Here is a 55,613-nt window from a genome sequence, read left to right on the forward strand (position 1 = left end):
CGTGCGGCCACCGCCTCGGCGACGACCGGACGGGTGAGGACCGGCTCCGTGGACGCGGTGGCGGCCACTACGATGTCCACCGTGGACAGTGTGTCGGCCAGCTCGGTGAGCTCCCGCGCGGCGGCACCGTACGACTCGGCCAGCCGGACGGCCCGGTCGGCGCTGCGGTTGGTCACGGTCACCGGCCCGGCGCCGAGCCGGGACAGCGTCGCCACGCCCAGCGAGCCCATCGCCCCGGCGCCGACCACCAGTGCGGGACGGCCGACGAGGTCGTTGCCGAGATGACCGGCGGCCAGCCCCAGCGCGGCGGTGACCACGCTCTGCCCGGCCCGGTCGATGCCGGTCTCGGAGTGGGCCCGCTTGCCCACCCGCAGGGCCTGCTGCATCAGCTCGTGCAGCAGCCGGCCGGCGGCGTCGGACTCGCCGGCCCAGTGGTAGGCGTCCCGGAGCTGCCCGAGGATCTGCGCCTCGCCGATGACCATGGAGTCCAGCCCGGCGGCGACCCGGAAGACGTGCTCGACCGCAGCGGAGTCGAAGTGCACGTAGAGGTTGTTGGCCAGCGCGGTGGGCGGGCAGCCGGCCTGCTCGGCGAGGACGGCGCAGATGTCACCGAGGCCGCCGTGGAAGCCGGAGACGGCCGCGTACACCTCCACCCGGTTGCAGGTGGAGACGAGGACGACCTCGCTGACGTACGGCTGCGCCATCAGGCGGTCGAGGGTGGCGCCGAGATCAGCCGGCGGCACCGCGAGCCGTTCCAGGGTGGCGACCGGCGCGGTGCGGTAGGAGGCGCCGACGACGATGAGTTTCACGTGCCGATCGCCTCCTGGCTCTCGGTGACCGCGAAGCCGCCCGGCAGGGCGGTGAGAGCGGACCCACCGGCGGCGGGGAGCGCGGTCAGGGCTGCCTTGCGGTGCTCGTGGAACGACAGGATCTGCAGCTCGATGGCGAGGTCGACCTTGCGGACGTCGACCCCCTCGGGAACCGAGAGTACGCACGGCGCGAAGTTCAGGATGCTCGTCACGCCGACGGCGACCAACTGGTCGGCGACCCGCTGGGCGGCGGTGGCCGGGGTGGCGATGACCCCGATGGCGACGGCCTCGGCGGCGGCGACCTCGGGCAACTCGTCGATGTCCCGCACGACGAGCCCGTTGATCTCCTCACCGATGCGGCGCGGGTCGGCGTCGAAGAGGGCGACGATCCGGAATCCGCGACCGGTGAACCCGTCGTAACCGGCCAGCGCGTGACCGAGGTTACCGACGCCGACCAGGGCGACCGCCCGACGCTGGGTGAGCCCGAGCACGTACTCGATCTGCTCGACCAGCAGCGCCACGTCGTAACCGACGCCCCGGGTGCCGTACGAGCCGAGGTGGGACAGGTCCTTGCGGAGTTTCGCGGAGTTCACCCCGGCGGCGTTGGCCAGCCCCTCGCTGGAGATCGTCTCGTGGCCGGTTTCGGCGAGGTTGTGCAGGGCACGGAGGTACTCGGGGAGCCGGGCGACCGTCGCCTCGGGCAGGTCCGGGAGCGCCGGTACGGCACCGGCGCGGCCGGGCGCGCCTGGGTGACGGTGCTGACTCATGAGACTCCGTGCGGTGCGATCCTCGACCAACTCCACCGGCCGGTCGTTTCGGGACTCCCGCTGGCGACCGGAATTGCCGGCTGTGCTAGCAGGGCGCGTCGGAATTACAGAGTAGGCGCTTGTGAAGACGTGCACAAATCGCGATCTTGTCGGCACACGCCGCGCCCCCACCAGCCCCTCCGTCTCGCAAGATCGACCGGAGACCCCTGCATCACGACTACCGGCGCGATTATTACTCAATCCCGACTTCTCTGACTAATCACACACGCCAATCATTGATCGAATGCGGAGATCGGAAGACCGCGACCACACACGGTGACACCCGTTTCGACTCAGCTGGGCGATTCCACCGTCGGCACATCGGCCAGCGCGGTGGCGAGCGTCACGGCCTCGACCAGGGTGTCGGCGACCGGGTGGCCGGAGTCCACCAGCCGGGACCGGTCGGTGAATCCGCCGCTGTAGAGCACGGCACGCCCGCCGACGGCGTGCGCCGCGTCGGCGTCGTCGATCGAGTCCCCGATCACCACCACCGACCGGCCGTCCACCCCGATCTCGGCCAGGTGGCGGGCCAGCGACTCGGCCTTGCGGTCCCCGCCGACCTGGTCCCGCCATCCGTCGACCCGGACGAACCGGCCGGTCAGCCCGTACGTCCGGACCGCCGGCACCAGCTCGTCGTGGAACCACATGGACAACAGCGACTGGCTGCCCGGCCAGGCGGCCATCGCGTCCGCGGCGTCGTGGGCCAGCTCACAGCCGGTCAACCCCCGCCGGTACGCGTCGTGGAAGATCTTGTCGAGGCGTCCGAAGTCCTGCTCGTCCACGGCCCGGCCGAGTACGTCCGCGTAGTAGTCGGCGATCGGTCGGCGGAACCGCACCCGGTGCTCGGCGACCGTCACCGACGGCCCGCCCGCGCTGCCGAAGGCGGCGTTGGTGCAGGCCACCACCAGATCGAGATCATTGAGCAGGGTGCCGTTCCAGTCCCACACCAGATGGGTGCGCGCAGGGGTCATCAGCGCACCCTACCGGCGGCCTCAGAGCTGCGGGGTGGTCAGATCCTTCAGCAGCCGCTGCTCCTCGACGCGCCAGTAGCCGTGCTCCTTGCCGTCGAGCAGCACCACCGGCAGCCGGTCGCCGTACTCCCGTTCCATCTCGGCGTCGCCGCTCACGTCCTGCTCGATCCACCGGTCGCCGGTGACCGCGACGACCCGGTCGAGGGCCGCCTTGGCGTCCTCGCAGAGGTGGCAGCCAGGTCGGGTGATCAGGGTCAGGCGGGGCTCACGCATCGGTCTCCTCCGTCGTGGCGGTGGGTCGGAGCAGGGTCTTGCGCACCTTCCCGATCACCGAGCGCGGCAGCAGGTCGACGAACTCGACGTCGGTGGGGCACTTGAATCTGGCCAGATTACGCGCGCAGTGCGCGATCAGCTCGGCACCGGTCGCCCGATGCCCCGCCGCCGCCACCACGTACGCCCGGACAGTCTCCCCGGTCCGGGGGTGCGGCACCCCCACTACCGCCGACTCCGCCACCGCCGGATGGGCGCAGAGCACCGACTCGACCTCGTGCGGGTACACGTTGAAGCCGTTGACCAGGATCAGCTCGCCGAGCCGGTCGACCAGGAAGAGATCACCGTCGGCGTCGGCGTACGCGACGTCGCCGGTGGGCCACCAGCCGTCCCGGTCGGGCCCACCCGTGCCGTCCGGCCAGTACCCGGAGAAGAGGTTCGCCCCGCGCACCACGATCTGACCGGGGTCGGTGCCGGCCACCGGGTCGGAGAGGTCCCACTCCTCCGCGTCGTCGTCGGGCGCGGCCAGGCCGTCGCGCCACAGCTCGCTCCCGTCCGCCCCGACCAGCCGCAGGTCGACGCCGGGCAGCGGGCGGCCGATCGAGCCCGGCTTCGGCTCCCCGCCGACCAGGGTCGAGGTGAGCACCGGGGCGGTCTCGGTCAGGCCGTAGCCGATCTGCACCGGCCTACCGGCGGCCTCGATGAAACGCGCCGCGTCGGCCGGGTCGAGCGGCGCCGCGCCGCAGACCACGACCCGCACCGCTGCCATCGCCTCGGCCAGCACCTCGGCGTCCGCCCGTGACCAGGACTGCACCATCGACGGCACGCCGACCAGCACGGTGGCCCGGTGCCGGGCGATCTCGGCCAGCGCCGCGTCGGCACCAAGATCGTCGACGAGTACGCCGGTCGCGCCGTGGTGCAGCACCGCACCGAGTCCGGTGTTCAGCCCGTACGCGTGGAACAGCGGCAACGCCAGCAGCACCACGTCGTCCGGCCCGACCACCGGCGGCACGATCCGGCCGACCTGGTCGTGGTTGGCCGCCAGGGCGCCGTGCGAGAGCATGGCGCCCTTCGGCCGCCCCTCGGTGCCCGAGGTGTAGAGCAGCACCGCCAGGTCGTCGGCGGACCGCGCCGGGAAGGTCTGCGGCCCCCCGTCGGCGACGGGAGGTCTGAGGTGTACGGCGCGCAGCGCGGGCAGCTCGACGTCGGCCACCAGGTCACGAAGACGTTCGGTGCCGATCAGCACGGACGCGGCCGAGTCGGCCAGCACCTGCCGCAGCTCGCGGGCCGTCAGCGTGGGGTTGACCGGCACCGCCGTCAGTCCGGCCCGCAGCGCACCGAGCAGACCGACCACGAAGTCCGGAGAGTTGGGCAGCGCCACGGCCACCCGCGCCGGTCGGCCGCCAGCGTCCGGGACCGTCTGAGCCAGCGCCCGGGCGACCCCGGTCACCGCCTCGTCCAGTTCGGACCAGGTGATCGTCCGGTCGGAGGAACACAGCGCCGGCTTGTCCGGACTACTCCGGGCCGCCCGGGTCAGACGTTCGGCGAGATTCGGCCCGGTGCCGTCGGCCACCTGCGGCCGGGCGGCAGTGCCTGCGTCCTCGTCGGCGGCGGGGTGCGACCCCGGCCCGACGGTTGCGTCTCGGTCCTGCACGGTGGCTGAGTCTGGCACAGCCGGCGCCGCCCGGCCATGCCTCCCGGGCGGTGACCGACACCGATCCGGGAACACCGGCTTGTCGTCCCGACCGGTCCGTCCCGGTACGGTCCCGATCGGACGGCATCACCTCGGCCACCGAGGACGCAGCCCGGTCCCGTGCACGGAACTCCCGAGGGGTCACCGACGGTGTGCGACAGCCCCGCCGGATTGTCGCCGCAGCCGGCCGCGTCCGGCACCGCCGCAGGCACGCAGGTCGCTGTACGCACCGTCCCACCACGACTCTGACCAGGGGATACATGCCCAACCAGCTCGTCGGCCAGTTGTCAACAACCCCCGACGGACAACCGGTCCGCCAGGTGTGCGACCCGCCGGGAAATACTTTGGCCCTGTGTAACGGACTTGCCACGCGCGGGTGACGTTGGCCCTATCATCACTCGGGTCGGCTCACCCCATTTTGCCGTGAGTCGACACCCCTCAGCCCGAGGAGGCCCCCGTGCCCGTGAGCGCATTGGACCAGCACCTCAAGGGGAACTGCCGCCCGTCGGCACACCCCGGAGCCGCCCTGCCCGACGGAGGCCCGATCGATCGACCGGGCACCGTCGGCGCGACGGCCGGTGCAACGGAGGCGGCCCGATGACCGCCTTCGGCTTCGCATCCCGCCCGGTCGGCCTACCCGGCCCACTGGCACGTACGCCGGTCAACGAGCGCGGCAACGCTCACGGCCAGCAGGACAGCACGGGGAACCTGCCCCCACGCGGCGAGAGCGCCGTGACGCGGGTGGGCAGCAGACCACATCAGAACGATCCGCCACCCCGACCACCGACGCCCGGCGGGAACGCGAAACCCGCCGGAGGCCGGGTCGCCTCACCGAGTCGACCGACCATGCCGGCCCAGGCCCGCCGCAGCGGGGACGCCCCGGTCACCGAGGTGTCCACCTCGGAGACGGCGGTGCTGCCCGCAGTCTCCTCGGCCGGCACCTCCACCGGGTTCCCGAGCCGTCCCGACCCCTCCGACCCGGCCACCGAGGTCTGGGCCCTGGTCGAGCGCGCCCAGGCCGGCGAGTCCGAGGCGTTCGGGCTGATCTACGACCGGTACGTCGACACGGTCTTCCGCTTCGTCTACTTCCGGGTCGGCAACCGGCAACTCGCCGAGGACCTCACCTCGGACACGTTCCTGCGGGCGCTCAAGCGGATCGGCAGTTTCACCTGGCAGGGCCGGGATCTCGGCGCCTGGCTGGTGACGATCGCCCGCAACCTGGTCGCCGACCACTTCAAATCCGGCCGGTACCGGCTGGAGGTCACCACCGGCGACGTCCTCGACGCCGACCGCGAGGACCGCGGCCCCGAGGGCAGCCCGGAGGCGGCGGTGGTGGAGCACATCACGAACGTCGCCTTGTTGACAGCGGTCAAGCGGCTCAACCCGGAGCAGCAGGAGTGCATCGTGCTGCGGTTCCTCCAGGGGTTCTCGGTCGCCGAGACCGCCCGTGCGATGGGCAAGAACGAGGGCGCGATCAAGGCGTTGCAGTACCGCGCGGTGCGGGCGCTGGCCCGACTTCTCCCGGACGGTTTCCAGCCGTAGCCGATCACGTTGGGTGATTTCGCCGCCGGCCGGCCCGTAACCCGGCCCCGGCACGGCGCGTTTCTCCGGGTGCGACCGATGACCGGCCGGAAACCTCCGAGGTGGACCGGCGGCGGTGCCGACGAGGGTTTCCGTCTCCGGTGTCATGCGGTGGTCGGTCGCTGGTGGTGAACGCGGCCGACCGGCCGCGACCAGCGAGAGGAGGTGCCGCGGTGGACAACGCCCTCTTCTCCCGTCGGCGCACCGAGCGCTTCGCGCAGCTTCTCGACGAAGCCAACGGTGGCCTACGTCATCACGTCCGGTCCCGCGCCGACGACCAGCTCGCGCCGCTCGTCGCGCTCGGCCGACAACTCGGTGCCAACCCGCCGCGTACCGAGGTCGACCCGGAGTTCCGGACCGGCCTGCGGGCGATGCTGCTGGCCACCGCCGACCGGGAGGGCATCGGGGCCACCGTCGCCGCACCGGCCGCGAAGACCACCACCGGTCGCGGATCGCTGCTACCGGCCGTCACCGCCCGGCGGGCCCGCGCCCGGGGCGCGATCCTGGTCGGCATCGCGGCCGGCGCCATCGCCGTCTCCGGCATCTCCGCCGCCAGCGAGAACGCGGTGCCCGGTGACGCGCTGTACGGCATGAAGCGCAGCACCGAGCGCGCCCAGTTGGCGCTCGCCAGCTCCGAGATCAGCCGTGGGCAGCTCTTCCTCGACTTCGCCCGGACCCGGCTGGCCGAGGCGTCCTCGCTCAACGGCAGCCGCGCCGGCTACCGCGGCGTGCTGGACGACATGGACGCGGACATCCGCCAGGGCGTACGCCAACTCACCGGTGCCGCCGTCCGGCGCGCGGACCCGACGGCACTGAACACCGTCGACGCTTTCCTCACCGGGCAGCGGCGCACACTCGACGCGCTGGCCGAGCGGGGTTCCCGCGCCGACCGGGAGCGGACCGCCGAGTCGTTGGAGCTGCTGGACATGGTCGCGGAGCGCACCGAGGCCCTGCGCGCCGCCATCGCCTGCGGCCGGTCGGGTGGCACCGCCAGCGACGACCTCGGCCCCACCCCCGGCGCCTGCGCCTGACCCGGCGGGCGTACGCCGTCCCCGCGTCCGGCGGCGGTGACCGCTGCTCCGGATACCCTCGCTGAGGACAGTGGGCTCAGGGTGGGCGACATGAGGGGGTGCAGGTGGCGCGCAGCCGCAAGGTGACCGTCAGCACCGACGTGCACGGGCACACCACCGGTTGGGCGCAGACCGAGCCCGCTCCCCCGGCCGCGCCGGATCCCCGCGCCGCCGCCTTCTTCGACGTGGACAACACGATGATGCAGGGCGCCTCGATCTACTGGTTCGCCCGTGGGCTCGCCGCACGCAACTACTTCACCACGGGGGACCTGGCCCGGTTCGCCTGGCAGCAGTTGCGGTTCCGGCTGCTCGCCCGCGAACACGCCGGGGACATCTCCCAGGCCAAGGAGGCCGCACTCGCCTTCGTCGAGGGCTGGCGGGTCCAGGACGTCGAACGGCTTGCCGAGGAGATCTTCGACGAGCTGATGGCGCCGAGGATCTGGGCCGGGACCCGCCGGTTGGCGCAGGGCCACCTGGACACCGGTGAACGGGTGTGGCTGGTCAGCGCCGCCCCGGTGGAGATCGGTCGGGTGATCGCCACCCGGCTCGGGTTGACCGGCGCGATCGGTACGGTCGCCGAGATCGTCGACGGGGCGTACACCGGTCGGTTGGTCGGTGACCTGATGCACGGCCCGCTCAAGGCCGAGGCGGTCGCCCAGCTCGCCGCGGTGGAGGGCCTCGACCTGACCCGGTGCGCTGCCTACAGCGACTCCGCCAACGACCTGCCGATGTTGTCGCTGGTGGGGCGCGCGGTGGCGGTCAACCCGGACGGCACGTTGCTGCGTCAGGCCCGGCAGCGCGGCTGGGAGGTACGCGACTTCCGCACCGGCCGTCGGGCGGTCAAGATCGCTCTCCCGTCCACGGCAGCAGCGGGACTCGTCGCCGGAGCGGTCACCGCCGGAGTCGCCCTTCAACGCCGCCGCCGCGCGGCCGACGCCCCCTCCGGACGCACCCGACGCGGCACCGCACCCTAGACCGGGTCGACGCCACGCACCGGGTCGACGCCGGCGGCAGGGGACGGCTACGGGCCGAACGGGTCCGGGCGGCGTTCGAGCAGTTGGTGCACGGTCTGCTGGATGGTCTCCCGCACCTGGTCGGCAAGGTTGAACACGACCAGCGGGTCGTCCGCCGAGTCGACCAGGTGGGCCGTCGGGATCGGCGGACAGAACTCGATCAGCCACTTGCTCGGCAGCGGCACCATGCCCAGCGGCCCGAGCCAGGGGAAGGTCGGTGTCACGGGGAAGTACGGAAGTTTGAGCAGTCGGGCGAGCGGCTTGAGGTCGGCGAGCATCGGATAGGTCTCCTCGCCACCGACGATCGCCACCGGGATGATCGGGGTGCCGGTGCGCAGTGCCGCCGACACGAACCCGCCCCGCCCGAAGCGTTGCAGCTTGTAGCGGTCCGCGTACAGCTTGCCGATGCCCTTGAAGCCCTCCGGGAAGACACCCACCAGCTCGCCGCCGCGCAGCAGTCGTTCGGCGTCCGGGTTGCAGGCCACCGTGCCACCGGTCTTGCGGGCGATCTCGGAGACCACCGGCATCCGGAAGACCAGGTCGGCGCCGAGCAGGCGAAGATACCGGTTGGCGGGGTGCTCGTGGTGCAGCGCCGTGGAGAGGATCAGCGCGTCCAGCGCCACGGTGCCGGAGTGGTTGCCGACCACCAGTCCCGCCCCGTCGGCGGGTACGTTCGCAAGCCCCGTGACCTCGGTCCGGAACCAGTCGCGATAAAGGCGGCGCAGCAGCGGATGGAAGACCGCCTCGGTCAGCTCCGGGTCGAAGCCGAACTCGTCCACCTCGTAGTCGCCGGCCAACCGCCGACGCAGGAACGCGAGTCCGCCGGCGACCCGCCGGTCCCAGACGTCACCGGTCCGGTCCGGCACCGCCGCCTCGGCGGGACGGTGCCCGTTGCGCCGGACGGGGTCGAGCTCCGCCGGCACCGGGGACGGGGCGTACCGGTCGTCCAGGTGCGCCTCGTCGCGCTGCTCCTCCGGCCCGGTCACGAACGCTCCCGTACGGCGGCCCGGGCCTGGCGGATGCTGTCGAGCACCATCTGCTCGGCGACGGCCAACTGTTCCCGGGTCACCACGGCCCGGCCGTGGTGGGCGCGGATGAAGTCGTCGAAGGCGGCGGCGGTCGAGCGGGGGGTGAAGCCGTACTCCTGCTCCAGACGGGAGATGTCCACCACCCGGCCGTGCACGAAGAGGTCGACCTGATCGAGCCCGTACCGCCCGAAGCCCATCGTCCGGGCCAACGCGACGGCACCGGCGACGCCCGGTTCCAGGACCGGCACCGAGATCCGGCCGGCCCGCCGGATCGCCTGGGACAGCGCGAGCACACCGGGACCGGCCACGTTGTAGGTGCCCGGATGGTCCTCGACGACCGACCGGTGCAGCACTTCGAGGGCGTCGTCGAAGTGCAGGAACTGCAACCGGGCGTCCCGGCCGAAGATGGTCGGCACCACCGGTTGGGAGAAGTACCGGGTCAGCGTGGTGTCGGCGGTCGAGCCGATGAAGGGGGCGAAGCGCAGCACCGTGGCGGTGACGTCGGAGCGCCGGCGACGGAAGCCGCGCACGTACCCCTCGATGTCGAGGATGTCGCGGCCGAAACCGCCGCGCGGCACCTCGCGGGGTTCGGTCTCCTCGGTGAAGACGGCCGGGTCGCGGAACGAGGCGCCGTACGCCGCGGTGGAGGACCGGACCACGATCTTGCGCAACCGTGGAGCCCGCTGGCACGCGGCGAGCAGCTGCATGGTGCCGATGACGTTCTGTTCCTTCATCGCCGCACGCCCGCCGTGCTGCGAATCCGGGGCGCTGACCAGGGCCAGGTGCACCACGGTGTCGACGTCGAGGTCGGCGAGCAGACCGCCGATCGACCCGGCGTCCACCCGGACCCGTTCCACCTGCGCCAACAGCTCGGCCACCTCGGGGCCGGGCTCGGCCAGGTCGACGCCGATGACCCGGGCGATCCGGGGATCACCCGCGAGGCGGGCGGCGACGTGCGCGCCGAGGTATCGACTGACCCCGGTCACGACGACAACCCCCGGAGGGCTCGATGAGCCACCGGGGGTCATGTCTCGCACCTACCCCGGCCTACGGGACCGAGCCGGGACAGCCACGGCCTGATCACCTGAGCCTCCGAGGGTCGACAGTTGGCAAGCGACGAATGCCGGGCCAGGGCCCGGCACACGGTCACTTGCCGAGACGGCGACGCTGGACGCGGGTCTTGCGCAGCAGCTTGCGGTGCTTCTTCTTAGCCATGCGCTTGCGGCGCTTCTTGACCACCGAGCCCATACGAAAGCCTTTCGATGCAACGTGCGGCGCGACCGGTAAGACACCACGAGTCCGTGGTGTCGGCGACCGCTTGCGGACAGCGGACCGGACCGGCGGAGTGGGCGGCAGAGCGCACCAGCGGTCACGATCTCCAGTCCAGCGTAGCGGGGATGCGTCAGCAGGACCAACGCGCCCCCGGTCGATGCCCGTTCACCGGGCCCGCAGCGACCGGGTCGGCCCCGTGGATCAGGCGGTCTCCTGGAAGGCGCCACGGAGATATTCGTGCACCGCGTGCTCGGGCACCCGGAACGACCTGCCCACCCGCACCGCGGTCAGCTCACCGCTGTGCACGAGACGGTAGACCGTCATCTTGGAGACCCGCATGACCGTTGCCACCTCGGCGACGGTCAGGAACTTGACATCCGACAGCCGACCATCGGACTGCGACCCGGCCATGGCTCACCGACCCATCCCATGCCCGGCGCGTGCCGCCCCACGGGTCCTCCCGCGCGGCCGGCGACGCGCGTGTTACCAGTACGGTAGCGGGACGGCTGTGACCGGCGCGATCCCTTCCTGCAACTGATCATGATTCGACCGGGGCACTGGGGCGAAAAACCCCTGGTCGGGTGGATGCGAGCGGATCCGGCAACCGATCATCCTCGGCCACCTGACGAGAACCGTCACTCGGCGCGCAGCGCCACCACCGGGTCGAGCCGACCGGCCCGCTGTGCGGGCAACACTCCGAAGACGATCCCGACCGCGGCCGAGACACCGAAGGCCAGCGCCAACGACCACCAGGTCACCGCCGCCGGGATCGGCGACAGGGCGGACACCAGCAGCGCCCCGCCGATTCCCAGGGCCATCCCGGTCAGCCCGCCGACCGAGGTCAACAGCACCGCCTCCAGCAGGAACTGCATGCCGATGTCGCGCGGACGGGCGCCCACCGCCTTGCGCAGCCCGATCTCCCGGGTCCGCTCGCGCACCGAGACGAGCATGATGTTGGAGACCCCGACGCCGCCGACCAGCAGCGAGATCCCGGCGATGGCGGCGAGTACGCCGGTCAGGATGCCGAGGATGTCACCGAGTACGCCGAGGATCTGCTCCTGGGTGACCGCGCTGAACTCGGTGCCCGGATGCCGGCCGTTCAACTCGGCCACGATCCGCTCGCCCAGTTCGTCGATGCGCTCCCGGTCCGGGGCCTTGACCGCGATCGCGTCGACCCGCTGGGTGCCGTACAACCGTTGGGCCGCCGTCACCGGGATGTGCACCTCGTCGTCCCGGTCCACGCCGAGGCTCTGCCCCAGCGGCGTGAAGACCCCGATCACCCGGAACCGTACGCCGGCCACGGTGACCTGCTGGCCGACCGCCTCCCGGTCGGGGAAGAGCGCCCGGGCGACCGAGTCGCCGAGCACCGCGACCCGCCGTCCGGTGTCCACGTCGGACCGGGTCAGGTAGCGGCCCCGGCCCAACTCCCGGGCGAAGACCTCCGGGGTGGTCTCCAGCACCCCCTGGACGGTGGTGAAGTCCTGCCGGGTCCCGGCCCGCACGGTGGCGCCGGAGGCGACCGTCACGGCCACCCGGCTGGGATCCCCGACCACCCGGCCGACCGCGTCCACGTCCTTGAGGGTCAGCGGCGACACCGCCGGGGCCGACCCGACGTCGAGGCGCCCCGGCACGACCAGCAGCAGGTTGGAGCCGAGCCCCTCGACCTGCTGTTCCACCGTCTGTTTGGTGCCGGTGCCGATCGCCACCAGCAGCACCACCGAGGCGACGCCGATGATCACCCCGAGCATGGTCAGCGCGCTGCGCATCCGGTTCGCGCGCAGCGCGTCCCAGGCCACCCGCCATGCCTCCGCGAGCCTCACCGGAGTACCCCGTCGTCCGTGCCGGCCGCGCTGTCCGCGACCATCACCCCGTCGCGCATCGTGATCCGGCGGCGGGCCCGGGCCGCCACCTCCGCGTCGTGGGTGACCATCACCAGCGCCACGCCGGACTCGACGTTGAGCTGTTCCAGCAGTTCCAGGACGGCCGCGCCGGTGGTGCTGTCCAGGTTGCCGGTCGGCTCGTCGGCGAGCAGCACCGTCGGGTCGGTGACCAGCGCCCGCGCGATCGCCACCCGCTGCTGCTCACCGCCGGAGAGTTGGTTGGGACGGTGGTCCAACCGGTGCCCCAGACCGACCCGCCCGAGCATCGCGGCGGCCCGCGCGCGGCGCTCGCGGGCCCCCACCCCCCGATACACCAGGGGCAACGCCACGTTCTCCACCGCCGAGGTACGCGGCAGCAGGTGGAACGCCTGGAAGACGAAGCCGATGGTCTCGTTGCGCAGCCGGGCCAGCTCGGGTGCGGAGAGCGCACCGACCTGCCGCCCGTCGATCGCCAGCCGACCACCGGTCGGCCGGTCCAGGCCGCCGAGCAGGTGCATCAGCGTGGACTTGCCCGAACCGGACGGCCCGATCAGCGCCACGTAGTCACCGGCCGCCACGGTCAGCGTGACGCCGCGCAGGGCGGGTACCGAGATCCCGTCGAGCTGGTACGTCCGGGAGACGTCCACCGCCTCGATCGCCGGAACCCGGCTCACCCGACCTCCTGGCCGTCCCGGACCTGGTCGGTGCCGCGCACCACGATCCGGTCGCCGGGCTGCACCCCGTCGACGATCTGCACCAGGTCCTGGCCCTGCACGCCGACGGTGACCGCCGCCTGGCCGGCCCGACCCTCGCGGATCAGCCAGACCGTGTCCCGACCGTCGACGGAGAAGACCGCCGAGGCGGGTACGGTCACCGCGTCCGCCGCCTCCCGGACCCGCAGCCGCACCACCGCGTTCATGCCGGGGCGCGGCGCCGGAGCCGGTTCCGCCTCGCCGAACCGCCCCGGGCCGAGAGAGAGCCGGACGCGATAGCTGACCCCGCCCCGGGCCGAGGTGCTGGGTAGCACGTCGATCGACTTCACGGTGGCGTCGTACACGGCACCGGTCACCGCGTCCAGCTCCACCGTGCCGGTCAGCCCGGTCCGGACCAGCAGCACGTCGGTCTCGTCGACCTCGGCCAGCAGACCCAGCTCGCCGGTGTCCACCACGGTCAGCACCGGAGTGCCGGCGGTGACCCGGCCGCCGACCGGGACGGCGGTGTCCACGCCGGCCGGGGGTCCCGCCGGGGCGCCACCGAGCGCGGCCGGGTCGAGCCCGGGCGGCAGCCCGCCCGATTCGAGCAGACCGGCGAGCGCACCGGACGGATCGCCCCCGGCAGCGACGCCGCCCGGCTGCACCACTCCGGCGATCGGCGCCCGCAACGTCAACGCGTCGACGGTCGACTTGGCCAGGTCGTACGCCTGCTGGGCCTGGAGGCGCTGGGCGGTGGCGAGCGCGCCGACGGCGGAGTTCAGGTTGCGTACGCCGCGCTGCACCTCGCGTACCGCCTGGTCGGCGGTGCGGGCGGCGGCGTCGTACCGCTTCTGCGCGGCCTTGACCTGGGCCAGCAGCGCCTTGCGCAACGTCGGATCGCTGATCTTGCGGGCGGCGGCGCGGGCCGCCTCGTGCGCCTCGTCGGCCGCGCGGTCGGTGCCGCGCAGGCTACCGGCGAGATCGCCACCGCCACCGCCGGCCCCGGCCCGCCTGGCGGCGGTGAGCGCGCCCCGCGCCTGCCGGAGCCGCTCCCGCGCGGCGGGTGACTCGACCACGGCGAGCACCTGGCCGCGCCGGACGCGTTCGCCCGGCTCGACACGGAGGCTGGCCAGCGTGCCGTCGGCGGGGGCGGTGAGGGTGGCCGCCGCGCGGGCGGTCACGGTGGCCGGAGCGTCGATCTCCTCGGCCACCGGGGCGAGCACGGCCGAGGCGAGCGAGATCGAGGGCGGATCCTCGCCGCACGAGGCGGCACCGGTGAGGGTCAGGACGGCGACGGCGGTCAGGGCGGTGAGCAGGCGGGGCCGCGTGACTGCGGGCAGCCGCGGCGAGTCGGTGCGGCGCACCCGCCCATGCTACGAGTCGCCCCCGTCAGACCTGCGGCGCGCCGCCGTGGTCAGCGCACCGTGGCGCGGATGTACGCGACACACTCCTTGTGCAGGGTGCTCCACTCCTCCTCGAAGATCTCCTCGCTGACCTGTGCCGGCACACGAAGGTCGTGCAGCACGGCCTTGGCGAAGGCGAGCACCCGCTCCTCACCGAACCGGTCGACGAGGTAGCGGACCGCCAGGAAGGCGGTGCCGTAGCTGCCGTTGACCAGTTCCTGCGGGGTGTCGGCGTCGGGGATCAGGCTCTCCAGCTTCCCGTCCCAGTCCCCCTCGACCAGCTCACGGACCGCGTCCAGCCCCTCGTACCGCCCGACCGGCTGGCCGTCGACGCCCGCCTGCTCGGCCAGTCCCTCGCTCAGCCACCACGTCGAATCGTCCGCGTAGTTCTTCTCCGGCAACGACGCGGCGTGGGCCAGCTCGTGTCGCAGCAACTCGTCCAGGTAGGGGCCGTACTCGAAGCTCTCCGGTCCGAGCACGATCTCGTAGTGGCCACCGCCGACGTTGATCGCGTACCCGGCACCCCACTCCGGCTGCTCACCGCCGTACCAGCGTTTCCACTCCTTCGGCCCGGCGTAGAAGATCCGGTACCGGTCGGGCGGGCTGCCCGCGACCACGTACGCGTCGGCCACCGTCGCCGCCGCCTCGGCCCGCCGCAGCAGGCCCGGCAGCCGTTTGCGGTACGCCGGCGTGGTGGCCACGACCGTACGCTCGCCCACCGCCACGACCAGGTCGCTGACCTCCCAGGGCAGGCTGCCGGGCTGCCCGTTGGACCGGCCGCTGACGTGGTGCGCGGGCTTCGACCTGGAGAGCGCGAGCAGGCGGGGCTCCGCGCCGTCGCGCCACCGGGTCTCGATCACCACCGGGCTGGGCGTGCAGTCGGGCAGCACGAAGCAGTACCGGTACTCGACCGGCAACCGCCATTCGCCCGCCCGTCCGGCCGAGGTGGGCAGCCCGCTCGGGCGCGCCTCCCAGCGGGTGACCCGCAGCGCGGTCAGTGCGCCGTACCGGCGGCGCAGGTCCTTCTGCGCGGCGGGTGCGGCGATCGCCAGGAAGCCGGCCCGGTCCCGACCGAGCAGCGCCGCCGACTGCTTCTCCAACTGCGCGGTGATCCGCTCGGCCGCCTGCCGGGCGGCGATCGTGGTCGGGTTCTCGGTCGGCGAGGCGGCGGTGGCGGGCTTCCCGAGGTCGGTGTCGGGCAGCCCGCCGGCCAGCAGCACCACCGGCACGCCGCAGGCCAGCACCAGCACTCCCGCGACCAGTGCCGTCCAGAGTGGCCATCGCCGACGCGGCGTCGCGTCAGCCGATGTCGCGTCAGCCGATGTCGCGTCAGCCGATGTCGCGTCGACCGGCGTCGTTGCGGCCGGCGTCGTTGGCGCTTGCGTCACGTCAGCCGGCGTCGGATGGTCGCCGGCCGTGGATCCCCCGTCGGTCACCGGCGCAGAGTACGGGTCCACCTGTGCGGGCGGAAGTGCCGCGACGCGCCGGGTGTGGGGCGGTCAGCCCTCGGACCCGGGCCAACTCCGGTAGGCGACTCCGAGGGCGGTCACCATCTGGTCGAACGAGCGGTCGACCTCGCGCGGCAGGCCGAAGTCACCGCCCGCCTCCAGCGAGACGAAGCCGTGCACGGCGGCACGGAACATCCGCACCCCGTCCACCGCCGCGTCGCCCTCGATCCCGTACCCGCGCAGAATGGCGTAGACCACCTCCACCGCGCGCCGACCGGCGGCCACGTGCGCGGGGTCGTCCGGGTCCGGTACCCGCTGCGTGGCCGGGTAGCGGCCGGGATGACGGCGGGCGTACGACCGGTAGGCGACGGCGACGGCACGCAACGCGTCCTCGCCACTACGACCGGCGGCAGCCGTCGTCATCTCGTCGGCGATCTCGGCGGTGGCCAGTGCGGAGAGTTGCTGCGCGAGCGCGTCGGCGCCCCTGACGTGCTTGTAGAGGCTGGGCAGGGCGACGCCGAGCCGGCCGGCCAACGCGGCGAGCGTGAGCTTGTGGTAGCCGACCTCGTCCGCCAGCCTCGCCGCCTCGCGTACCACCACCTGGGGGTTGAGCCCGGCCCTAGGCACGGTCGATCACCGCGAGGAACTCGGTCAGCTCACCGGCCATCGCCTCGGGACGGTCGGCGTGCGGGTAGTGGCCGGCCTCGCTGATCATGCGCGCCTCGGCGACCGGGAAGAGTCGTCGTGCGGCACGCGCCTCGGCGGCCGGGTCGGCGAAGTCCGGGTCCTTCGTACCCATCAGCACCAGCACCGGCTGCCGCACCCGGGGCGCGACGGCGGTCCAGTACGGCTCGACCGGGACGATCAGGCCGCGTACCGCCGCCATCCGGCCGGGCCGGCGCAGCGCCGCCACCATCGCCGTGCGGTACGCCGCGTCGTCGGCGGGCCGGTGGACCGGGAAGAGGGTGCGGTGGAAGAGCCCGAACAGGCGGGCACTGCGCAGCACCGCACCGATGGCCAGCCGCATGAACGGGTTGAGCTTGCGCTGCTCGACGAACGCGCCGACCAGCACGATGCCCTCGACCAGGTCCGGTGCCTCGGTCGCGGCGAAGACGACGGCCGCGCCGCTGGACGAGTTGCCGACCAGGGTGGCCGGGCCACCGCCGATGTCCCGGACCACCGCCAGCAGGTCGGCGCCGACCTCCGCCGGGGCGTACGACGGCCACCCGACGCTGGAGTCGCCGTGCCCCCGGACGTCGACCGACGCCACCCGGTACCCCGCCGACACCAGCAGCGGGACCAGGTGCCGGTAGGAGTGCCGGTTCTCCCCCATGCCGTGCGACAGGACGACCAACGGCCCCTGCCCGTGCACCTCGTAGGCGACACGTCCACCGTCGCGCGCGACAAAGCTAACAGTCATAGCTAGAAAGCTAACCTCATTAGCCAATTTCGTCAAGGCGACGGCCCCGGATCGCCGGTCGACGGTCCGGGGCCGGTGGGAGACGGTCGATCCCGGGAGGCCGGGCTGGCTCCGGGAGGCCGGGGTTACTTGCGGGAGGCCACGGCGCGGGCGAAGAAGGCCAGGTTGGCAGGGCGCTCGGCGAGCCGCCGCATCAGGTAGCCGTACCAGTCGTCGCCGTAGGGGACATAGGTGCGGACCGCGTAGCCCTCGCCGACCAGACGGGCCTGCTCCTCCGGTCGGATGCCGTACAGCATCTGGAACTCGAAGCGGTCGGGTCCCCGGTCGAACCAGCGGGCCCGGTCCTCGCCGATGGCGATCAGGCGCGGGTCGTGGGTGGCCAGCATCGGGTAGCCGTCACCGGACATCAGGATGTTCATGCAGCGCACGTAGGACTTGTCCACCTCGCGGGGCGACTGGTACGCCACCGACTCCGGCTCCTTGTAGGCGCCCTTGCAGAGCCGGACCCGCGACCCGGCCGAGGCCAGCTCACGGCAGTCCGACTCGGTCCGCCGCAGGTACGCCTGGAGCACCGCCCCGGTCGACGGAAAGTCCTTGCGCAGGTCAGCCAGGACGTCCAGCGTCGAATCGGTGGTGGTGTGGTCCTCCATGTCCAGGGTGACCGTGGTGCCTGCGTCGACGGCGGCGGCGCAGATCGCCCGCGCGTTGTCGTACGCGAGGTGCTCGTCGAAGGCCTGGCCGAGCGCGGACAGTTTGACGCTCACCTCGGCGGCCGGCGTCAGGCCCGCCCCGGCGAGACTCCGCAGCAGGGTGAGGTACTCGTCCCGGGTGGCGTTGGCCTGCTCGGGGGTGACGGTGTCCTCACCGAGGTTGTCGAGGGTGACCGCGAGACCGTCGTCGACGAGTACGCGGGTCACGCGCAGCGCGTCGTCGGTCCCGGCGCCGGCGACGAACCGACGCACGACGTCCCGGGAGAACGGGGCCGTCGCGACGAGCCGCTCGACCCGGGTTGACCGGGAGGCGGCGAGAATGACGGAACGGAGCATGAGCCGAGCGTAACGCCCGAGCCACCCCCCACCGCGCCCGCCCGAGGTGCAAGGAAGGGCCCCCTGTTAACACTCAGGTGTGAGAAGGGAACCCTTCTATACCTGAGGCGTTAACAGCAATGCCGCTCAGTTAGGGCGGTGGGCGGGTTGTCAATGCTGCTGTTTCGAGGATGTTGATGTTGATGGTGGCGTGGTAGTTGGTGCGGTCGATGGTGCCTTTGGCGCGGTGTTTGGAGATCGCGCGTTTGACCACGCGGGGGCTGATTCGGGTGCGGCGTGGGGGTAGCAGGTCGGCCAGGATTGCGCGGCCGATGGTGCCGACGAGGTCGATGACGGTGCCGGCGATGACACCAGCGGCTTGGGTGATCTGGTCTCGGGCGGCGTGGACGGCGATGGTGAAGCTGGCCCGGTCGGGGTTGGTCGTGGGCCGGCTGGCGGTGGCGTCAGCCATTGCCAGCCGGACCGCTTGGTAGGTGGTGAGCAGGGCGTGGACCTCTTGACTGATCCCGTTCGGGGTTCGGGCTCGTAGGACCCGTCCGCCCCGCAGGGTGGACTTCAACTCCAGATATGTCGTCTCGATCTCCCAGCGGTGGTGGTAGAGGGTGACCAGGTCCATGGCCGGGAAGCGGCGCTGGTCGGTGAGGGTGGTGATCAGCCGGTACCGGCCGACGTGGCGTTTACCGTTCATGCTCACGACGATCTCGGCGTCAACGACCCGGACCGTCATCGTGCCGATGACAGACAGCCAGGACCCGTCGCGATGGCGGCGGATGACGGGCAGCCGCCGGTCGTCCTTGTCGCGGATGAGCAGGTCAGCGCCGGTGCTGGCGAACTGTTCGATCATCTGACGGGCGGCGAACCCACGGTCGGCCAGCAGCAGCATGCCTGGGCGCAGGCAGCCCAACAGACGCCCCGCACACGTGAGTTCGCCAGTGCTGATGGGGGTGAACACCGCGTCGATGACAGCGCGGGTGCCGCACGCCACGACGGCGACCAGCCGCAGCATCGGATACCCCGACCCACCGTGGCTGCCCGCCTGACGCGGATAGACCGTCAGGTTAGCCGCCGTATCGGGCACGAACATGCTGGTGCCGTCGATCGCGCACACCAGCAGACCCCGCCACCGGGCGGCCCCCGCCGGCGGACCCGACAGCAACCGGAACAACGCCACCAGCGGCTTGTCCCCGACCCGACGGCGAGCCTGCGACAACGCCGAAGACGTCGGCAGCGCCACCGTCAACCCGTCCAGCCCAGCGACCAACCGAGCCCACACCTGCCGGTAACCGACCTCAGCGAACAGCCCCGCCGCGAGCAGCAGATACACCACCACCCGCGACGGCAGATCCCGCACCCGCGACTGCACACCACCGGCCTCAGCCAGAACGGCATCGACCATCTCGAACGGCACCTGCTGCGTCAACTCACCCAGATGGCCCGGCGCGAACCGCCCCGCAGCCACCCTGATCGTGGACGTGATGGCAGACTGTTCCAACGGCGGGGCTCCCGGTCCAGAGGCTGTCTTGGAGTGACAAACCTCTATACCGAGACCCCGCCGTCCACGTCTACACCCCGCTTGACATCCACCACACCGCCCTAACTGAGCGGCATTGCTCGACGTCCGCTACGAAGCCCAGCCCAACTTCTACTACTGCGGCCCCGCCGCCGCCCGCAACGCCCTCAGCGTCCAAGGCAAGAACATCGACGTCCACACCATGGCCACGCAGATGGGCACCACCGAGAACGGCACCGACAGCATCAACGACATCACCCCCGTCCTCAACCGCGAAACCGGCAAGGACGCCTACAAGTCCGTCGAAATCAACACCCCCACCGCCGACAACCACCAGACCGACAAGCTCCGCGACGACATCATCCGCACCATCGACGAAGGCCGCGCCGTCGTCGCCAACATCGCCGGCACCACCACCGACACCACCGGCACCACCCACAGCTTCGAAGGCGGCCACTACATCAGCGTCACCGGCTACACCGACAACGGCAACACCGTCACCATCGCCGACTCCGCCAACCCCGACCACGCCCGCTACGACCTCCACATCAACGACCTCGCCAACTGGATCGCCACCCGCGGCTACGCCACCACCCACTGACACCCCAACGGCCGGCCCCCCACACGGGGGCCGGCCGTTGGTGCAAGCAAGGGCCCCCTGCTAACGCCTCGCGCATAGCAGGGGGCCCTTCCTAACGTCCGGCTCGCCGCGTGGGTGCGATGGCGGCGGGGGTCAGCCGCCGGAGTCGTCCAGCTCGGCGCCGACCGGGACGGTGTCGTCGTCGCGGCTGGCCAGCCAGCCGTCCGGCAGGAAGACCTTGCCCGGGGAGTTGGTCCGCCCACGCGGCTGACCGAGCGTCTCCACCGGGAACGGCACCGTGGGGTCGAGCTTGCCGAGCAGGTCGTCGAGCTGGGCAAGGCTGTCGATCATCGCGAGTGCACGGCGCACCTCACCGCCGATCGGGAAACCCTTCAGGTACCACGCGACGTGCTTGCGGAAGTCGGTGCAGCCGTCGCGCTCGCCCCTGGCCGGGTTGCGGGCCCCGGCGGTGAACTGCGCGACCAGCAGCTCGGCGTGCCGGCGCATGGTCGTGGCCACCTCGCCGAGGTTCGGCAGTCGCCGCTCGGCACGGCCGTCGAACGCGGCCTCCAGGTCGGCGAAGAGCCACGGCCGACCGAGACAGCCGCGCCCGATCACCACCCCGTCCACGCCGGTGTGCGCGACCATCCGCAGCGCGTCGTCGGCCTCCCAGATGTCGCCGTTGCCGAGCACCGGTACGTCCAGCGCCTGCTTGAGTGTGGCGATGGCGTCCCAGTCCGCGGTGCCCGAGTACCGCTGCGCAGCCGTACGCCCGTGCAGGGCGACCGCGACGACCCCGGCGTCCTGCGCGGCGAGCCCCGCCTCGACGTACGTCAGGTGGGTGTCGTCGATGCCCTTGCGCATCTTGACGGTGACCGGCACCCCGGCGGGTGACGCGGCGTCCACCGCGGCCCGCACCAGGCGGGCGAAGAGTCGGCGGCGCCACGGCAGGGCCGCGCCCCCGCCCCGGCGGGTCACCTTCGGCACCGGGCAGCCGAAGTTGAGGTCGATGTGGTCGGCGAGGTTCTTCTCGACCACGATCCGCACGGCGGCGGCGGTGGTCTCCGGGTCGGTGCCGTAGAGCTGGAGGCTGCGCGGGCTCTCGTCCGCCCCGAAGGCGATCATGCGCATCGTCTTCGGATTGCGCTCGACCACCGCGACCGTGGTGATCATCTCGCAGACGTAGATGCCGCCACCCTGCTCGCGGCAGAGCTGCCGGAAGCCGACGTTGGTGATGCCGGCCATGGGCGCCAGCACGACCGGCGGCCATACCTGGTGCGGCCCGATGGTCAGCGGGCGCAGGACGGGAGCGGTGGTCGGCACGCGCCCAAGTGTAAGGAAGGGCCCCCTGCTAACGCCTCGTGCATAGCAGGGGACCCCTGCTAACGCGACGCATACCACATCCGCAGCCGCCCGAGAGGGTTGTCCACAGGCCCGGCGGCTGTCCACAGGTCCGGCCGGGAACCACCTACGGGCCACGATCGCGGTCGATGCTGTGCGGCATGCGCAGCCATCCGCCCCACTTCGCCGACCTGGCCGAACACCAGCAGCAGATCGTCAGCCGCGCTCAACTCCTCGCCGCCGGCTTCGACGACATGTATCTCTACCGGCAGGCCCGACGCGGCCTCTGGCAGCGGGTGCTGCCCGCGACGTACGCCCTGGTCACCGGCGCCCTGACCGACGAGCAGCGGCGGATCTCGGCGGCGCTGTACGCCGGGTCCGACGCGCAGCTGACCGGCCTCGCCGCGCTGACCTGGTACGGCTTCCGGCAGAGCCCGCGCACCGACGCCGTGCAGCTCGTCGTGCCGCATCACGCCCGCCGCACGTCCACCGGCTTCGCGGTGATCTCGCGGGCTCTGACACTGGACGACCGGGCCCGCGCCACGCCGCTCTACCCGGTGTGTTCGCCGGCCCGCGCGGTCGTCGACGCGGCACGCGGCCTGCGGCAGCTCCGTCCGGTGCGGGCCGTCGTCGCCGAGGCCGTGCAGCGGGGGTACGCGGACCTCGCCGCCCTGGACGAGGAGATCCGTCGGGCCCGGCGCAGCCGTACGGCGCTGGTCAGAAAGGCGTTCGCCGAGGTGACGCAGGGCGTGCGGTCGGCGCCGGAGGCCGAGCTGCGGGACTGCCTCGCGGCGAGCACGGTGCTGCCGGAGATCCTGTGGAATCCCCGGCTGCGGGACGCGGGTGGCCGGGCGGTGCCGACGCCCGACGGCTACCTGTCGGAGGCGGCGGTGGCTCTGGAGGTCGACTCGCAGGAGTACCACTTCCGCCCCGGCGACTGGGCGCGCACCCTCGACCGGCACAACGAGCTGAGCCGGTTCGGCGTGCTGGTGCTGCACTTCACGCCAGCACAGATCCGCCGCGAGCCGGACCGGGTACGGCGGTCGGTGGAGGAGGCGTACGAGTCACGGCGCGGGCTCGGTGTCAACATCCGGTTGCGGGTCGACGTGTCGACGCCACCGACTCCGCCGACCGGCGATCCGCGCGGTTGACGGTGTTAGGAAGGGTCCCCTGCTATACGCCAGGCGTTAACAGGGGACCCTTCCTTTCACCTCAGCAGCCGGGGAGGTGGTCGATCAGGTAGCGCTCGACCTGGTCCAGCGGGATCCGCTCCTGGGCCATGGTGTCCCGGTTCCGGACGGTCACCGCGTTGTCGTCGAGCGTGTCGAAGTCGACCGTGACGCAGAACGGGGTGCCGATCTCGTCCTGCCGACGGTAGCGACGCCCGATCGCCTGCGAGTCGTCGAACTCGACCACCCAGCGCTTGCGCAGGTCCGCGGCGAGCTGCTTGGCCTTCGGCGAGAGCGCCTCGTTGCGGGAGAGCGGGAGCACCGCCACCTTCACCGGGGCCAGCCGGGGGTCGAAGCGCATCACGGTGCGCTTGTCCACGCCGCCCTTGGTGTTCGGCGCCTCGTCCTCGTCGTACGCCTCCAGCAGGAAGGCCAGCACCGCGCGGGTGAGGCCGGCGGCCGGCTCGATCACGTACGGGACCCAGCGCTCCTGCTTGGTCTGGTCGAAGTACGACAGGTCGACGCCGGAGTGCTTGCTGTGCGTGGACAGGTCGAAGTCGGTGCGGTTGGCGATGCCCTCCAGCTCGGCGAACTCGGTGCCGCCGAACCGGAACTTGTACTCGATGTCGACGGTGCGCTTCGAGTAGTGCGAGAGCTTCTCCTGCGGGTGCTCGAAGAAGCGCAGGTTCTCCTCGGCCAGACCGAGGTCGATGTACCAGTTCCAGCGCTCCTGCAACCAGTACTCGTGCCACTGCTCGTCGGTGCCGGGCTCGACGAAGAACTCCATCTCCATCTGCTCGAACTCGCGGGTGCGGAAGATGAAGTTGCCCGGGGTGATCTCGTTGCGGAACGACTTGCCGGTCTGCGCGATGCCGAACGGCGGCTTCTTGCGGGCGACGGTCTCGACGTTCTTGTAGTTGACGAAGATGCCCTGGGCGGTCTCCGGCCGCAGGTAGTGCAGACCCTCGTCGCTCTCCACCGGGCCGAGGTAGGTCTTCATCAGGCCGTTGAACATCCGCGGCTCGGTGAAGGTGCCCTTGTTGCCGCAGTTGGGGCAGTTCAGCTCGGTCAGGGCGGCGAGCGGCTTGCCGTGCTTGGCCTCGTACGCCTCTTCCAGGTGGTCGGCGCGGAACCGCTTGTGGCAGGACTGGCACTCGGTCAGCGGGTCGACGAAGGCGTCCAGGTGTCCGGAGGCGGCCCAGACGTCACGCGAGAGGATCACCGCGGAGTCCAGACCCACCACGTCGTCCCGCTGCTGGACCATGGTCTTCCACCACTGCCGGCGGACGTTCTCCTTGAGCTCCACGCCGAGCGGACCGTAGTCCCACGCCGACCGGGTGCCTCCGTAGATCTCGCTGGAGGGGAAGACGAATCCTCGACGCTTGGCGAGGCTGACGACGGCGTCGATACGGTCGGCTGGCATTTTTCCTCCTACGCCGACTGGCGGTCGGCGGGGACAGTGTGGGATGAGTCGAACGGTCCGGGACCACGGTACGACCCCGCCGGTCCTCGGACCCAGCACATTACCTGCGGCCGGTCAGTTGACTCCGCAGACCTCCATGCCACCGGTCTGCTGGTCCTGCTGGAGTACGACCTGTTGGCGCTCCTGGCCGCCACCGCTGAAGGTCACGTCCACCGGCACGGTCAGCGTGGTGGTGTCCACCTGCCCGACCCGGTAGGAGGAGATCTGCGGTTCGGCCGCCGCCCGGCGCTCGAACTCCTGCCGCGACTCGCGGCGCCGAGCGTCCTCGCAGAGCTGGTCGTAGGCCCGGCCGAACTCGCCGTCGGACAGCGCCCGGTAGTAGTCGCCGGAGACGGTGCGTCCCTGCTCGTCGATCGCCTGCACCCCGCTGACCAGCAGGCCGACCACCGCCGTGCCGCCGCCACCGCAGCACAGCACCAGGGCCAGCGCACCGGCGCCGAGGCCGAGCCAGAGCCGGGTACGGCCGCCCTCGGTCGGTGGGGCCGCGAACGGCGGGGCCACGCCGGGCCCGGCGGGCGGTGCCGGTGTGCCGGGGTCCGATCCGCCGACCGGGGTGGGCGGCAGGCCGTGGAAACCGGCGGACGGGGACGGGCCGCCGGGAGCACCGGTGGGCGGGGGCACGCCGTGGCCGCCGGTGGGCGGCGCGCCGGACGGGGCCGGCGGCCAGCCGGGGTCGCCCGGGGCCTGAGGTCCCTGCTGGCCGGGCAGCGGCTGGTGCGGTGGTGGGGCTGCCGGTCCGGGAGCGGTCATGGAAGCCAGCGTAGTGCCCGGCGGCTCACCGGTAAGGACCCGCAGCTCGATCGCTGGCGACCACCACCACGTCCCCGCCGGGTGCCGCGGTCGCCAACGCCTCGTACGCGGACGGCTCGTCGATGCTCTCGGCGAGCAGCGGGACGGCGGTGACCTTGACGTCGAAGCCGCCCAGCGCCCGCCGGTAGGTGCCGACCGACTCCCACTCGGTGACCAGGCACCAGTGGCGCGGGTCGTCCAGTGCCCGGACGACCTGTCCCCGCAGGTAGCCGGGCCGGGCTGCGAGCGCGGCGAGGGCCGCGTGGGCCCGACCGGCGAAGTCCTCGGCGGCGTCTTCCTCGACCACGAACCGGTTGGTCACCAGCACCGGCTCCCCCTCCTCGTAGAGTCTGTGGGATGCAGCGTACGCAGCGCGGGATCCACGAGCGGCTGGCCCGGGCCAACCCCACGACGGTGTTCCTGATCACCCTGTTCCTGATGCTGGCCGCGTTCTTCGTCCCGGGGGTGATCGGCGGGCTGTTGACCTTGACGATCGCCGCCGCGCTGGCCGCACTGCTGGTGACGACCTGGCAGGTGCAGACCCCGCCGACCCGGGCGATCCGGCTCGTCGCGCTCACCCTGCTGGTCACCGTCGGCCTGGTGAAGCTGCTCTGACATGCACTCATGCGTTTTTGACAATCATTGTCGTTGTCGCGGAGAGTCGGTGTCATGACCTACCGCACCGCTCCGCGCGCTCTGGCCACCGCCACGGCCGCCCTGCTCGCCCTGGGTGGCGTCACCGCCTGCTCGACCGAGGACAGCCCGGCCGGCGCCGACCCGAACCGGATCGACGTGGTGGCCGGGTTCTACCCGTTGCAGTTCCTCGCCGAGCAGGTCGGCGGCGACGCGGTGGCGGTGACGAACCTGGCCCGCCCCGGCGCCGAGCCGCACGACCTGGAGCTGAACCCGGGGCAGGTCGGTCAGATCAGCGAGGCGGAGCTGATCATCTTCCTGCACGGCTTCCAGCCCGCGGTGGACGAGGCGATCGACCAGAACGGCGGTGACCGCGCGTTCGACGTGGCGACCGTGGAGCCGCTGCTCGACGCCGCCGCCGGTGGCCACACCCACAGCCACGGCGACGACGACCACGGTCACGAGGACGACGACCACGGTCACGACCACGACGAGGAGAAGAAGCCGGCGGAGGAGGCGAAGCACGCCGAGGAGACCTCGGACGGCGCCAAGGACCCGCACGTCTGGCTGGACCCGACCCGGCTGGCCACCATCGGCGACAAGCTGGCCGAGCGCCTCGGCGCCGTCGACCCGGACCGGGCCGGCGAGTACACCCGGCGGGCCACCGCCCTGCGTACCGAGTTGGAGAAGCTGGACACCGAGTTCAGCGAGGGCCTGAAGACCTGCCAGCGGCGGGAGATCGTGGTCAGCCACACCGCGTTCGGGTACCTCGCGCAGAAGTACCAGCTGGAGCAGATCGGCATCACCGGGCTCTCCCCGGAGGACGAGCCGTCGCCGCAACGGCTGGCCGAGGTCACCGAGGAGGCGCGGGAGCACGGCGCCACCACGATCTTCTTCGAGACTCTCGTCAGCCCGAAGGTCGCCGAGACCATCGCCAAGGAGGTCGGCGCCCAGACCGCGGTGCTCGATCCGATCGAAGGCCTGTCCGCCGACAACGGCGGCGACTACCTTTCGGTGATGCGCACCAATCTGCAGACCCTGAGGACGGCGTTGAGCTGCTCGTGACACCTGACGTCATCACCGTGGAGCACGGGGTGGTCGGCTACGACGGCCGCCCCGTGCTCCGCGACGTATCCCTGACCGTGACCACCGGCGAGGTGGTCGCGGTCCTCGGCGCCAACGGCTCCGGCAAGTCCACCCTGATCCGCGCCGTGCTCGGGCTCGTCCCGCTCACCGCCGGCTCGATCACCCTCTTCGGCCAGCGGGTACGCCGGTTCCGACAGTGGCAGCGGCTCGGCTACGTGCCCCAGCGGCTCGGTGCGGGCAGCGGCGTACCGGCCACCGTGGCCGAGGTGGTCGCCTCCGGCCGACTGGCCCGCCGGGGCATCCTGCGTCCGCCGGGGCGGGTCGACCGGGAGGCGGTGGCGGAGGCGTTGCGCGCCGTGGGCCTGGCCGACCGGGCGAAGGACCCGGTGGCCACGCTCTCCGGCGGGCAGCAGCAACGCACCCTGATCGCCCGGGCGCTGGCCGGACGCCCGGAACTGCTGGTGCTCGACGAACCGACGGCGGGGGTGGACGCGGCCAGCCAGGAGGCGTTCGCCGGGGCGCTGCGCGGCTTCGTCGACGACGGCGGCACCGTCCTGCTCGTCGCGCACGAACTGGGCCCGCTCCGGCCGCTGATCAGTCGCGCGATCGTCGTACACCAGGGGCAGATCGCGCACGACGGCGCGGTCCCGGACCCGGCCGGGCACCACGCCGAGCCCGACCACGACCACGTGCATCCGCACGGCCCCGAGGAGCCCGCCGGCATGTGGAGCACAAGGTGAGTCTCTTCCAGTACGAATTCATGATGCGCGCCCTGATCGGCGCGCTGATCATCGGGCTGGCCGCCCCGGCGCTCGGCATCTACCTGGTGCAGCGACGACTCGCGCTGATCGGCGACGGCATCGGGCACGTGGCGCTCACCGGCGTCGGCGCGGGCCTGCTGTTCCAGACCTCGCCCGTGATCATGGCGGTGATCGCGGCCACCATCGGGGCGATCGCCATCGAGCTGATCCGCGAACGCGGTCGCACCTCCGGCGACCTGGCACTCGCCCTGCTCTTCTACGGCGGCATCGCCGGTGGCGTGGTCCTGGTGGGGCTCTCCGACAGCACCAGCGCCAACCTCAACGCGTACCTCTTCGGTGCGTTGACCACGACCTCCCGCGACGACCTGGTCACCATCGCGGTGCTCGGTGTGGCGGTGCTGGCCGCGATGCTGGCGTTGCGGCCCGCACTCTTCGCGGTCTGCCACGACGAGGAGTACGCCCGGGTCTCCGGCCTGCCGGTACGCGCGCTGAACCTGCTGCTCGCGATCACCACCGCGATCACCGTCACGATCGCCATGCGGGCCGTCGGCGTCCTGCTGATCAGCGCGCTGATGGTCGTACCGGTGGCCACCGCCCAGCAGGTCACCCGGGGCTTCCGCAGCACCATGACGGCAGCCATGGCACTGGGCCTGTTCGCCGCCGGGGCCGGCATCTGGATGGCGGCGCTCGCCGACACCGCACCGGGCGCGTCGGTGGTGGTCCTGGCCATCGCCTCCTTCGTGGTGGTCACCCTGCTGGCCGCCGCCTGGCGCCGGATCCGCCGCTCCCGGCCGCAACCCACACCCGATCCGGAACCGCACGAGGTGGTGCTCAGCCGGTCCTGATCACGGGTTCCGCTTCGGTATTGGTTACCGTTGCAGGGTGACCAGCGGATCGGGCTATGACGCCTTCGAGGGTGCCAGCGAGCTCCTGCGCGCCCTCTCGGCGCCGATCCGGCTCGCCATCGTCAGCGAACTGGCCGGCGGCGAGCGGTGCGTGCACGAGCTGGTGGATAAACTCGGCGTCGCGCAACCGCTGGTCTCCCAGCACCTGCGGGTGCTGCGCGGGGCCGGCGTGGTCCGCGGCTCGCGGCGGGGCCGGGAGATCGCGTACGCCCTGGTCGACGAGCATGTCGCGCACATCGTCGCCGACGCGGTCAGCCATGCCGGGGAGGAATCATGAGCGAGCCACGCGAGCGAATCATCAGGTTCAGCACAAATGTCGGCACGCAGCGAAGCGGAGTGACGGCATGAGCGAGCGCAGCGAGCGAATCATCAGGTTCAGCACAAATGCCGGCACGCAGCGAAGCGGAGTGACGGCATGAGCGAGCCACGCGAGCGAGACATCAGGCCCAGCACACATGCCGGCACGCAGCGAAGCGGAGGGTCGGCATGAGCGAGAGTGCGGTGGTCCGCAACACCCGCCAGCGGTCGGCGGTGAGCGCGTTGCTGGCCGAGTTGGAGGGCTTCCACAGCGCCCAGGACCTACACGCGATGCTGCGTGAACGCGGCGAGCGGGTCGGGTTGACGACGGTCTACCGGACGTTGCAGGGCCTGGCCGACGCGGGCGAGATCGACGTGATGCGTCCGCCCGGCGGCGAGCACCTCTACCGCAGGTGCAGCGAGGGGCACCACCACCATCTGGTCTGCCGCGTCTGCGGCCGGACGGTGGAGGTGGCCGGGCCGACGGTGGAGAACTGGGCCGACCGGGTGGCCGCCCAGCACGGCTTCACCGACGTCAGCCACACCCTGGAAATTTTCGGCACCTGCCCGGACTGCGCCCGCTGATCCCGCCTGCCGCACGATCGGGCGTCCGTGGGAGTGCTCGCCGCGCCGGGGCGTGGCACGCTGTCCGGCGTGAAGATCTACGCTGATCGTTTCCCGACCGCGCTGCGCCAGTTCCTCACCGATCTGCTCGTCGTCGCCTGGGTGTACGTGGCGATCCGGGGTGCGCTCTGGCTGCACGATCTGGTGCAGAAGCTGGCCGTACCCGGACAGAAGCTGGAGGGGGCCGGCGGCGGACTGGCCGACAACCTGGCCGACGCGGGCGGCAAGGTCGGCCGGGTGCCGTTGGTGGGCGACGAGCTGACCGGCCCGTTCGAGCGGGCGGCCGGCGCGGCCCGTTCGCTCGCCGAGGCCGGGCGGGACCAGCAGGAACTGGTCGACCAGTTGGCGGTGGCGCTGGCCGTCGGGTTGCTGGTGGTCCCGCTGGGGTTGGTGCTGTTCGGCTGGCTGCCACTGCGGGTGCGCTGGATGCGGCGGGCCGCCTCGGCGGCGGCTCTGGCCGCCGCTCCCGCCGGCCGGGACCTGCTGGCCCTGCGCGCCCTGGCCGGTCAGCCGCTGCGCAAGCTCACCCGGATCTCCCCGGACGTCGCTGAGGCGTGGCGCCAGGGCGACGACGCCACCGTCAACGCCCTGGCCGCCCTCGAACTCCGCCGCCTGGGCCTCCACGACCCCCACTCCCACCCCCGCACCTAACCCCCACCCCCTAACCCCGACACCGCGTTGATCAAGAAGTTTTCGCCGTCCGAGCCCATGGGGCATGGCCAAAACTTCTTGATCAACGCGGCCATGGTGGGGGTGGGGGAAGCGGTCCAGACCCGGCGGGGTCAGCCCGGGGATAGCCCGCTCGGGTCCTCCTCGTCGTCGATGTCGTCGTCCCCCCAGTTACGACGGCTGAACGGCAGGATCACCCAGAACGTGAGGAACCACAGGCCGGTGACCGCACTGAGCAGGAAGGCGATCGGCCGGGCGAGCACGAAATCGGTGATCAGCAGTACCGAGCTGACCATCGCGACCAGCATGAAGGCGAGACCGGCGCTGGCCATCTTGTGGGCGAACTGCACCAGCTCCGGCTTGCGGCCCTGACGGAACAGGGCCCGGTGGAACGCCACCGGCGAGATGATCATCGCGGTGGCGCCGGCCGCCGCGATCAGCGCGACGACGTAGACGTCGCGCTGGAATTCCGTGGTACGCGTGAAACCGTTACTGAACGGCAGGGTGAGCAGGAAGGCGAAGAGAATCTGTACGCCGGTCTGCGCGACCCGTAACTCCTGAAGCAGGTCAGCGAAGTTCCGCTGCCAGCGCTGCTTCTCGGTCTCCTTGGACACCGCGAACCTCCGAGGGAACACGCTCCACCCGGTCGGCACGCCCGACCGGCGGAACGCAGATGCCCCGCCGCGCACGACCCGAAACCGACTCAGGAACCGCGCCGGATCCGCCCTGCGTAACGGGCCTCCAGCGCGTCGTTGTGCGCGTCGCCACCGGCGATGTTGGCCGACAGGTAGACCGGCGGCTGCTCGTCGGCGGCCACCAACCGGGCCACCACCTCGACCACGATCTGCTGGGCCAGCAACGCCGCCGTGATCGAGGAGACCGCGCCCACCGCGCCGCCGGACGGCAGTGGCAGCGTCGCGTCCCCGTACGGGGCACCGTTGTCCAGCACCACGTCGGCGAAGTCGGCGAGCTTGCGCCCGGACGGGTGGCGGGACTCCATCCGGGCCGAGTGCGCGGCGGAGGTGATCGCGACCAGCGGATGGCCCCGCGCGACGACCAGCGAGGCGAACTCCACCATCGCCCCGTTCACGCCCGAGTTCGAGGCGAGCACGAAGACGTCACGCGGGCCGATCGGGGCGAGGTCGTAGAGCCGATGCGCGACCGACGGGTCCCGCTCCAGCTTCGGGCCCAGCACGTCGACCGGCTCCCCGCCGTGCAGGACCAGGTCCCGCAGGGCGATCCGGTTGGTCGGCACCAGCCCGCCGGCCCGGCCGGCGATCTCCATCGCCAGGGCCTCCGAGTGGCCGGTACCGAAGGCGTGCACCACCCCGTCGGCCCGGATCGCCTCGGCGATCAGGTCGGCCGCCCGGCCCACCTGCTCCCGCTGGCTGCCCGCCACCCGGGTCATCGTCGCGGTCACCTCGGCCAGGTAGCCCTCGGCACTCAGCGTCATGCTCTCTCCCGCCTCCCTCGGATCGCCGCCGCCCGACGACCCCACCCAGCTTCCCGCACGGCCCGTGCCGCCGGACAGCCGGACGGCGGCACGGCCGCCCCAGGTCGACGCGGCGCTCCCGCTACGACGCCGGCAGAAGTCAGCCGGGCGGGCGGGCGCGGGACAGGATCGCCTCGGCCAACGGCGTGGGCGCCTCGTCCGGGATCCAGTGGCTGACGCCGGACAGCTCGACGAGACGGTAGTCACCGGTCACGTGTGCGGCGCAGGCGTCGGCGGCGGTCCGTCCGATGGCGACGTCACGGTCGCTCCAGACGAAGGTGGTCGGTACCGACACCGGGCCGACCGCCGCCAGCTCGGAGCGGGACATCGCCCGGTACCAGTTCAGCGCCGCGGTGAGCGCGCCCGGCTCGCGCAGCGGGTCGGCGTACGCGGCCACCCGGGCGTCGTCACCGACGTCGCGCAACAGCCGCCGCAACCCGAGCGCGTCGAGGGCCAGCAGCGTCTTCTCGGCCATGCCCTGCTGCCGGAACAGCAGCATGTACGCCGAGCGCGCCTTCTGCTGCGGGTCGTGGGCCAACGCGTGCGCCATGGCGGCCGGGTGCGGCACGGAGACCGCGGTGAGCGTGCGTACCCGGTCGGGGTGGCCGGCGGCGAGCGCCCAGGCGACGACGGCGCCCCAGTCGTGGCCGACCACGTGCGCCCGCGTCACGCCGAGGGCGTCGAGCACCGCCACCGCGTCGGCGACCAACTCTCCCAGCCGGTACGCCGCCACCTCGGTCGGCCGTGCCTGCGGCGAGTAGCCCCGCTGGTCCAGCGCGTACGTGCGCAAGCCCGCGCCGTGCAGGACGGGCGCCAGCGCGTCCCACTCGCCCGAGTGCTGGGGGAAGCCGTGCAGCAGCAGCACCGGGTCACCCGAGTCGGGGCCGCCGGGGTGGATCTCGAACCGTAGACCTCGGGCGTCGACCTGCATGTCCGGAACGCTACTCGTACTGGCGCTTGGGCACCGGCACCTGCCGCCACGACTCGATCTCCAGGTACGGGATCTCGGCGTCGTTGACCGGGTCCCGGCCGATCCGGTCGCTGTAGCGGCCGACCACCTCGACCCAACTGTCGTTGGGCAGCCCGACCGGCACGTCACCGGTGAGCCCGAGTTTGATCGGCCGACCGTCGGCGGCGCAGCAGGAGAGCACCATCCGGGCGAGGATCGGCTCGCCACCGGCGCCGGTGGCGAGGAACCCGGTGAGGACCACCCGCCGGTCACCGATCGAGGTGCCCCGGTCGAACAGTGCCCGGGAGGCGTAGTCGAGCACGCTGACCTGCACCGGGTCGCCCTCCGGCAGGGGTGGGTAGTCGGACTCGCGGGGGGCGTTCAGCGCGGTGCCGGCCTGCCCCGCCGCGTACGACCCGAGGGCCGGCGGGGCGACCAGCAGCAGCCCGAGCACGGGCAGGATGAGCAGCCAGCCGATCCGGGGCTCGTGGTGGCCGTGGTCGTCGTGCTCGTCGGTCTGGCCCGTCGCCACCGGGGCGGGACCGCTCACCGGGCCGGTGGACCCGCCGCCGGTCGGGGCCGTCGCGCGGGGCGCGGAGGGACGCAGTTCGTGCCAGAGGGTCATCACCGCCGCGACCACGAGCAGCAGACCGGCGGCGATCAGGAACGGGCGCAGGCCCTCCTTGACGTACCGCAGATAGAGGTCGGTGACGCTGGCCCGGATCACCGCCCCGCCGAGCAGCAGCAGGATCACCGCTTGCGCCTGTCGGTTCACAGCAGCACCATCCCGACTCCGGTGGCCATCAGCAGGGCGACCGCGAACGTGGCCGGCGCGAACCGGAAGGCGAACCGCCGGCCGAAGACACCGGCCTGCATCGAGATCAGCTTGAGGTCGACCATCGGCCCCACCACCAGGAAGACCAGTCGGGACGTGAGGGAGAACTGCGACAGCGAGGCCGCGACGAAGGCGTCCGCCTCGGAACAGAGCGAGAGCAGGACGGCCAGCAGCGCCAGCGCCAGGATCGACAGCCAGGCGTTGTCCGCGAGGGTCTGGAGCCAGCGTTCCGGCACCAGCACGTTGATGCTGGCGGCGGCCATCGCGCCGAGCACCAGAAAGCCACCGGCGTGGGTGACGTCGTGCCGGACGGCGGCCCAGAAGGCCCGGCTCCGCCGGGGATCGTCCAGCTCCGGGCGACGCGGCATCTTGATCCACTCGGTGCGGCCGAGCCGCAGCCAGAGCCACCCCATGATCATTGCCACGATCAGGCTGGCGACCCCCCGGGCGAGGACCATCTCCGGATTGTTGGGGAAGGCGACCGCCGTGGCGACGAGCACGATCGGGTTGACCGCCGGGGCGGCCAGCAGGAAGGCCAGGGCCGCCGCCGGCGTGACGCCCCGGCGGATCAGCGAGCCCGCGATCGGCACCGACCCGCACTCGCAGCCCGGCAGCACCACACCGGCCGCGCTGGCCGCCGGCACCGCGAGCGCCGGGTGCCGGGGCAACGCCCTGGCCCAGAACGACCGGGGTACGAAGACGGCGATCACGGCGGAGAGGAGGATGCCGAAGACCAGGAACGGCACCGCCTGCACCATGATCGAGACGAACACGGTGGTCCACGTCTGGATGCGGGGATCGTCGAGCGCCCCGGCCAACGGATCACGAAAGATGATCAGCAGGACCAGCAGCGCCGCCAGGATCTCCACCGAACCGATCCGGTCGCCGAGCCAACGTCGGGGCGGCTCGCCGCCGCCCGGCCCGGCCGGACGTTCCTCGGTGGCCACGCCCGTCGGACGACCCTCCGGTTCACCGGCCGGCACGGCATGGTCCGTGTCTGTGCTCACCCTGCCGCCTCTCGGCCCTCGTGGATCGGCGGCCTGAGATTACCGTCCGGAGCCGATGACGTCGATGGATGTCACGAAACCGGGCGGGTTCCCCCGCCTGGTGGGCACCTCCGGAACCAACGGTCGTCGGCAACCGGCATGACCTGCGTAGATCACATTGTCCGTCGATCTTCGAAGGTGTTAGCGTCGGCGGGACAACACCACCTCCGACAGGGGAGCGCACAGCGCTGAGAGTGCGGGTCCGCCCGCAGACCCTCCGTACCTGATCTGGGTAATGCCAGCGCAGGGAGTTCGGTCCACCTCCAGCCCGCCACGCCCGGCCACGCCGGACGCGGCGTGCGTCTTGCCTGGTTCGACACTGGACTGGGAGCACTCATGAGCCAACCGACCACCACCCGGTGGCGCACCGTCGACATCGTCGTGGCCGCGGTGATCGCCGTCGGCTTCGGTGTCATCTTCTGGGCCTGGGGCCTGCTCTGGCGGGCGGTCGACCCGGCCTTCGCCTTCTTCCCGGCCAGCCAGGCCGTCATGTACGGCGTCTGGCTGGTCCCGGCGGTGCTCGGCGGGCTGGTGATCCGCAAGCCGGGTGCCGCGCTGTTCTGCGAGGCGGTCGCGGCGACGGTGTCGGCGTTGCTGGGCTCCGAGTGGGGCGGTGTCACCATCGTCCAGGGCCTGATCCAGGGCCTCGGCGCGGAGATGGCCTTCGCCGCCTTCCGGTACCGCTCGTTCCGGCTGCCGACGGCGCTGCTCGCCGGCGCGATGACCGGCCTCGGCGCCGCCCTGTTCGACTTCTTCACCTGGAACGCCGCGTACGAGCTGGGCACCTACCGCATCCCGTACGCGCTGCTCACCGTGCTCAGCGCCACCGTGATCGCCGGTGCCGGCGGCTACGCGCTCACCAAGGCGCTCGCCGGCACCGGCGTCCTGGACCGCTTCCCCGCCGGTCGCGAGCGGAACCTGGTCTGACCACGCCCGGTGGAGCCGGTCCGACCGGCTCCACCGGGCCACCGGCGGGTCGGGGACGAGAGCGGGGGTGGCGGATGGGTGAGGTGCGGCTGCGCGGCTTCGGCTGGCGCCACGCCGGGCGGCGCGCCTGGGCGGTGCGCGGCGTGGACCTGCGGGTACGCCGAGGCGAGCGGCTGCTGCTGCTCGGGCCCTCCGGCGCCGGCAAGAGCACCCTGCTCGCCGCGCTGGCCGGACTGCTGCCGGAGGACTCCGGCGAACAGGAGGGCAGCATCGAGATCGACGGCCGGCCGCCCGCCGAGACCCGCGAACGGGTCGGCATCGTCTTCCAGGATCCGCAGTCCCAGCTCGTCATGGCCCGCAGCGGCGACGACGTCGCGTTCGGGCTGGAGAACCGGGGCGTACCCGCCACGCAGATCTGGCCCCGGGTGGACGAGGCGCTGCGCCGGGTCGGCTTCCCGCACCCCCGCGACCGCCCCACCGCCGCGCTCTCCGGCGGCGAACAGCAGCGGCTCGCCCTGGCCGGCGTGCTCGCGCTCCGTCCCCACCTGCTGCTGCTCGACGAACCCACCGCCAACCTCGACCCGGCCGGGGCCGACCTGGTCCGTGCCGCCGTGGGCCGCGCGGTCGACGGCGACACCACCCTGATCCTGGTCGAGCACCGGGTGGCGGACGCCCTGCCGCTGGTCGACCGGGTGGTGGTGCTCGACGCCGGTGGCGGCGTCCGCGTCGACGGCCCGCCGGAGGCCGTGTTCGCCGCCCACGGCGACGCCCTCGCCGCCGACGGCGTCTGGGTGCCCGGCCGCCAGATCCCGCCGCGCCGGGCCACCACCGGCCCCGGCGAGGTGTTGCTCACCGCCGACCGGCTCGGCCACCCGCCCCGGCTGGCCGCCACCGACCTGGCGGTACGCGCCGGAGCGGCACTCGCCGTGCTCGGCCCCAACGGCGCCGGCAAGTCCACCCTCGCGGTGCTGCTCGGCGGGCTGCTCAAGCCGGGCACCGGGCGGCTGGCGGCCGGCGTCGAGCTGGCCGGGGCCGACGCCCGCACCCCACCTCACCGGTGGCGGGCACCCGCGCTGGCCCGCCGGATCGGCTCGGTGTTCCAGGACCCGGAACACCAGTTCGTCACCGGCACGGTCTTCGACGAACTGGCACTCGGCCCCCGACGGACCGGCGCCACCGAGACGGCGGTCCGCCGACGCGTCGACGAGTTGCTGCAACGGCTGCGGTTGGACCGCCTGGCCGGGGCGAACCCGTACACCCTCTCCGGCGGCGAGGCGCGGCGGCTGAGCGTCGCGACCGCCCTGGCCACCGCGCCCCGGCTGCTGATCTGCGACGAGCCCACCTTCGGCCAGGACCGACGCACCTGGCGGGAGCTGGTGGACCTGTTCGCGGAGCTACGCGACGCCGGTCACGGCCTGGTGACGGTCACCCACGACGCCGAGTTCGTCGCCGCGCTCGCCGACCGGACGCTGACGCTGACGCGCCCACCAGCCGCCGAGGCCCCGTCGTCTCCTCCGGCGGCGGACCGATGATCGACTTCGAACCGGTCGCCCGGCCGGACGCGCCACTGGCCCGGCGCAATCCGGTGGCCAAGCTGGCGGCGGCGCTGCTGTTCGCGTTTCCGCTGCTGGCGACACTGGACCCGGTCGCACCGGCGATCGCGATCGCGATCGAGTTGGCGGTCCTGCCGCTGTTCGGCGTGCGCTACCGGGTGCTGCTCCGCCGGGTGTGGCCGTTGCTCGCCGCCGCCGTCGGCGTACTGGTGACGCTGGTGCTCTTCGCCGCGGACCGCTCGGGCCGGGTCCTGCTCGACGCCGGACCGGTCGTGGTCACCTCGGCGGTGCTGCTCACCGCGCTCGGCCTGGTGCTGCGGCTGTTCGCGGTGGCACTGCCCGGCGTGATCGTCTTCGCCACCACCGATCCGACCGACCTTGCCGACGCGCTGGTGCAGAACGCCCGCGCACCGGCCCGGTTCGCGATCGGCGCGCTAGCGGCGTTCCGGCTGCTCCCGCTGCTCGGGCAGGAGTGGCAGATGATCGTCATGGCCCGCCGGGCACGTGGTGTCGAGGCGGGACGCAACCCGGTGGCGAAACTGCGGCTCTTCGTCTCCACCGCGTTCACGCTGCTGGTCGGCGCGATCCGCCGGGGCACCCGGCTGGCGGTCGCGATGGACGCGCGCGGCTTCGACGCGGGGGTGCCGCGTACCGTCGCCCGCCGGCAGTATTTCGGCGCGGCCGACTGGCTGCTGATGGTCGTCGCGGCGACGCTGGCCGCCGCCGCGTTGGGCGTCAGCGTCGCGCTCGGCACCTTCCGTCCGCTGATCGGCTGAGCCGCGCGCCGGAGGTGGGTGGATCTGTTGTTGCTCCGACGACAACAGATCCACCCACCTTTCAGCCACCCCGTACGGTGCCCCGGTCGCTCACTTGCGCCGGAAGGCGTACTGCCGGCCCGCTCCGACACGCTGTCCACGGTCGGAACGGACCCCCTTGCCCCGGCCGGAGGCTGTCGGACCGGTGGTCGGCGCGGGCGGTGCGCCCGGCGGCTCCCGGTCTGCGAGGTCCGACCTGGACGTGTCGACCGGAGGCAACGGCGCCGCCGGGGACGTGAGCCCGGCGGAGGGCCGTACCAGGGGCGGCAGTCCGAGCGGTGGGGTGACCGCGTCGGTCGACGCGTCGACGTGGGGCGGCGTCACCGTGGACACCCGGGCGGCACCACGGGACTTCTTCGGTTTACGGCTGGCAGGCATCGGAGCCTCCTCGCTCGGCGGTGTCGGCGCGTACGCCACGCCACCGCCGTCGGTGGGGACCGCCGGACGGCGGTCGGGCGGGGTCAGCGGAAGGTCGTTCCGGAGCGGCCACGGAGGACGTCGCGTCAACGGCGACGAGAGGGACGCGCGGACACCCGGAAGCGACGGGTCCACGGCCACAGGGCGGCGGACCGGCTCGATGAAGCGGGTGTCAGTAGCGCATGCCCGCACGCTATCCCGGCCGGAGAGCGGAACGCATCCGGATTATCGGCAACCCGGCGCCATGCGCTACGCGACCACCTGATGACCAGCGGTGGGGGGACGGCGCGGTCCGGGGTCCGGCCGCGATACCGTCGCAGCACTACAGGTAGACGGCGGAAGGTGGCGACGAGGATGGCGGATCGGGCTACGGCGCAGATCGGTGTGACCGGGCTGGCGGTGATGGGTCGGAACCTGGCCCGGAACCTGGCCCGCAACGGGTTCACCGTGGCGTTGCACAACCGCTCGCCGGAACGGACCCGGTCGCTGGTGGCCGAGCACGGCGACGAGGGCACCTTCGTGCCGACGGAGTCCCTGGCGGACTTCGTCGCCGCGCTGGAGCGCCCGCGCGCGGTGATCATCATGGTCAAGGCGGGCGGCCCCACCGACGCGGTGATCGACGAGTTGGTGCCGCTGCTCGAAGAGGGCGACATCATCATCGACTGCGGCAACGCGCACTTCGCCGACACCCGTCGCCGGGAGGAGGCGCTGCGGACCAAGGGCCTGCACTTCGTCGGCACCGGCGTCTCCGGCGGCGAGGAGGGCGCCCTCTGGGGACCGAGCATCATGCCGGGCGGGTCGGCCGAGTCGTACCGCAAGCTCGGGCCGATCTTCGAGAAGATCGCCGCGCAGGTCGAGGGCGAGCCCTGCTGCGAGCACGTGGGGCCGGACGGTGCCGGGCACTTCGTGAAGATGGTCCACAACGGCATCGAGTACGCCGACATGCAGCTCATCGCCGAGGCGTACGACCTGCTGCGCGCCGGACTGGGCGCGACCCCGTCGGAACTCGCGGAGATCTTCCGGGAGTGGAACTCCGGTGAGCTGGAGTCCTTCCTGATCGAGATCACCGCCGACGTGCTGGCGCACACCGACGCCGCCACCGGCGAGGCGTTCGTGGACGTGGTGCAGGACCGGGCCGAGCAGAAGGGCACCGGCCGGTGGACCGTCCAGATCGCCCTCGACCTCGGCATCCCGATCACCGGCATCGCCGAGGCGACGTTCGCCCGGTCGCTCTCCGGTCACGTCGACCAGCGTGAGGCCGCAGTGCGGGCGTTCCCGGACTCCGGGGAGAAGTGGCAGGTCGCCGACCGCGAGGCGTTCATCGAGGACGTACGCCGGGCGCTGCTCGCCTCCAAGATCGTGGCGTACGCGCAGGGCTTCGACCAGATCCGGGCCGGCAGCGCCGAGTACGACTGGGACATCGACCTGGGCGGCACGGCGAAGATCTGGCGGGGCGGCTGCATCATCCGGGCCCGCTTCCTGGACCGCATCAAGCAGGCCTACGACGAGCAGCCGGAGCTGCCCACGCTGCTGGTGGCGCCGTGGTTCGCGGACACCGTGCGCGACGGTGTGCCGAGCTGGCGGCGGGTGGTGGCCGAGGCGGCCCGGGTCGGCGTGCCGGCACCCGCGTTCGCCTCGTCGCTGGCCTACTTCGACGCGCTGCGCGCGCAGCGTCTCCCGGCCGCGCTCATCCAGGGCCTGCGGGACAACTTCGGCGCGCACACCTACCGCCGTGTCGACCGCGACGGTTCCTTCCACACCCTGTGGGCCACCCCCGACCGCGCCGAGACCCCGGCCTGACGTCTTCCCGCCGGTCTTCCGCGTTAGGAAGGGTCCCCTGCTATGCACCAGGCGTTAGCAGGGGACCCCTCCTTACACGCACACCCGCGTATACGACGCCGCCCCTGGCTCCACGTGGAGCCAGGGGCGGCGTCGTATACGTCAGTCAGAAGAAGCGGCGACGCCGGGCCTTCTGCGGGCGGATCAGGTCCGCTCCCTGCGTGAGCAGGCGACTGGCCCGGGACGGGCCCCGCCGGGATTCCATCGAGTGGCTGAGCCGGCGGGCACCGGCGGCCGCCAACGGAACCGCAACGGCCATCACCGCCCACTGGGCGACACGCTTGCGCATCATGTGGGTTCACCTCCGTCAGTGGCTGCTGACGACACTGATACCCACTCCGGTCCGCCGTTAAGCGTCAGACCGTCGGGGCCACCGGGTTGGGCAGCGCACCGCCGAATCGGCGGTCCCGTTGGGCGTACAGCTCGCAGGCGTACCAGAGGTGGCGGCGGTCGAAGTCGGGCCAGAGCGTGTCCAGGAAGACCAGCTCCGCGTACGCGCTCTGCCAGAGCATGAAGTTCGAGGTGCGCTGCTCGCCGGAGGGCCGCAGGAACAGGTCCACCTCGGGCACCTCGGGGTGGTAGAGATACCGCTCGATGGTCTTCTCGTTGACCTTGCCCGGGTCCAGCCGGCCGGCGGCCACGTCCCGGGCGATCGCGGCGGCGGCGTCGGCGATCTCCGCCTGCCCGCCGTAGTTGACGCAGAACTGGAGCGTCAGCGTCGAGTTCCCCCGGGACATCTCCTCGGCGGTCTGCAACTCGGAGATGACGCTCTTCCACAGCCGTCCGGAGCGGCCCGACCAGACCACCCGCACCCCGAGGTCGACGAGCTGGTCGCGGCGACGGCGGATGACGTCCCGGTTGAAGCCCATCAGGAAGCGCACCTCGTCCGGCGAGCGTCGCCAGTTCTCGGTGGAGAAGGCGTACGCCGACAGGTAGGGGATGCCCATCTCGATGGCGCCCTCGACGGTGTCGAAGAGGGAGAACTCCCCCGCCTCGTGGCCCTTGGTGCGGGGCAGCCCGCGCTCCTTGGCCCAGCGGCCGTTGCCGTCCATCACCACGGCGACGTGCCGGGGCACCGCCTCCGACGGCAGCGCCGGAGGTCGGGCGCCCGACGGGTGCGGCGTCGGGGGCACCGGCGCGCGCCGGACGGCCCTGGTGGATCGGATCACTCGGCTCTCCCTGCTCGACTCCATCGACGCCCGGTCGGGCGTCAGCCCTCGCCGGCCGGGTCGCGCGGCGGGGCCGCCCCGGCGCGTCCGCCACCGGGTCGGACCGTGCCGGTGGCCGGACCGCCCCGGTCCACCAGCGGCAGCGAGCGTAGCGCGCGCTCCAGGTGCCACTGCAGGTGCGCCGCGACCAGGCCGCTGCACTCCCGGCGTACGCCGGTCTCGGTGGCGTCGGCGACCCGCCAGTCACCGGTGGTCAGGGCGGACATCAGGTCGATCGTGGCCGGGGCGGGATGGGCCGCGCCGGGCGGGCGGCAGTCCGGGCAGACCGCGCCTCCGGCCGGTACGGAGAAGGCCCGGTGCTGCCCGGGAGTACCGCAGACCGCGCAGGCGGTCAGTGCCGGTGCCCAACCGGCCAGCGCCATCCCGCGCAGCAGGTACGCGTCGAGCACCAGCGTCGTCGCGTGGGTGCCCTCGGACAGTGCCTTGAGCGCGCCCAGGGTGAGCTGGAACAGCCGTAGCGACGGCTCCCGCTCCACCGGGGTGAGGCGTTCGGCGGTCTCGGCGATGGCGCTGGCCGCGGTGTAGCGGGGGTAGTCACCGAGGAACCGCTTGCCGTACAGATCGATCCCCTCGACCTGGCTGACGCTGTGCAGCGAGCTGCCCAGCTCGCCCTTGGGGTCACCGGCGAGTTGCAGGTCGACGTGGCCGAAGGGTTCCAGCCGGGCGCCGAACTTCGAGGTGGTGCGGCGTACCCCCCGGGCGACCGCGCGCAGCCGGCCGTGCCGCCGGGTGAGCAGGGTGATGATCCGGTCCGACTCGCCGAGTTTCTGCACACGCAGCACCACCGCGTCGTCGCGGTAGAGCTGTCGGCGGTACCCGGCCATCGCGCCATTCTCCCTCCCCGCCGGAACTCGGGTCTGCCCCCGGGTCGGATCTCAGGGTCCGCTCGGGGTCGGCGGGCCTTCTTACCCCGATGTGCGCCGCCGGCACCGGACGTAGCGTGCTCGGCATGGCTCTGCACCTGACCACCCCGGCGCGCCGGACCGCCACCCCGCGCCCGGCCGCCGCCGCACCCCCGGCGGCCACCGCACACCCGGCCGACGCTACCCGCCGGGGCGTCACCACACGTCGCATCACCGGCCGTCGAGCCACCGTGGCGGCGGTCGCGGCCACCGCCCTGATCGTCCTCGCCGGGTGTGACAACCTCTCCTTCGGCCGGCTGGACTTCGACACCACCGAGTCCACCCGGATCACCGCGATCCGGCTCCTGCCCGGCGCCGGTGACGTGGTGGTCCGGGCCGACGGCGGAGTGGACGGCGTCCGCATCAAGCGCGTGGTGCGCTACCAGGGCAACCAGCCGCGTACGTCATACGAGATCACCGGCACCGAACTGGTGCTGGACACCTCCTGCGGCAACCGGTGCAGCGTCTCCTACGAGGTCACCACCGGCGAGGGGGTCAGTGTGCGGGGCGAGACCGGCTCCGGCGAGGTCGACCTGAGCCGGGTCGGCACGGTGGAGGTCACCGTCGGCTCCGGCGACGTCCGGGTGGCCGGCGCCGCCGGCCCGGTCCGGGTGGAGACCGGCTCCGGCAACATCGAGGTGTACGACGTGACCGAGCCGGTGGTGCTCCGCAGCGGGTCCGGCAACATCACCGCGAACCGGCTCGGTGGCGAGGTGGACGCGGAGGCCCGGTCCGGCAACGTCACCGTGGAGCTGAACCGACCCGCCCCCGCCCGCGCGCACGCGTCCAGCGGTCACGTCGAGCTGACCGTGCCGGCCGGCGCCTACCAGGTGTTCTCGACGGTCGGCTCGGGCTCGGCCGACCTCGGCGTACCGCACGACCCCACCGCGAAGCTCGTCCTCGACGTCGCGACCGGTAGCGGCGACCTCGCGGTCACGTCCCGCTGACGCCGCCACTGGGCCCACGGGGGCCCGGCACTGACTCCTCACGCCGCTGGGCGGCCCGACCGGCGGCACGGCCGGCAGCGACCGGTTCCTCCGCGCCGGTCCGGTCGCCATCGGCCGGCGCTTCCCCGCCGGACCCCGGAGGGCCGCCATCCGTCGGTCTGTCCCCACCGGTTCCCGGACGCCCGCGATCGATCCGCAGCATCTCGCCACCGGGTCCCGGACGCCCGTCCGGGGTCGGGTCGCCCACCGGCCGACGCGGTGCGGCCTGCGGGCGGGCCGACGACGGACGCCCACCGGGGATCAGCTCCGGCGGGCGCTGCGCCGCCACGTCCTCGACCCAGCCGAACGCCGCGGTCACCACGCCCACCAGGGCGAAGACCAGGACCACCCGGATGACCTGGCCCAGCAGGTTCTGGTGCGACCAGCCGACCACGTCCACCAGCGGCGTGAGCGCGACCACGAAGGCCATGTGCCAGAGATAGACGGTCAGCGCCCGCCGGTTCAGCACGGTGACCGCGCGCCCGATCAGCTCGTTGCGGTCCACCCAGGCGGCGGCCGACGGCGCTCGGCCGAGCGCCACCAGGATGAACGCGGCCGACCAGAGGGCGTTGCCGAGCGGGATGTCGTTCAGGTCGTAACCACGCGGGCCGGGATTGGCGAGGATCCAGGCGCCGCCGGTCGCCGCAAGCGTCAGGACGACCGGCACCAGCACCCGGTTCGTCATCCGGCGCAGCATGCCCGCCTGGTGGGCGAAGCCCAGCAGCCACGCGCCGAAGTAGAGGCCGAACTCGCGCAGCACGCCGTGCGGGTTCTGATAGATGCCGAACTCGATGCAGATCAGCAGGAAGTAGGGGGCGAGCAGGGTGGGCAGCGGGAACCGCCGGAACAGCCAGATGGCGATCGGCGAGGCGAGCACGAACCAGAGGTAGTCCCGCAGGTACCAGATCGGGCTCAGCGCCAGCGCACCCCAGTAGTTCGCCGGTGGATCGACGACCGGGAACAGCCAGAACAACACCTTGGGGGTCAGCGGCAGCCCGGTGAGCAGCATCGCCGGTACGAAGATGGCGGCGACCACCCAGAGCGACGGAAGCAGTCGCCGCAGCCGCCGCCCCACCGCCGACGGGCCGACCCGGTACAACGTGGCGGCCATCAGCGACCCGGCCATCGCGAACATCACCGACATCGCCGGGAACAGCACGGTCAGCGACGCCCAGCCAGTGACGTGGTAGACGACGACCCGCACGATGGCCAGTGCACGCAACAGGTCAAGGTAACGGTTTCGCATCAGCCTGCATCTATGTCCGGGGGCAGAGGCATACCCTCCCTACCCTCTGATGCGCGTCGCGGAAACGACCAACTACCCAGCGGTATAGTGAAACTTCCCATATGCCTGACCGGTACCGATCAGACGCTGAGGCGCTCGTCGTCCATTTCGTCCGGTACGCGTCGGAGCCGTTCAGAAACCGAGCTTGCGCAACTGCTTCGGATCGCGCTGCCAGTCCTTGGCCACCCGGACGTGCAGGTCGAGATAGACGCGGCTGCCCAACAGCTCCTCGATCTGCCGCCGGGCCGCAGTGCCCACCGCCTTCAGCCGAGCGCCACGGTGCCCGATCACGATCGCCTTCTGGCTCGACCGCTCGACGTACACGTCGGCGAAGATCTTCATCAGACGGCCCTCGGGGAACATCTCCTCGACCACCACGGCGATGGAGTGCGGCAGCTCGTCGCGTACGCCCTCCAGTGCCGCCTCCCGGATCAGCTCGGCGACCAGCACCTGCTCCGGGTCCTCGGTGAGCATGTCGTCCGGATAGAGCTGGGGAGACTCGGGGAGATACCCCGTCATCACCTCGACCAGGGTGTCCACCTGGTGTCCGGAGACCGCGCTGACCGGCACCACCGCCGCGAACTCGCCCAGCTCGCTGACAGCCAGCAACTGCTCGGCCAGCCGCTTCTTGTCGACCAGGTCGGTCTTGGTGACCACCGCCAGCACGGTCGCCTTCAACTCGGCCAACTCCCCGGTGATGAACCGGTCACCACGACCGACCGGCTCGTCCGCCGGGATGCACAGGCCGATCACGTCGACCTCGCTCCAGGTCTGCCGCACCAGATCGTTGAGCCGCTCCCCCAGCAACGTCCGGGGTCGGTGCAGACCCGGCGTGTCGACCAGCACCAGCTGCGCGTCCGGCCGGTGCAGCACCGCGCGGATGACGTGCCGGGTGGTCTGCGGCTTGTTCGAGGTGATGGCGATCTTCTGGCCGACGATCGCGTTGGTCAACGTGGACTTGCCGGCGTTCGGCCGCCCCACGAAACACGCGAACCCGGCCCGGTAGTCCCGCTCGCCCGGACCGGCGTCCCTCGCGCTCATGCCCGCACTCCGCTCGCTCATGCCGGCACTCCGACGTGGTCGCGGCTCATGCGGTCACCGTGCCGAGGACCGTGCCGTCGGGGGCGGCGAGGTGCACCGGGGCGTCGGCGGCCAGGTCGCGTACGGCCGCGTAGCCGGCGCCGTCCAGGGTGGACGCCTCGGTCACCACCACGGCGGCCTCCAGCCGCGTGGCGCCCGCCGCAGCCGCCGAGGCGACCGCCAACTGGAGCGCGGTGATCGTCAACGAGGGCAGCGACACGCTCGCCGCCGCGTACGTGCGACCGTCCTGGTCCCGGACGGCCGCGCCCTCCACGGCACCCACCCGACCCCGGGCACCTCGGGCGAGGATGACCAGCTTGCCGTCCTCGGCGCTCAGTTCGGCCTCGGCGGGCAGGGCGGTCGGCACGGCGGGTGACTCAGGCATCGGCGGGCAGCCTCTCCTCGGATCGGTCGGTGTCGCCCCGGGAGGCCGTCGCCTCGCCACCCGGGTTCTCCTGCGTGTCGGACGGCTCGACCCGGTGCACCAGCACCGTGTCGATCCGGTTGCGGCGGCCGGTGGTGCCCTCGGCGATCAGCCGGAGGCCGGACACCTCCGCCTCGGCGCCGGGGATCGGCACCCGGCCGAGAGACTGGGCGAGCAGACCGCCCACCGTCTCGACCTCGTCGTGCGGCAGCTCGGTGTCGAACAACTCGCCGAGCGCCTCCACCGGCAGCCGGGCGGTGACCCGCACCGCGCCGTCCGGCAACTGCTCGATCGGCGGGCGCTCGACGTCGTACTCGTCGGTGATCTCCCCGACGATCTCTTCGAGGATGTCCTCGATGGTGACCAGACCACCGGTGCCGCCGTACTCGTCGACCACGATGACCAGGTGGTTGCGGGCAGCCTGCATCTCGGAGAGCAGGTCGTCGACGGGCTTGGACTCCGGCACGAAGGTCGCCGGCCGCATCAGCTCGGCGACCGGAAGCTGCCGGTCCTCGGCGGCCCCGCCCTGGGTACGCCGGATCAGGTCCTTGAGATAGAGGATGCCGAGCACGTCGTCGACGCTCTCGCCGATCACCGGGATCCGGGAGAACCCGGAGCGTAGGAACAACACGAGCGCCTGGGACAGGTTCTTGCCCGACTCGATCCACACCATCTCGGTCCGGGGCACCATAACCTCGCGGGCGATGGTGTCGCCGAGCGCGAAGACCGAGTGGATCATCTGCCGCTCGCCGTGCTCCACCACGCCCCGCTGCTCCGCGAGGTCGACCAGTTCACGCAGCTCGACCTGGGTGGCGAACGGTCCCTCGCGGAAACCGCGCCCGGGCGTCACCGCGTTGCCGATCAGGATCAGCAGCGACGCCAGCGGGTTGAGCACCCGGCCCAGCCAGCGCACCAGCGGCGCGGCCGAGCGACCCACCGCGTACGCGTGCTGCCGGCCGAGGGTACGCGGACCGACGCCGACCACCACGAAGCTGACCACGGTCATCGCCCCGGCGGTGACCAGTGCCGCCCGCCAGCCCGCGCCGAAGGTGTCCACCGCGACCAGCGCCACCAGCGTGGTGGCGGTCAGCTCGGCGAGCAGCCGGAGCAGCAGCAGGAGGTTGAGGTGCCGGACCACGTCACCTGCGACCGCCTGGAGCGTACGGGCTCCCCGGGCTCCGTCACGGGCCAGTTCGGCGGCGCGGGCCGGGGAGACCGCGGCCAGGGCGGCCTCGGTCATCGCGATCAGGCCGGCGAGCACCACCAGCCCGGCCGCGAAGACGAGCAGTTGCAGATCGGGTAGGCCGGTGGCGGGCGCGGCCAGCACAGTGTCCATCACCGGGAGCGGGTCGACCGCCAGCTGGACAGCAGCCGGGCCTGGAGCCCGAACATCTCCCGCTCCTCCTCCGGCTCCGCGTGGTCGTAGCCGAGCAGGTGCAGCACGCCGTGCACGGTGAGCAGGTGCAGCTCGTCGGCGGCACCGTGCCCGGCGGTCGCGGCCTGTTTCGCCGCCACCTCCGGGCAGAGCACGATGTCACCGAGCAGGGCCGGCTCGCCACCGGCGGCGGCGTTCTCCCCCGGCCCGTGGTCGACACTGCCCTCGTCCATGGGGAACGCGAGCACGTCGGTCGGACCGTCGCCGCCCATCCAGCGATGGTTCAGCTCGGTCATGTAGTCGATGTCGACCAGCAGCACGGAGAGTTCGGCGAGGGGGTTGACCCCCATCTCGTCGAGCGCGTGCCGGGCGACGGCGAGCACGGCGTCGGTGTCGACCTCGACACCGGACTCGTTGGCGATCTCGATGGACAACTGTCTTCCCTCGGTCTAGCGGCGCCGGCCGGCGCGGTTGCCCTGGGCAGTGCGCCCGGCCACCGCGTGCACGCCCTGGGCCTGCTGGTTCTCGCGCTCGGCGTCCCACCGGGCGTACGCGTCGACGATCTCACCGACCAGTCGGTGTCGCACCACGTCGGCGCTGGAGAGCTGCGCGAAGTGCACGTCCGGCACGCCTTCCAGGATCTCCCGGACCACGCGCAGCCCGCTGGTGGTCCCGCCGGGCAGGTCCACCTGGGTGACGTCACCGGTCACCACGATCTTGGAACCGAACCCGAGCCGGGTGAGGAACATCTTCATCTGCTCGGGCGTGGTGTTCTGCGCCTCGTCGAGAATGATGAACGCGTCGTTGAGCGTGTTGTGGGTGACCAGGAACTCGTCGGTGACGTAGAGCGAGTCCTCCGCTGCCACCTGGATGCACATCGTCTCCTGCACCCCGGCCGGGATGATCGAGTCGATGAACCGCATCGGGCGGCCACCACCGTGCTCCTCGTAGCGCTGACGCTTCCGGGCCAGCCGGAAGGGTGGGACACCCTCGGGTAGACGGATCTCCACCACGTAGGCGTCGGCCCGATGGGCGACCGAGCGGCCGTTCGCCAGGCCGGGTTTCCGACCCTCCGCCGCTCGGACGCCCCACGTGGCGACACCGCCCAACGACTGGACGAGGTAGACGACGTCGTCCCGTAGTCGGGGAGAGGTCGTCGAATACTGCACGCGGCAGGTGCGTCCCGCCTGCGTCGAGGGCCCACCGTCGGTGTCGAGCAGCCCCTGCAGGACGGCCAGGCGGACGTCGACGCTGTTGTGCTTGTAGACGTCCGGCACGAACTTGGTCCGCGACCTGGCCCCGGCCAGACCCAGCTCCCGGAGCGCGACGGTCACCGGGTTGGCCACGATCACCCCGCCGCGGTGCCCGTGCACGTGCCGGAGCACGTAGTCGTACTCGCTCTTGCGAACGAGTTCGATGTCGGTGAGCGTTTCCTCGATCGCGTGGGCGAGCTCCGGGTCCGCGGTGCAGAAACCCGGCGTCGTCCGGCACGAGATGGAGCCGTCCCCGAGCAGCAGACCGAGCACGTACGGATCGAGCGGAACGTCCTGCGGCTCCAGGTGCACGGGCGCGACGACCGGAAGCTCGTAGCGCCGGGTGTGACCCCGCCACTCCTGGCCGACCATCTCCTGGGTCTCGAGGGTGCGCCGAAGGCCGCGCCGTTTGTCCTCCGGCGTGGCGACGGTCCAGAGGTGTTCGCCACAGCACAGGGTGGACGCCCCGTCCTGGGTGGTGACCCGGTAGACCTTCTTGAGCCCCTGCGGGTAGATCCCGATCACCGGCGTGGGCGTCCCGTCCGACCCGATGACCAGATCGCCGATCCGGAGCGATCCGAACGGTTTGAAGCCCTCCGGCGTCAGGACCCGCGCGTCGTACGGCTGTGCCCTACCTCGCATGTACGCCAGCGGGGCGACCTCGATGGTGCCCGCCGCCATCAGCTTCGGAATGGTCTCCGGGTCCAGCATGTCGTGCAGCGCGTCGTAGAGCGGGCGCAGGTAGGGGTCGATCTTCTCGTTGAGCGTGCCGGGCAGGAAGCCCAGCCGCTCCCCCGCCTCGACCGCCGGTCGGGTCAGGATGATCCGGTTGACCTGCTTGGCCTGCAACGCCTGGACCGCCTTCGCCATGGCGAGGTAGGTCTTGCCGGTGCCGGCCGGGCCGATGCCGAAGACGATGGTGTGCGCGTCGATCGCGTCGACGTAGCGCTTCTGCCCGAGCGTCTTGGGGCGGATGGTCCGCCCGCGCCGGGACAGGATGTTGAGCGTCAGGACCTCTGCGGGCCGCTCCGCGCCGCCCTGTTCGAGCATGCCGACGGTACGCCGGACGGCGTCTGTGGTCAGGATCTCGCCTTTCTCGATCAGTTCGAGGAGTTCGCTGAAGATCCGCTCGGCGAGGGCGTTGTCGGCGGGAGCACCGGTGATCGTGATCTCGTTGCCGCGTACGTGCACGTCACTGTTCACGGAGCGCTCGACCAGTCGCAGGATCTCGTCACCCGCGCCGAGGAGGTTGACCATGATCTTCGAGTCGGGGACCGTGATCTTGGTCTGCACCCGGGGCGGGTCGGGAGGTGGGGTGCCGGTCATAGGTCGGGCCGAGGGGCCCTGCGCCACCTGCTCTCGATCTCGGCGCCGGGCCTGCTGCCACGGCGTGCGGACGTTGACTCCATCGTATCGTTTCCCCGCCGGGGACACGCCGCCCATTTACCTCGGGGCGGCCGGTCGCGACCCTCTGGTGCGCCTGCCCACCCCGGCACGGACCGATGACCGGAACGGGATCCGACGACTGGCGCACAAGTAGACAAAAGAGTCAGCCGTCGGCCCGGAAGTCGTACCCGTCGAAGGTCTCCTGCCGTCGGGTGAACCGGTAGGTCGCCCAGTGCATCCGGACCACCTCGCCGGCGGAGTCCCGGGTCAGCCGGAGCAGTTCGCCGACCTCCCGGCCGGAGACCGTCCGGAACACGTCCGGCTGCTCCGGCACCGGCGCGAAGACCGCCGGCGGCCTCTCCGTCGGGTCACCGGCGCCCCGCGCTTGCAGGGCACCGTCGTGCCAGCCGAAGACGTACTCGAAACCCTCGCCCCACCAGCGGCCGAGCAGCCCTCGCAGGTGCTCCGGGGCCGGCGTGCCCGGCCGCCACGGCACGATGTCGGCCGGGTCGTGCTCGACCGCGGCGGCGAGCAGCCGGTGCGGCAGTTCCAGCAGGTCCACGGCGGTACCGGAGGAACCCAGCACGGCGGCGCCGAACGCGGCGGGCGCCCCCTCGCCGCCCCGCCGGCCGTACACCCCGGCCAGGAACCCGGGCATCGCCCCGTCGTGCCCGACGTGCACCACCCGCTGTCCCTGCGGCACCAGGATCAGGCCCAGGCCGAAGCCACCCGACCACGTCGTCTCGTCGGTGACCGTCACCGGCCAGCGCATCTCCTCCAGCGTGGCCGGCGCGAGCACCCCGCCGGTCGGGTCCAGCGCCCCCGGGTCGGCCAGGAACGCGGCCCACCGGGCCATGTCACCGGCGGTGCTCCACAGCTGCGCGGCCGGCCCGACCGCGCCGAAGTCGGTCGGCGGCTCCGGGCGCGCCTCGTCGGAGTACGCGTCCACCAGGAACCCGGTCGCCGCGCGGGGCCCCGGGTCGACGGTGGTCGCGGTCAGCCCCAGCGGAGTGAGTACCCGCTCGGTCAGCACCTCGGCCCAGGTCCCGCCCCGCACCCGGCCGACCAGCCGGCCCAGCAGCGCCATGCCCAGGTTCGAGTAGTGGTAGCGGCGACCCGGCGGCAGCACCCGCTCCGCCCGGGCCAGCTCGGCGACCAGCCGGTCGGCGTCCGGCGCCCGCAACGTGTCCCAGACGTCGCCGTACGGCTCCCGTTGCAGGCCGGCGGTGTGCGACAGCAACCGGCGCACGGTCAGCTCGCCGTGCGCCGGCAGGTCCAGGTGCCGGTCCAGCGGGTCGTCGAGGTCGAGCAGGCCGTCGTCGCGGCACTGGAGGGTGAGCACGGCGGTGAACGTCTTGGTCACCGACCCGATCCGGAACCGGGTGTCCTCGTCCAGCGCGGTGTCGTTGCCGGTGCCGCCGACCACGCACGTCCACAGCGGGCGGTCCGCCCGGTGCACCGCCGCCGCCACGGCCGGCACCCGTCCCCGCGCCTGGACCTCCCGGACCATCCGGTCGAGTCGACCGGTGGCGGCTGTGGTCACGCCACGCTCCGGGCCAGCATCGGCCCGAGCGGCGCACCACCCAACAGGTGCGCGTGCACGTGGAAGACCTCCTGACCGCCGTACGCCCCGGTGTTGAACATCAGCCGGAAGCCGTCCCCGAGCAGCCCCTCGTCCTCGGCCACCGCGGCGGCCGTGGCCAGCACCTCACCGGCCAGCGCCGGATCGCCGGCGGCCAGGGTGGCCACGTCGGCGTAGTGCTCCTTGGGGATGACGAGGACGTGCACCGGCGCCTTCGGGTCGATGTCGCGGAAGGCGAGCGTGGTGGGGGTCTCGCGGACCACGGTGGCCGGGATCTCCCCGGCGACGATCCGGCAGAACAGGCAGTCAGGAGTACTCACCGGGGCAGTGTAAGGAAGGGCCCCCTACTAACGCCTCGTGTATAGGAAGGGTCCCTTCCTTACATCTGGGCGGGTGCGGCAGGATGGCGCGCATGTCGGGGCGGGCGGTACTGGTCACGGGTGGGTCACGCGGCATCGGACGGGCGGTGGTCACGGCGTTCGCCGCCTCCGGCGACCGGGTGGCGATCCACCACCGCGACTCGGCAGACCTGGCCGAGGCGTTGCGGGCCGCGCTTCCCGGCGACGGCCATCTGGTGGTCCGCGCCGACCTGGCCGACCCCGACGCGGTACGGGCGATGGTGGACGAGGCGGCGGAACGACTCGGCGGGCTCGACGTACTCGTCAACAACGCCGGGGTGTTCGGCCCGGCCGATCCACCGCACCCGGTCTTCGAGAGCAGCTACGAGCAGTGGCAGAGACGGTGGCGCGCGATCCTCGACACCAACCTGCTCGGTGCCGCCAACGCCGCCTGGTGCGCGGCCCAGCACATGCGCTCGGGCGGCGGGCGCATCGTCAACGTCTCGTCGCGCGGCGCGTTCCGAGGCGAGCCTGCCAACCCGGCGTACGGGGCCAGCAAGGCCGGGCTCAACGCGATGGCCCAGTCGCTTGCGGTGGCCCTGGCGCCGTACGGCATCGCGGTCGCCACGGTCGCGCCCGGTTTCGTGGCGACCGACATGACCAACGAGCACCTGAAGTCGCCGCGCGGCGACGCGGTCCGGGCACAGAGCCCGTTCGACCGGGTGGCCCGCCCCGAGGAGATCGCGGCGGCGGTGCACTGGTTGGCCAGCCCCGAGGCGGAGTGGGCCTCCGGCACCATCGTGGACCTCAACGGCGCCTCCTACCTGCGCACCTAGAGATCCCCGGCCGGAGAGCGCCGCGTCCGGCCGCAAACCGTTGCGTCCGTTGAAGCAGAGCAAAGGAGCCGAGGTGCATTACCCCGGCCCGGCCACGACCCGTCGGGCAGGGCGTACCGGCCTCGCCGCGCGGGCGTGGCCGGTGACGGTCACCAGCGCAGCAGTCGGGTGGCGAGCACGGCCAGCGCGGCCACCCCGGCCGTGGAGGTACGCAGCACCGACGGGCCGAGCCGGACCGGACGCGCGCCGGCCTCCTGGAAGGCCGCCAGCTCGGCCGGAGTGATGCCGCCTTCCGGGCCGACCACCAGCACGATCTCGCCCCGGTCGGGCAACTCGACGGTGGTCAGCCGGTCGCTCGCCTCCTCGTGCAGCACATAGCCGGCGGCGGCCCCCGCGATCCGGCGGGCCACCGACGTGCCGGACTCGTCCGGGGCACCGGCGACCACCGGCAGCCACGCCCGACGGGCCTGCTTCGCCGCCTCCCGGGCGGTCGCCACCCACTTGGCCCGGGCCCGGACGCCTCGTTCGCCGCGCCACTGCACCACCGAGCGGGACGCCGCCCAGGGGACGATCTCGTCCACGCCCGTCTCGGTCATCGCCTGCACGGCCAGCTCACCCCGGTCGCCCTTGGCGATGCCCTGCACCACCACCAGTCGCGGGTGCGCCGCGTCGACGTACCCGCGAGCGGTGATGTCCAGGTCGAGGGTGCCCCGGCCGACGGCGGTGACCACCGCCTCGGCGGTGCCGCCCCGACCGTCGGCGAGCAGCAGCTCCTCGCCGACCCGGAGCCGCTGCACGGTGGCCGCGTGGTGGCCCTCCGGCCCGTCGAGCACCGTCGAGTCGGTGGTGGGCAGCGACTCGACCAGGAAGAGCGGAGCGGACACCTCAGGCGTGGCCGTTGAAGGCGTCGCGCATCCGGGAGAAGAACCCGCCCTGCTTGCTGAGCTCGGCGACCTCCTCGCCCCGGGTCACGGCGAACTCCCGCAACATCCGCTCCTGGTCGGCGTCGAGCTTGGTCGGGGTACGCACGTCGAGGTGGACGTAGAGGTCGCCCCGACCGGCACCGCGCAGGTGCGGTACGCCCCTGGCCCGTAGCCGCAGCGTGCTGCCCGGCTGGGTGCCCGGCTTCACGTCGACCGGCTCCTCGCTGTCCAGCGTCTTGATGGTCAGCCGGGTGCCGAGCGCGGCGGCGGTCATCGGCACGGTGACCCGGCAGTGCAGGTCGTCGCCCTTGCGGGAGAAGACGTCGTGCGGCCGCTCGTGGATCTCCACGTAGAGGTCACCGGCGGTGCCGCCACCCGGGCCGACCTCGCCCTGCTGCGCCAGGCGGATCCGCATCCCGTCCTCGACGCCGGCCGGGATCTTCACGGTCAGCGAGCGGCGGGTGCGGACCCGGCCGTCACCGGCGCAGGTGGGGCAGGGGTGCGGGATGGTCGTGCCGTAGCCCTGGCAGACCGTGCACGGCCGGGCGGAGACCACCTGGCCGAGGAAGGTGCGCTGCACCGACTGCACCTCGCCCCGACCACCGCACGCCTCGCAGGTGGCCAGGTGGGTGCCGGCGGCGGTACCGGCCCCGGTGCAGGTGGTGCAGAGCACGGCGGTGTCGACCGTGATCGGTGCCTCGACCCCGAAGGCGGTCTCCTGCAGGTCCAGTTCGAGCCGCAGGATCGCGTCGGCCCCGGGCCGGGTACGCGGTCGCGGGCCACGCCCGGCGCCGGTGGCCCCGCCGAAGAAGGCGTCCATGATGTCCTGGAAGCCGACGAAGGGTCCGGCGCCACCGGGGCCGCCCGGCCCACCGGCACCGCCGCCGCCCGGGGCGAGCGGGTCGCCACCGAGGTCGACGATCTGCCGTTTCCGGTCGTCGGACAACACCTCGTACGCGGCGTTGATGTCCTTGAACTTCTCCTGGGCCTCCGGGTCCGGATTCACGTCCGGGTGGAACTGGCGCGCCAGCTTGCGGTAGGCGCGCTTGATCTCGTCGTCGGAGGCCCCTCGGCTCACGCCGAGAATGCCGTAGTAGTCCCTGGCCACTGGGTTCCGTGTCCTCGTGTTCGTCTCGCGTTACGCCGGTCGGTGGCGGCAGCCTGCCGTCGGCCCTGACTGGTCAGTTCTGGGCCAGCAGCTCGCCCACGTAGCGTGCCACGGCCCTCACCGTGGCGATTGTTCCGGGGTAGTCCATCCGGGTCGGACCCAGCACGCCCATCCCCCCGACGATGGTCGCGCCCGGGCCGTATCCGGTGCTGACCACGGACGCCGCCCGTAGGTTGTCGATCTGGTTCTCGTCGCCGATGCGGACCCGCAGCGTGCTCGGCTCGACCTCGCCGATGAGCTTGAGCAGCACCACCTCCTCCTCGAGCGCTTCGAGGATGGGGCGCAGCGACCCCTGGAAGTCGAGCAGGCCGCCCCGGGCCAGGTTGGCGGTGCCGGCCAGGGCGAGCCGCTCCTCGTGCCGTTCGACGAGGGTCTCCAGCAGGACGGTGGAGAGCGTGGTCATGGCCGCCCGCAGGTGCGGCGCGCACTCGTCGATGAGTGTCTGCACCAGCGGTGGCGTGTCGGACAGGCGGGTGCCGACCAGCTTCTCGTTGACGAGTCGGCGCAGGTCCAGGACGTCGTCGGCGGGGACCGGCGCGGGCAGTTCGACCAGCCGCTGCTCGACCCGGCCGGTGTCGGCGATCATCACCAGCGTCAGCCGGGTGGTGGAGATCGGCACGAGTTCCAGGTGCCGGACGGTGGAGCGGGCCAGGCTCGGGTACTGCACCACGGCGACCTGGCGGGTGAGTTGCGCGAGCAGGCGTACGGTGCGGTGCACCACGTCGTCGAGGTCCACTGCGCCGAC

At 72.3% G+C, this 55,613-nt stretch carries 58 protein-coding genes, 3 pseudogenes and 1 riboswitch (2 of these 62 only partly in view); of the genes and pseudogenes, 18 read left to right on the forward strand and 43 right to left on the reverse strand.

Annotated features, from left to right (window positions below; all coding sequences use genetic code 11):
- From HUT12_RS28885 to HUT12_RS28905, 5 genes are all read right to left on the reverse strand, one after another.
- A protein-coding gene (locus HUT12_RS28885; protein ID WP_131051870.1) for a glutamyl-tRNA reductase crosses the window boundary here: on the reverse strand, positions 1–809 show its 5' portion. 517 nt of this gene lie to the left of the window's left edge; only the first 809 of its 1,326 coding nucleotides appear in the window; the start codon lies at positions 807–809; its stop codon lies off the left edge, out of view.
- Positions 806–1,576, reverse strand: a complete 771-nt coding sequence (locus HUT12_RS28890) for a redox-sensing transcriptional repressor Rex (protein WP_131051869.1) — start codon at positions 1,574–1,576, stop codon at positions 806–808. Before HUT12_RS28890 ends, HUT12_RS28885 begins: the two co-directional genes overlap by 4 nt.
- Before the next feature lie 332 nt (positions 1,577–1,908).
- Positions 1,909–2,586, reverse strand: coding sequence for an HAD family hydrolase (locus tag HUT12_RS28895; protein ID WP_131051868.1), 678 nt, complete (start codon positions 2,584–2,586; stop codon positions 1,909–1,911).
- A gap of 21 nt (positions 2,587–2,607) precedes the next feature.
- Positions 2,608–2,859, reverse strand: coding sequence for a glutaredoxin family protein (locus HUT12_RS28900; protein ID WP_131051867.1), 252 nt, complete (start codon positions 2,857–2,859; stop codon positions 2,608–2,610).
- Complete coding sequence (locus tag HUT12_RS28905; protein WP_254876983.1) at positions 2,852–4,510, reverse strand: AMP-binding protein; 1,659 nt, start codon at positions 4,508–4,510, stop codon at positions 2,852–2,854. The genes HUT12_RS28900 and HUT12_RS28905 overlap by 8 nt, the downstream gene beginning before the upstream one ends.
- 636 nt (positions 4,511–5,146) lie before the next feature.
- On the opposite strand from HUT12_RS28905, the gene HUT12_RS28910 reads away from it, so the two are divergent.
- From HUT12_RS28910 to HUT12_RS28920, 3 genes are all read left to right on the forward strand, one after another.
- Positions 5,147–6,091 carry an ECF subfamily RNA polymerase sigma factor, BldN family gene (locus HUT12_RS28910; protein ID WP_131051865.1) on the forward strand — a complete coding sequence of 315 codons (945 nt, stop codon included), beginning with the start codon at positions 5,147–5,149 and terminating at the stop codon, positions 6,089–6,091.
- Positions 6,092–6,303: 212 nt separating this feature from the next.
- Positions 6,304–7,161, forward strand: a complete 858-nt coding sequence (locus HUT12_RS28915; protein WP_176095285.1) for a DUF5667 domain-containing protein — start codon at positions 6,304–6,306, stop codon at positions 7,159–7,161.
- A gap of 104 nt (positions 7,162–7,265) precedes the next feature.
- Entirely contained in the window at positions 7,266–8,174 is a 909-nt protein-coding gene (locus HUT12_RS28920) for an HAD family phosphatase (protein WP_176095286.1), read from the forward strand.
- Positions 8,175–8,221: 47 nt separating this feature from the next.
- Here the strand turns inward: HUT12_RS28920 and HUT12_RS28925 are convergent, their stop codons facing one another.
- From HUT12_RS28925 to HUT12_RS28980, 12 genes are all read right to left on the reverse strand, one after another.
- Positions 8,222–9,079 (reverse strand): lysophospholipid acyltransferase family protein, encoded by an 858-nt coding sequence (locus HUT12_RS28925; protein WP_176096020.1) that lies wholly within the window; start codon positions 9,077–9,079, stop codon positions 8,222–8,224.
- A 116-nt stretch (positions 9,080–9,195) separates the two neighbouring features.
- The gene (locus HUT12_RS28930) at positions 9,196–10,269 is read right to left on the reverse strand and encodes an NAD-dependent epimerase/dehydratase family protein (RefSeq protein ID WP_131051862.1); all 1,074 of its coding nucleotides are present in this window, start codon (positions 10,267–10,269) and stop codon (positions 9,196–9,198) included.
- A 118-nt stretch (positions 10,270–10,387) separates the two neighbouring features.
- Positions 10,388–10,489, reverse strand: coding sequence for an AURKAIP1/COX24 domain-containing protein (locus HUT12_RS28935; protein ID WP_007465623.1), 102 nt, complete (start codon positions 10,487–10,489; stop codon positions 10,388–10,390).
- Positions 10,490–10,714: 225 nt separating this feature from the next.
- The gene (locus HUT12_RS28940; protein ID WP_091079691.1) at positions 10,715–10,924 is read right to left on the reverse strand and encodes a helix-turn-helix domain-containing protein; all 210 of its coding nucleotides are present in this window, start codon (positions 10,922–10,924) and stop codon (positions 10,715–10,717) included.
- A gap of 224 nt (positions 10,925–11,148) precedes the next feature.
- Positions 11,149–12,333, reverse strand: coding sequence for an ABC transporter permease (locus HUT12_RS28945; protein ID WP_131051861.1), 1,185 nt, complete (start codon positions 12,331–12,333; stop codon positions 11,149–11,151).
- A complete protein-coding gene (locus tag HUT12_RS28950; RefSeq protein WP_176095287.1) occupies positions 12,330–13,046 on the reverse strand; it encodes an ABC transporter ATP-binding protein in 717 nt (238 codons plus the stop codon). The genes HUT12_RS28945 and HUT12_RS28950 overlap by 4 nt, the downstream gene beginning before the upstream one ends.
- The gene (locus HUT12_RS28955) at positions 13,043–14,428 is read right to left on the reverse strand and encodes an efflux RND transporter periplasmic adaptor subunit (RefSeq protein WP_176095288.1); all 1,386 of its coding nucleotides are present in this window, start codon (positions 14,426–14,428) and stop codon (positions 13,043–13,045) included. The genes HUT12_RS28950 and HUT12_RS28955 overlap by 4 nt, the downstream gene beginning before the upstream one ends.
- A 50-nt stretch (positions 14,429–14,478) precedes the next feature.
- Positions 14,479–15,711: a hypothetical protein gene (locus HUT12_RS28960; protein WP_254876984.1), complete on the reverse strand. Its 1,233-nt coding sequence runs from the start codon at positions 15,709–15,711 to the stop codon at positions 14,479–14,481.
- 255 nt (positions 15,712–15,966) lie between these two features.
- Positions 15,967–16,542 carry a TetR/AcrR family transcriptional regulator gene (locus HUT12_RS28965; protein ID WP_131054774.1) on the reverse strand — a complete coding sequence of 192 codons (576 nt, stop codon included), beginning with the start codon at positions 16,540–16,542 and terminating at the stop codon, positions 15,967–15,969.
- A complete protein-coding gene (locus HUT12_RS28970) occupies positions 16,535–17,335 on the reverse strand; it encodes an alpha/beta fold hydrolase (protein ID WP_131054775.1) in 801 nt (266 codons plus the stop codon). Before HUT12_RS28970 ends, HUT12_RS28965 begins: the two co-directional genes overlap by 8 nt.
- Positions 17,336–17,460: 125 nt before the next feature.
- The gene (locus HUT12_RS28975) at positions 17,461–18,381 is read right to left on the reverse strand and encodes a proline dehydrogenase family protein (RefSeq protein WP_131054776.1); all 921 of its coding nucleotides are present in this window, start codon (positions 18,379–18,381) and stop codon (positions 17,461–17,463) included.
- 130 nt (positions 18,382–18,511) lie between these two features.
- On the reverse strand, positions 18,512–19,873 hold the full coding sequence (locus tag HUT12_RS28980) for an IS4 family transposase (RefSeq protein ID WP_176092250.1): 1,362 nt from the start codon (positions 19,871–19,873) through the stop codon (positions 18,512–18,514).
- A 115-nt stretch (positions 19,874–19,988) separates the two neighbouring features.
- On the opposite strand from HUT12_RS28980, the gene HUT12_RS28985 reads away from it, so the two are divergent.
- A complete protein-coding gene (locus HUT12_RS28985; RefSeq protein ID WP_176095289.1) occupies positions 19,989–20,492 on the forward strand; it encodes a C39 family peptidase in 504 nt (167 codons plus the stop codon).
- A 132-nt stretch (positions 20,493–20,624) separates the two neighbouring features.
- On the opposite strand, the gene dusB is transcribed toward HUT12_RS28985, so the two are convergent.
- On the reverse strand, positions 20,625–21,794 hold the full coding sequence (gene dusB / locus HUT12_RS28990) for a tRNA dihydrouridine synthase DusB (protein ID WP_176095290.1): 1,170 nt from the start codon (positions 21,792–21,794) through the stop codon (positions 20,625–20,627).
- A gap of 179 nt (positions 21,795–21,973) precedes the next feature.
- Here dusB and HUT12_RS28995 point away from each other — a divergent pair, with 179 nt between their 5' ends.
- Positions 21,974–22,963 carry a type IV toxin-antitoxin system AbiEi family antitoxin domain-containing protein gene (locus tag HUT12_RS28995; RefSeq protein ID WP_254876985.1) on the forward strand — a complete coding sequence of 330 codons (990 nt, stop codon included), beginning with the start codon at positions 21,974–21,976 and terminating at the stop codon, positions 22,961–22,963.
- A 61-nt stretch (positions 22,964–23,024) separates the two neighbouring features.
- Here the strand turns inward: HUT12_RS28995 and HUT12_RS29000 are convergent, their stop codons facing one another.
- From HUT12_RS29000 to HUT12_RS29010, 3 genes are all read right to left on the reverse strand, one after another.
- Complete coding sequence (locus tag HUT12_RS29000; protein ID WP_131056554.1) at positions 23,025–24,404, reverse strand: glycine--tRNA ligase; 1,380 nt, start codon at positions 24,402–24,404, stop codon at positions 23,025–23,027.
- 114 nt (positions 24,405–24,518) lie between these two features.
- Positions 24,519–25,028 (reverse strand): hypothetical protein, encoded by a 510-nt coding sequence (locus tag HUT12_RS29005; RefSeq protein ID WP_176096022.1) that lies wholly within the window; start codon positions 25,026–25,028, stop codon positions 24,519–24,521.
- Positions 25,029–25,239: 211 nt separating this feature from the next.
- Entirely contained in the window at positions 25,240–25,581 is a 342-nt protein-coding gene (locus HUT12_RS29010; protein ID WP_131056481.1) for an antibiotic biosynthesis monooxygenase, read from the reverse strand.
- 29 nt (positions 25,582–25,610) lie between these two features.
- Here HUT12_RS29010 and HUT12_RS29015 point away from each other — a divergent pair, with 29 nt between their 5' ends.
- From HUT12_RS29015 to HUT12_RS29045, 7 genes are all read left to right on the forward strand, one after another.
- On the forward strand, positions 25,611–25,868 hold the full coding sequence (locus HUT12_RS29015) for a hypothetical protein (RefSeq protein WP_131056482.1): 258 nt from the start codon (positions 25,611–25,613) through the stop codon (positions 25,866–25,868).
- Between the two features lie 54 nt (positions 25,869–25,922).
- Entirely contained in the window at positions 25,923–26,951 is a 1,029-nt protein-coding gene (locus HUT12_RS29020) for a metal ABC transporter substrate-binding protein (protein WP_176095291.1), read from the forward strand.
- Positions 26,948–27,712 carry a metal ABC transporter ATP-binding protein gene (locus tag HUT12_RS29025; protein WP_131056486.1) on the forward strand — a complete coding sequence of 255 codons (765 nt, stop codon included), beginning with the start codon at positions 26,948–26,950 and terminating at the stop codon, positions 27,710–27,712. The genes HUT12_RS29020 and HUT12_RS29025 overlap by 4 nt, the downstream gene beginning before the upstream one ends.
- Positions 27,709–28,578: a metal ABC transporter permease gene (locus tag HUT12_RS29030; RefSeq protein WP_131056488.1), complete on the forward strand. Its 870-nt coding sequence runs from the start codon at positions 27,709–27,711 to the stop codon at positions 28,576–28,578. Before HUT12_RS29025 ends, HUT12_RS29030 begins: the two co-directional genes overlap by 4 nt.
- A gap of 37 nt (positions 28,579–28,615) precedes the next feature.
- The gene (locus HUT12_RS29035; RefSeq protein ID WP_131056490.1) at positions 28,616–28,915 is read left to right on the forward strand and encodes a helix-turn-helix transcriptional regulator; all 300 of its coding nucleotides are present in this window, start codon (positions 28,616–28,618) and stop codon (positions 28,913–28,915) included.
- 209 nt (positions 28,916–29,124) lie between these two features.
- Positions 29,125–29,520: a Fur family transcriptional regulator gene (locus HUT12_RS29040; protein WP_176095292.1), complete on the forward strand. Its 396-nt coding sequence runs from the start codon at positions 29,125–29,127 to the stop codon at positions 29,518–29,520.
- 69 nt (positions 29,521–29,589) lie between these two features.
- Positions 29,590–30,210, forward strand: coding sequence for a hypothetical protein (locus tag HUT12_RS29045; RefSeq protein WP_176095293.1), 621 nt, complete (start codon positions 29,590–29,592; stop codon positions 30,208–30,210).
- A gap of 131 nt (positions 30,211–30,341) precedes the next feature.
- Here the strand turns inward: HUT12_RS29045 and HUT12_RS29050 are convergent, their stop codons facing one another.
- From HUT12_RS29050 to HUT12_RS29070, 5 genes are all read right to left on the reverse strand, one after another.
- A complete protein-coding gene (locus tag HUT12_RS29050) occupies positions 30,342–30,842 on the reverse strand; it encodes a DUF6328 family protein (RefSeq protein ID WP_131056892.1) in 501 nt (166 codons plus the stop codon).
- 89 nt (positions 30,843–30,931) lie between these two features.
- Positions 30,932–31,681 carry a sugar isomerase domain-containing protein gene (locus HUT12_RS29055; protein ID WP_176095294.1) on the reverse strand — a complete coding sequence of 250 codons (750 nt, stop codon included), beginning with the start codon at positions 31,679–31,681 and terminating at the stop codon, positions 30,932–30,934.
- Positions 31,682–31,820: 139 nt separating this feature from the next.
- On the reverse strand, positions 31,821–32,651 hold the full coding sequence (locus tag HUT12_RS29060) for an alpha/beta fold hydrolase (protein ID WP_176095295.1): 831 nt from the start codon (positions 32,649–32,651) through the stop codon (positions 31,821–31,823).
- A 10-nt stretch (positions 32,652–32,661) separates the two neighbouring features.
- Positions 32,662–33,444: a TIGR03943 family protein gene (locus HUT12_RS29065; protein WP_176095296.1), complete on the reverse strand. Its 783-nt coding sequence runs from the start codon at positions 33,442–33,444 to the stop codon at positions 32,662–32,664.
- The gene (locus HUT12_RS29070; protein ID WP_176096023.1) at positions 33,441–34,382 is read right to left on the reverse strand and encodes a permease; all 942 of its coding nucleotides are present in this window, start codon (positions 34,380–34,382) and stop codon (positions 33,441–33,443) included. The genes HUT12_RS29065 and HUT12_RS29070 overlap by 4 nt, the downstream gene beginning before the upstream one ends.
- 330 nt (positions 34,383–34,712) lie before the next feature.
- A riboswitch (TPP riboswitch) is annotated at positions 34,713–34,818 on the forward strand.
- Between the two features lie 68 nt (positions 34,819–34,886).
- Between HUT12_RS29070 and HUT12_RS29075 the strand changes: the two genes are divergently transcribed.
- From HUT12_RS29075 to HUT12_RS29085, 3 genes are all read left to right on the forward strand, one after another.
- Positions 34,887–35,477 carry an ECF transporter S component gene (locus HUT12_RS29075; protein ID WP_131057735.1) on the forward strand — a complete coding sequence of 197 codons (591 nt, stop codon included), beginning with the start codon at positions 34,887–34,889 and terminating at the stop codon, positions 35,475–35,477.
- Positions 35,478–35,551: 74 nt separating this feature from the next.
- Positions 35,552–37,009 (forward strand): ABC transporter ATP-binding protein, encoded by a 1,458-nt coding sequence (locus HUT12_RS29080; RefSeq protein ID WP_176095297.1) that lies wholly within the window; start codon positions 35,552–35,554, stop codon positions 37,007–37,009.
- Positions 37,006–37,806, forward strand: a complete 801-nt coding sequence (locus HUT12_RS29085) for an energy-coupling factor transporter transmembrane protein EcfT (RefSeq protein WP_176095298.1) — start codon at positions 37,006–37,008, stop codon at positions 37,804–37,806. Before HUT12_RS29080 ends, HUT12_RS29085 begins: the two co-directional genes overlap by 4 nt.
- Before the next feature lie 90 nt (positions 37,807–37,896).
- Here the strand turns inward: HUT12_RS29085 and HUT12_RS29090 are convergent, their stop codons facing one another.
- A complete protein-coding gene (locus tag HUT12_RS29090) occupies positions 37,897–38,223 on the reverse strand; it encodes a hypothetical protein (RefSeq protein WP_176095299.1) in 327 nt (108 codons plus the stop codon).
- Positions 38,224–38,616: 393 nt separating this feature from the next.
- On the opposite strand from HUT12_RS29090, the gene gndA reads away from it, so the two are divergent.
- On the forward strand, positions 38,617–40,062 hold the full coding sequence (gene gndA / locus HUT12_RS29095) for an NADP-dependent phosphogluconate dehydrogenase (RefSeq protein ID WP_131056462.1): 1,446 nt from the start codon (positions 38,617–38,619) through the stop codon (positions 40,060–40,062).
- A 145-nt stretch (positions 40,063–40,207) separates the two neighbouring features.
- Here gndA and HUT12_RS29100 read toward each other — a convergent pair whose 3' ends face one another.
- The 3 genes from HUT12_RS29100 to recO all read right to left on the reverse strand — a co-directional run bounded on the left by HUT12_RS29100 (position 40,208) and on the right by recO (position 42,154).
- Entirely contained in the window at positions 40,208–40,393 is a 186-nt protein-coding gene (locus tag HUT12_RS29100; protein WP_176095300.1) for a hypothetical protein, read from the reverse strand.
- Between the two features lie 64 nt (positions 40,394–40,457).
- The gene (locus tag HUT12_RS29105) at positions 40,458–41,234 is read right to left on the reverse strand and encodes an isoprenyl transferase (RefSeq protein ID WP_254877086.1); all 777 of its coding nucleotides are present in this window, start codon (positions 41,232–41,234) and stop codon (positions 40,458–40,460) included.
- Between the two features lie 77 nt (positions 41,235–41,311).
- Positions 41,312–42,154, reverse strand: a complete 843-nt coding sequence (recO, locus tag HUT12_RS29110; RefSeq protein WP_176095302.1) for a DNA repair protein RecO — start codon at positions 42,152–42,154, stop codon at positions 41,312–41,314.
- 125 nt (positions 42,155–42,279) lie between these two features.
- Here recO and HUT12_RS29115 point away from each other — a divergent pair, with 125 nt between their 5' ends.
- Positions 42,280–43,179, forward strand: a complete 900-nt coding sequence (locus HUT12_RS29115) for a DUF4097 family beta strand repeat-containing protein (RefSeq protein ID WP_176095303.1) — start codon at positions 42,280–42,282, stop codon at positions 43,177–43,179.
- Here HUT12_RS29115 and HUT12_RS29120 read toward each other — a convergent pair.
- From HUT12_RS29120 to HUT12_RS29155, 10 genes and pseudogenes are all read right to left on the reverse strand, one after another.
- On the reverse strand, positions 43,166–44,464 hold the full coding sequence (locus HUT12_RS29120; protein WP_254876986.1) for an acyltransferase family protein: 1,299 nt from the start codon (positions 44,462–44,464) through the stop codon (positions 43,166–43,168). The two genes, HUT12_RS29115 and HUT12_RS29120, sit on opposite strands and share 14 nt — an antisense overlap.
- Before the next feature lie 171 nt (positions 44,465–44,635).
- Positions 44,636–45,544, reverse strand: coding sequence for a GTPase Era (gene era / locus HUT12_RS29125; RefSeq protein WP_176095304.1), 909 nt, complete (start codon positions 45,542–45,544; stop codon positions 44,636–44,638).
- Between the two features lie 46 nt (positions 45,545–45,590).
- Positions 45,591–45,968: a cytidine deaminase gene (locus HUT12_RS29130; RefSeq protein ID WP_131053822.1), complete on the reverse strand. Its 378-nt coding sequence runs from the start codon at positions 45,966–45,968 to the stop codon at positions 45,591–45,593.
- The gene (locus tag HUT12_RS29135) at positions 45,961–47,367 is read right to left on the reverse strand and encodes a hemolysin family protein (RefSeq protein WP_176096024.1); all 1,407 of its coding nucleotides are present in this window, start codon (positions 47,365–47,367) and stop codon (positions 45,961–45,963) included. Before HUT12_RS29135 ends, HUT12_RS29130 begins: the two co-directional genes overlap by 8 nt.
- Positions 47,343–47,816 (reverse strand): rRNA maturation RNase YbeY, encoded by a 474-nt coding sequence (ybeY, locus tag HUT12_RS29140; protein ID WP_131053820.1) that lies wholly within the window; start codon positions 47,814–47,816, stop codon positions 47,343–47,345. Before ybeY ends, HUT12_RS29135 begins: the two co-directional genes overlap by 25 nt.
- Before the next feature lie 15 nt (positions 47,817–47,831).
- Positions 47,832–48,194 (reverse strand): annotated as a pseudogene (locus HUT12_RS33020) (PhoH family protein); the annotation flags it as partial.
- Positions 48,195–48,458: 264 nt separating this feature from the next.
- Positions 48,459–49,277, reverse strand: a pseudogene (locus tag HUT12_RS33025) (LAGLIDADG family homing endonuclease); the annotation flags it as partial.
- Positions 49,266–49,961 (reverse strand): annotated as a pseudogene (locus HUT12_RS33030) (PhoH family protein); the annotation flags it as partial. The pseudogenes HUT12_RS33030 and HUT12_RS33025, both read right to left, overlap by 12 nt.
- A gap of 223 nt (positions 49,962–50,184) precedes the next feature.
- Complete coding sequence (locus HUT12_RS29150) at positions 50,185–51,531, reverse strand: serine hydrolase (protein WP_176096025.1); 1,347 nt, start codon at positions 51,529–51,531, stop codon at positions 50,185–50,187.
- Positions 51,532–51,560: 29 nt separating this feature from the next.
- Complete coding sequence (locus HUT12_RS29155; RefSeq protein WP_176095306.1) at positions 51,561–51,923, reverse strand: histidine triad nucleotide-binding protein; 363 nt, start codon at positions 51,921–51,923, stop codon at positions 51,561–51,563.
- A 92-nt stretch (positions 51,924–52,015) separates the two neighbouring features.
- Here HUT12_RS29155 and HUT12_RS29160 point away from each other — a divergent pair, with 92 nt between their 5' ends.
- Positions 52,016–52,777, forward strand: coding sequence for an SDR family NAD(P)-dependent oxidoreductase (locus HUT12_RS29160; RefSeq protein WP_176095307.1), 762 nt, complete (start codon positions 52,016–52,018; stop codon positions 52,775–52,777).
- Positions 52,778–52,926: 149 nt separating this feature from the next.
- Here the strand turns inward: HUT12_RS29160 and HUT12_RS29165 are convergent, their stop codons facing one another.
- From HUT12_RS29165 to hrcA, 3 genes are all read right to left on the reverse strand, one after another.
- Positions 52,927–53,661, reverse strand: a complete 735-nt coding sequence (locus HUT12_RS29165; protein ID WP_131053815.1) for a 16S rRNA (uracil(1498)-N(3))-methyltransferase — start codon at positions 53,659–53,661, stop codon at positions 52,927–52,929.
- A 1-nt stretch (position 53,662) separates the two neighbouring features.
- Positions 53,663–54,808 carry a molecular chaperone DnaJ gene (gene dnaJ / locus HUT12_RS29170; RefSeq protein ID WP_131053814.1) on the reverse strand — a complete coding sequence of 382 codons (1,146 nt, stop codon included), beginning with the start codon at positions 54,806–54,808 and terminating at the stop codon, positions 53,663–53,665.
- 73 nt (positions 54,809–54,881) lie between these two features.
- Positions 54,882–55,613, reverse strand: the 3' portion of a protein-coding gene (gene hrcA, locus HUT12_RS29175; protein ID WP_131053813.1) for a heat-inducible transcriptional repressor HrcA. Its footprint extends 291 nt past the window's final position; 732 of the gene's 1,023 nt are visible here — the last part of the coding sequence; its start codon lies beyond the right edge, outside the window — the gene reads right to left on this strand; the stop codon is at positions 54,882–54,884.

Origin of the sequence: Verrucosispora sp. NA02020, from assembly GCF_013364215.1 — a bacterium.
GTDB lineage: Bacteria > Actinomycetota > Actinomycetes > Mycobacteriales > Micromonosporaceae > Micromonospora.

Coding starts and splice junctions, on each gene's coding strand:
- HUT12_RS28890 (WP_131051869.1), bottom strand. CDS start 1,576: ATGAGTCAGCACCGTCACCCAGGCGCGCCCGGCCGCGCCGGTGCCGTA.
- HUT12_RS28895 (WP_131051868.1), bottom strand. CDS start 2,586: ATGACCCCTGCGCGCACCCATCTGGTGTGGGACTGGAACGGCACCCTG.
- HUT12_RS28900 (WP_131051867.1), bottom strand. CDS start 2,859: ATGCGTGAGCCCCGCCTGACCCTGATCACCCGACCTGGCTGCCACCTC.
- HUT12_RS28910 (WP_131051865.1), top strand. CDS start 5,147: ATGACCGCCTTCGGCTTCGCATCCCGCCCGGTCGGCCTACCCGGCCCA.
- HUT12_RS28930 (WP_131051862.1), bottom strand. CDS start 10,269: ATGACCCCCGGTGGCTCATCGAGCCCTCCGGGGGTTGTCGTCGTGACC.
- HUT12_RS28935 (WP_007465623.1), bottom strand. CDS start 10,489: ATGGGCTCGGTGGTCAAGAAGCGCCGCAAGCGCATGGCTAAGAAGAAG.
- HUT12_RS28940 (WP_091079691.1), bottom strand. CDS start 10,924: ATGGCCGGGTCGCAGTCCGATGGTCGGCTGTCGGATGTCAAGTTCCTG.
- HUT12_RS28970 (WP_131054775.1), bottom strand. CDS start 17,335: ATGACTGTTAGCTTTGTCGCGCGCGACGGTGGACGTGTCGCCTACGAG.
- HUT12_RS28975 (WP_131054776.1), bottom strand. CDS start 18,381: ATGCTCCGTTCCGTCATTCTCGCCGCCTCCCGGTCAACCCGGGTCGAG.
- HUT12_RS28995 (WP_254876985.1), top strand. CDS start 21,974: ATGCGCAGCCATCCGCCCCACTTCGCCGACCTGGCCGAACACCAGCAG.
- HUT12_RS29000 (WP_131056554.1), bottom strand. CDS start 24,404: ATGCCAGCCGACCGTATCGACGCCGTCGTCAGCCTCGCCAAGCGTCGA.
- HUT12_RS29015 (WP_131056482.1), top strand. CDS start 25,611: ATGCAGCGTACGCAGCGCGGGATCCACGAGCGGCTGGCCCGGGCCAAC.
- HUT12_RS29020 (WP_176095291.1), top strand. CDS start 25,923: ATGACCTACCGCACCGCTCCGCGCGCTCTGGCCACCGCCACGGCCGCC.
- HUT12_RS29040 (WP_176095292.1), top strand. CDS start 29,125: ATGAGCGAGAGTGCGGTGGTCCGCAACACCCGCCAGCGGTCGGCGGTG.
- HUT12_RS29055 (WP_176095294.1), bottom strand. CDS start 31,681: ATGACGCTGAGTGCCGAGGGCTACCTGGCCGAGGTGACCGCGACGATG.
- HUT12_RS29060 (WP_176095295.1), bottom strand. CDS start 32,651: ATGCAGGTCGACGCCCGAGGTCTACGGTTCGAGATCCACCCCGGCGGC.
- HUT12_RS29075 (WP_131057735.1), top strand. CDS start 34,887: ATGAGCCAACCGACCACCACCCGGTGGCGCACCGTCGACATCGTCGTG.
- HUT12_RS29080 (WP_176095297.1), top strand. CDS start 35,552: ATGGGTGAGGTGCGGCTGCGCGGCTTCGGCTGGCGCCACGCCGGGCGG.
- HUT12_RS29085 (WP_176095298.1), top strand. CDS start 37,006: ATGATCGACTTCGAACCGGTCGCCCGGCCGGACGCGCCACTGGCCCGG.
- HUT12_RS29090 (WP_176095299.1), bottom strand. CDS start 38,223: ATGCCTGCCAGCCGTAAACCGAAGAAGTCCCGTGGTGCCGCCCGGGTG.
- gndA (WP_131056462.1), top strand. CDS start 38,617: ATGGCGGATCGGGCTACGGCGCAGATCGGTGTGACCGGGCTGGCGGTG.
- HUT12_RS29100 (WP_176095300.1), bottom strand. CDS start 40,393: ATGATGCGCAAGCGTGTCGCCCAGTGGGCGGTGATGGCCGTTGCGGTT.
- recO (WP_176095302.1), bottom strand. CDS start 42,154: ATGGCCGGGTACCGCCGACAGCTCTACCGCGACGACGCGGTGGTGCTG.
- HUT12_RS29115 (WP_176095303.1), top strand. CDS start 42,280: ATGGCTCTGCACCTGACCACCCCGGCGCGCCGGACCGCCACCCCGCGC.
- HUT12_RS29120 (WP_254876986.1), bottom strand. CDS start 44,464: ATGCGAAACCGTTACCTTGACCTGTTGCGTGCACTGGCCATCGTGCGG.
- era (WP_176095304.1), bottom strand. CDS start 45,544: ATGAGCGCGAGGGACGCCGGTCCGGGCGAGCGGGACTACCGGGCCGGG.
- HUT12_RS29130 (WP_131053822.1), bottom strand. CDS start 45,968: ATGCCTGAGTCACCCGCCGTGCCGACCGCCCTGCCCGCCGAGGCCGAA.
- HUT12_RS29150 (WP_176096025.1), bottom strand. CDS start 51,531: ATGGTCCGGGAGGTCCAGGCGCGGGGACGGGTGCCGGCCGTGGCGGCG.
- HUT12_RS29160 (WP_176095307.1), top strand. CDS start 52,016: ATGTCGGGGCGGGCGGTACTGGTCACGGGTGGGTCACGCGGCATCGGA.